Source organism: Pseudomonas simiae (assembly GCF_900111895.1).
Lineage (GTDB): Bacteria > Pseudomonadota > Gammaproteobacteria > Pseudomonadales > Pseudomonadaceae > Aquipseudomonas > Aquipseudomonas simiae.
In genome coordinates, this window is record NZ_FOKB01000002.1 from 511395 (window position 1) to 565396 (window position 54002).

At 59.5% G+C, this 54002-nt stretch carries 63 protein-coding genes (1 of these 63 only partly in view); 38 read left to right on the forward strand and 25 right to left on the reverse strand.

Annotation, left to right across the window (positions count from 1 at the left end; translation table 11 throughout):
* Positions 1-35: 35 nt before the first annotated feature.
* Positions 36-1145, reverse strand: a complete 1110-nt coding sequence (locus tag BMZ57_RS08275) for an ABC transporter ATP-binding protein (protein ID WP_010212748.1) — start codon at positions 1143-1145, stop codon at positions 36-38.
* Positions 1142-2062 carry an ornithine carbamoyltransferase gene (argF, locus tag BMZ57_RS08280; RefSeq protein ID WP_010212747.1) on the reverse strand — a complete coding sequence of 307 codons (921 nt, stop codon included), beginning with the start codon at positions 2060-2062 and terminating at the stop codon, positions 1142-1144. The genes BMZ57_RS08275 and argF overlap by 4 nt, the downstream gene beginning before the upstream one ends.
* 435 nt (positions 2063-2497) lie before the next feature.
* On the opposite strand from argF, the gene BMZ57_RS08290 reads away from it, so the two are divergent.
* Positions 2498-4606, forward strand: a complete 2109-nt coding sequence (locus tag BMZ57_RS08290; protein WP_021492529.1) for a molybdopterin oxidoreductase family protein — start codon at positions 2498-2500, stop codon at positions 4604-4606.
* A gap of 77 nt (positions 4607-4683) precedes the next feature.
* The gene (gene grxD, locus BMZ57_RS08295; protein ID WP_010212745.1) at positions 4684-5022 is read left to right on the forward strand and encodes a Grx4 family monothiol glutaredoxin; all 339 of its coding nucleotides are present in this window, start codon (positions 4684-4686) and stop codon (positions 5020-5022) included.
* A gap of 69 nt (positions 5023-5091) precedes the next feature.
* On the opposite strand, the gene bfr is transcribed toward grxD, so the two are convergent.
* Positions 5092-5562 carry a bacterioferritin gene (gene bfr / locus BMZ57_RS08300; RefSeq protein ID WP_010212744.1) on the reverse strand — a complete coding sequence of 157 codons (471 nt, stop codon included), beginning with the start codon at positions 5560-5562 and terminating at the stop codon, positions 5092-5094.
* Positions 5563-5763: 201 nt separating this feature from the next.
* Positions 5764-5982, reverse strand: coding sequence for a bacterioferritin-associated ferredoxin (locus BMZ57_RS08305; RefSeq protein WP_003208706.1), 219 nt, complete (start codon positions 5980-5982; stop codon positions 5764-5766).
* A gap of 244 nt (positions 5983-6226) precedes the next feature.
* Here BMZ57_RS08305 and BMZ57_RS08310 point away from each other — a divergent pair, with 244 nt between their 5' ends.
* Positions 6227-6829 (forward strand): peroxiredoxin, encoded by a 603-nt coding sequence (locus BMZ57_RS08310; protein ID WP_003172097.1) that lies wholly within the window; start codon positions 6227-6229, stop codon positions 6827-6829.
* Between the two features lie 106 nt (positions 6830-6935).
* On the opposite strand, the gene rnt is transcribed toward BMZ57_RS08310, so the two are convergent.
* Both rnt and pyrC read right to left on the reverse strand, forming a co-directional pair.
* Positions 6936-7607, reverse strand: coding sequence for a ribonuclease T (rnt, locus tag BMZ57_RS08315; RefSeq protein WP_010212742.1), 672 nt, complete (start codon positions 7605-7607; stop codon positions 6936-6938).
* The gene (pyrC, locus tag BMZ57_RS08320; protein WP_010212741.1) at positions 7604-8650 is read right to left on the reverse strand and encodes a dihydroorotase; all 1047 of its coding nucleotides are present in this window, start codon (positions 8648-8650) and stop codon (positions 7604-7606) included. Before pyrC ends, rnt begins: the two co-directional genes overlap by 4 nt.
* A gap of 156 nt (positions 8651-8806) precedes the next feature.
* Between pyrC and BMZ57_RS08325 the strand changes: the two genes are divergently transcribed.
* From BMZ57_RS08325 to BMZ57_RS08335, 3 genes are all read left to right on the forward strand, one after another.
* Entirely contained in the window at positions 8807-9715 is a 909-nt protein-coding gene (locus BMZ57_RS08325; protein ID WP_044286705.1) for a flagellar protein MotY, read from the forward strand.
* A gap of 129 nt (positions 9716-9844) precedes the next feature.
* A complete protein-coding gene (locus tag BMZ57_RS08330; RefSeq protein ID WP_010212738.1) occupies positions 9845-11062 on the forward strand; it encodes an argininosuccinate synthase in 1218 nt (405 codons plus the stop codon).
* A gap of 623 nt (positions 11063-11685) precedes the next feature.
* Positions 11686-12318 (forward strand): response regulator transcription factor, encoded by a 633-nt coding sequence (locus BMZ57_RS08335; protein ID WP_010212736.1) that lies wholly within the window; start codon positions 11686-11688, stop codon positions 12316-12318.
* A gap of 84 nt (positions 12319-12402) precedes the next feature.
* Here the strand turns inward: BMZ57_RS08335 and BMZ57_RS08340 are convergent, their stop codons facing one another.
* From BMZ57_RS08340 to metG, 4 genes are all read right to left on the reverse strand, one after another.
* Complete coding sequence (locus BMZ57_RS08340) at positions 12403-12585, reverse strand: PA3496 family putative envelope integrity protein (protein WP_010212735.1); 183 nt, start codon at positions 12583-12585, stop codon at positions 12403-12405.
* A 107-nt stretch (positions 12586-12692) separates the two neighbouring features.
* Positions 12693-13331 (reverse strand): endonuclease III, encoded by a 639-nt coding sequence (nth, locus tag BMZ57_RS08345; RefSeq protein WP_010212734.1) that lies wholly within the window; start codon positions 13329-13331, stop codon positions 12693-12695.
* 65 nt (positions 13332-13396) lie between these two features.
* Positions 13397-14350 (reverse strand): electron transport complex subunit RsxB, encoded by a 954-nt coding sequence (gene rsxB / locus BMZ57_RS08350; RefSeq protein ID WP_021492528.1) that lies wholly within the window; start codon positions 14348-14350, stop codon positions 13397-13399.
* Between the two features lie 214 nt (positions 14351-14564).
* Positions 14565-16616 (reverse strand): methionine--tRNA ligase, encoded by a 2052-nt coding sequence (gene metG, locus BMZ57_RS08355; protein WP_069672355.1) that lies wholly within the window; start codon positions 16614-16616, stop codon positions 14565-14567.
* A gap of 171 nt (positions 16617-16787) precedes the next feature.
* Here metG and apbC point away from each other — a divergent pair, with 171 nt between their 5' ends.
* The gene (apbC, locus tag BMZ57_RS08360; protein ID WP_010212730.1) at positions 16788-17882 is read left to right on the forward strand and encodes an iron-sulfur cluster carrier protein ApbC; all 1095 of its coding nucleotides are present in this window, start codon (positions 16788-16790) and stop codon (positions 17880-17882) included.
* Between the two features lie 489 nt (positions 17883-18371).
* On the opposite strand, the gene fdxA is transcribed toward apbC, so the two are convergent.
* The 4 genes from fdxA to BMZ57_RS08380 all read right to left on the reverse strand — a co-directional run bounded on the left by fdxA (position 18372) and on the right by BMZ57_RS08380 (position 22451).
* Positions 18372-18695 (reverse strand): ferredoxin FdxA, encoded by a 324-nt coding sequence (gene fdxA, locus BMZ57_RS08365; RefSeq protein WP_003208688.1) that lies wholly within the window; start codon positions 18693-18695, stop codon positions 18372-18374.
* 142 nt (positions 18696-18837) lie between these two features.
* Positions 18838-21429 carry a DNA mismatch repair protein MutS gene (gene mutS, locus BMZ57_RS08370; RefSeq protein ID WP_042571726.1) on the reverse strand — a complete coding sequence of 864 codons (2592 nt, stop codon included), beginning with the start codon at positions 21427-21429 and terminating at the stop codon, positions 18838-18840.
* 169 nt (positions 21430-21598) lie between these two features.
* Entirely contained in the window at positions 21599-21970 is a 372-nt protein-coding gene (locus BMZ57_RS08375) for a hypothetical protein (protein WP_010212726.1), read from the reverse strand.
* The gene (locus BMZ57_RS08380) at positions 21963-22451 is read right to left on the reverse strand and encodes a Panacea domain-containing protein (protein ID WP_010212724.1); all 489 of its coding nucleotides are present in this window, start codon (positions 22449-22451) and stop codon (positions 21963-21965) included. Before BMZ57_RS08380 ends, BMZ57_RS08375 begins: the two co-directional genes overlap by 8 nt.
* A 267-nt stretch (positions 22452-22718) precedes the next feature.
* Here BMZ57_RS08380 and BMZ57_RS08385 point away from each other — a divergent pair, with 267 nt between their 5' ends.
* The 24 genes from BMZ57_RS08385 to recX all read left to right on the forward strand — a co-directional run bounded on the left by BMZ57_RS08385 (position 22719) and on the right by recX (position 38094).
* Positions 22719-23453 (forward strand): LexA family transcriptional regulator, encoded by a 735-nt coding sequence (locus BMZ57_RS08385; protein WP_010212723.1) that lies wholly within the window; start codon positions 22719-22721, stop codon positions 23451-23453.
* Positions 23454-24050: 597 nt separating this feature from the next.
* A complete protein-coding gene (locus BMZ57_RS08390; protein ID WP_021492472.1) occupies positions 24051-24395 on the forward strand; it encodes a phage holin family protein in 345 nt (114 codons plus the stop codon).
* A 21-nt stretch (positions 24396-24416) separates the two neighbouring features.
* Positions 24417-24932, forward strand: a complete 516-nt coding sequence (locus BMZ57_RS08395; protein ID WP_010212719.1) for a hypothetical protein — start codon at positions 24417-24419, stop codon at positions 24930-24932.
* 3 nt (positions 24933-24935) lie between these two features.
* The gene (locus BMZ57_RS08400) at positions 24936-25547 is read left to right on the forward strand and encodes a phage baseplate assembly protein V (RefSeq protein ID WP_047541315.1); all 612 of its coding nucleotides are present in this window, start codon (positions 24936-24938) and stop codon (positions 25545-25547) included.
* 9 nt (positions 25548-25556) lie between these two features.
* Positions 25557-25889: a phage baseplate protein gene (locus BMZ57_RS08405; RefSeq protein WP_010212717.1), complete on the forward strand. Its 333-nt coding sequence runs from the start codon at positions 25557-25559 to the stop codon at positions 25887-25889.
* The gene (locus BMZ57_RS08410; RefSeq protein WP_044286706.1) at positions 25886-26881 is read left to right on the forward strand and encodes a baseplate J/gp47 family protein; all 996 of its coding nucleotides are present in this window, start codon (positions 25886-25888) and stop codon (positions 26879-26881) included. Before BMZ57_RS08405 ends, BMZ57_RS08410 begins: the two co-directional genes overlap by 4 nt.
* Positions 26878-27516, forward strand: a complete 639-nt coding sequence (locus BMZ57_RS08415; protein WP_069672354.1) for a phage tail protein I — start codon at positions 26878-26880, stop codon at positions 27514-27516. Before BMZ57_RS08410 ends, BMZ57_RS08415 begins: the two co-directional genes overlap by 4 nt.
* Entirely contained in the window at positions 27513-28052 is a 540-nt protein-coding gene (locus BMZ57_RS08420) for a hypothetical protein (RefSeq protein WP_021492467.1), read from the forward strand. Before BMZ57_RS08415 ends, BMZ57_RS08420 begins: the two co-directional genes overlap by 4 nt.
* Before the next feature lie 68 nt (positions 28053-28120).
* Positions 28121-28873 carry a hypothetical protein gene (locus tag BMZ57_RS08425; protein ID WP_021492466.1) on the forward strand — a complete coding sequence of 251 codons (753 nt, stop codon included), beginning with the start codon at positions 28121-28123 and terminating at the stop codon, positions 28871-28873.
* Between the two features lie 9 nt (positions 28874-28882).
* Complete coding sequence (locus tag BMZ57_RS08430) at positions 28883-29119, forward strand: tail fiber assembly protein (protein ID WP_021492465.1); 237 nt, start codon at positions 28883-28885, stop codon at positions 29117-29119.
* Positions 29120-29204: 85 nt separating this feature from the next.
* On the forward strand, positions 29205-29378 hold the full coding sequence (locus BMZ57_RS29485) for a hypothetical protein (protein WP_021492464.1): 174 nt from the start codon (positions 29205-29207) through the stop codon (positions 29376-29378).
* 2 nt (positions 29379-29380) lie between these two features.
* The gene (locus BMZ57_RS08435) at positions 29381-30547 is read left to right on the forward strand and encodes a phage tail sheath protein (protein ID WP_021492463.1); all 1167 of its coding nucleotides are present in this window, start codon (positions 29381-29383) and stop codon (positions 30545-30547) included.
* Positions 30547-31053: a phage major tail tube protein gene (locus tag BMZ57_RS08440; protein ID WP_010212707.1), complete on the forward strand. Its 507-nt coding sequence runs from the start codon at positions 30547-30549 to the stop codon at positions 31051-31053. Before BMZ57_RS08435 ends, BMZ57_RS08440 begins: the two co-directional genes overlap by 1 nt.
* A 52-nt stretch (positions 31054-31105) precedes the next feature.
* A complete protein-coding gene (locus BMZ57_RS08445) occupies positions 31106-31678 on the forward strand; it encodes a phage tail assembly protein (RefSeq protein WP_010212706.1) in 573 nt (190 codons plus the stop codon).
* Positions 31675-31800: a hypothetical protein gene (locus BMZ57_RS29980; RefSeq protein ID WP_010212704.1), complete on the forward strand. Its 126-nt coding sequence runs from the start codon at positions 31675-31677 to the stop codon at positions 31798-31800. Before BMZ57_RS08445 ends, BMZ57_RS29980 begins: the two co-directional genes overlap by 4 nt.
* 5 nt (positions 31801-31805) lie before the next feature.
* On the forward strand, positions 31806-33266 hold the full coding sequence (locus BMZ57_RS08450; RefSeq protein ID WP_069672353.1) for a glycine zipper domain-containing protein: 1461 nt from the start codon (positions 31806-31808) through the stop codon (positions 33264-33266).
* On the forward strand, positions 33266-33649 hold the full coding sequence (locus BMZ57_RS08455; protein WP_010212701.1) for a phage tail protein: 384 nt from the start codon (positions 33266-33268) through the stop codon (positions 33647-33649). Before BMZ57_RS08450 ends, BMZ57_RS08455 begins: the two co-directional genes overlap by 1 nt.
* Positions 33642-33854, forward strand: a complete 213-nt coding sequence (locus BMZ57_RS08460; protein WP_010212700.1) for a tail protein X — start codon at positions 33642-33644, stop codon at positions 33852-33854. The genes BMZ57_RS08455 and BMZ57_RS08460 overlap by 8 nt, the downstream gene beginning before the upstream one ends.
* Positions 33855-33863: 9 nt before the next feature.
* Complete coding sequence (locus tag BMZ57_RS08465; RefSeq protein ID WP_010212698.1) at positions 33864-34871, forward strand: contractile injection system protein, VgrG/Pvc8 family; 1008 nt, start codon at positions 33864-33866, stop codon at positions 34869-34871.
* 6 nt (positions 34872-34877) lie between these two features.
* A complete protein-coding gene (locus BMZ57_RS08470; protein WP_010212696.1) occupies positions 34878-35435 on the forward strand; it encodes a glycoside hydrolase family 19 protein in 558 nt (185 codons plus the stop codon).
* Positions 35399-35893 (forward strand): lysis system i-spanin subunit Rz, encoded by a 495-nt coding sequence (locus BMZ57_RS08475; protein ID WP_010212694.1) that lies wholly within the window; start codon positions 35399-35401, stop codon positions 35891-35893. Before BMZ57_RS08470 ends, BMZ57_RS08475 begins: the two co-directional genes overlap by 37 nt.
* An 81-nt stretch (positions 35894-35974) precedes the next feature.
* Positions 35975-36475, forward strand: coding sequence for a CinA family protein (locus BMZ57_RS08480; protein WP_010212691.1), 501 nt, complete (start codon positions 35975-35977; stop codon positions 36473-36475).
* Positions 36476-36559: 84 nt separating this feature from the next.
* On the forward strand, positions 36560-37618 hold the full coding sequence (gene recA, locus BMZ57_RS08485) for a recombinase RecA (RefSeq protein ID WP_003189042.1): 1059 nt from the start codon (positions 36560-36562) through the stop codon (positions 37616-37618).
* An 8-nt stretch (positions 37619-37626) separates the two neighbouring features.
* A complete protein-coding gene (recX, locus tag BMZ57_RS08490) occupies positions 37627-38094 on the forward strand; it encodes a recombination regulator RecX (RefSeq protein ID WP_021492459.1) in 468 nt (155 codons plus the stop codon).
* 62 nt (positions 38095-38156) lie between these two features.
* Here the strand turns inward: recX and BMZ57_RS08495 are convergent, their stop codons facing one another.
* Together BMZ57_RS08495 and BMZ57_RS08500 are read right to left on the reverse strand one after the other, a co-directional pair.
* Positions 38157-39269, reverse strand: a complete 1113-nt coding sequence (locus tag BMZ57_RS08495) for an LOG family protein (RefSeq protein ID WP_010212688.1) — start codon at positions 39267-39269, stop codon at positions 38157-38159.
* A gap of 276 nt (positions 39270-39545) precedes the next feature.
* A complete protein-coding gene (locus BMZ57_RS08500; RefSeq protein ID WP_010212685.1) occupies positions 39546-39986 on the reverse strand; it encodes a PA3611 family quorum-sensing-regulated virulence factor in 441 nt (146 codons plus the stop codon).
* Positions 39987-40165: 179 nt separating this feature from the next.
* Between BMZ57_RS08500 and BMZ57_RS08505 the strand changes: the two genes are divergently transcribed.
* From BMZ57_RS08505 to BMZ57_RS08515, 3 genes are all read left to right on the forward strand, one after another.
* On the forward strand, positions 40166-40885 hold the full coding sequence (locus BMZ57_RS08505; RefSeq protein ID WP_069672352.1) for a tRNA-uridine aminocarboxypropyltransferase: 720 nt from the start codon (positions 40166-40168) through the stop codon (positions 40883-40885).
* A 138-nt stretch (positions 40886-41023) separates the two neighbouring features.
* Entirely contained in the window at positions 41024-41674 is a 651-nt protein-coding gene (erdR, locus tag BMZ57_RS08510; protein ID WP_010212680.1) for a response regulator transcription factor ErdR, read from the forward strand.
* Between the two features lie 75 nt (positions 41675-41749).
* On the forward strand, positions 41750-42112 hold the full coding sequence (locus BMZ57_RS08515) for a diacylglycerol kinase (RefSeq protein ID WP_003172176.1): 363 nt from the start codon (positions 41750-41752) through the stop codon (positions 42110-42112).
* 3 nt (positions 42113-42115) lie between these two features.
* Here BMZ57_RS08515 and BMZ57_RS08520 read toward each other — a convergent pair whose 3' ends face one another.
* Positions 42116-43042 (reverse strand): LysR family transcriptional regulator, encoded by a 927-nt coding sequence (locus BMZ57_RS08520; RefSeq protein ID WP_010212678.1) that lies wholly within the window; start codon positions 43040-43042, stop codon positions 42116-42118.
* A gap of 123 nt (positions 43043-43165) precedes the next feature.
* Here BMZ57_RS08520 and fpr point away from each other — a divergent pair, with 123 nt between their 5' ends.
* Complete coding sequence (gene fpr / locus BMZ57_RS08525; RefSeq protein ID WP_003189055.1) at positions 43166-43945, forward strand: ferredoxin-NADP reductase; 780 nt, start codon at positions 43166-43168, stop codon at positions 43943-43945.
* A gap of 147 nt (positions 43946-44092) precedes the next feature.
* Here the strand turns inward: fpr and tsaA are convergent, their stop codons facing one another.
* From tsaA to rimO, 5 genes are all read right to left on the reverse strand, one after another.
* Positions 44093-44788: a tRNA (N6-threonylcarbamoyladenosine(37)-N6)-methyltransferase TrmO gene (gene tsaA, locus BMZ57_RS08530; protein WP_010212676.1), complete on the reverse strand. Its 696-nt coding sequence runs from the start codon at positions 44786-44788 to the stop codon at positions 44093-44095.
* Between the two features lie 3 nt (positions 44789-44791).
* The gene (locus tag BMZ57_RS08535; RefSeq protein ID WP_069672351.1) at positions 44792-45253 is read right to left on the reverse strand and encodes a YehS family protein; all 462 of its coding nucleotides are present in this window, start codon (positions 45251-45253) and stop codon (positions 44792-44794) included.
* A 65-nt stretch (positions 45254-45318) separates the two neighbouring features.
* Positions 45319-46029 (reverse strand): rRNA pseudouridine synthase, encoded by a 711-nt coding sequence (locus BMZ57_RS08540; protein ID WP_042571732.1) that lies wholly within the window; start codon positions 46027-46029, stop codon positions 45319-45321.
* Between the two features lie 125 nt (positions 46030-46154).
* Positions 46155-46625: a GNAT family N-acetyltransferase gene (locus tag BMZ57_RS08545; protein WP_021492456.1), complete on the reverse strand. Its 471-nt coding sequence runs from the start codon at positions 46623-46625 to the stop codon at positions 46155-46157.
* Between the two features lie 97 nt (positions 46626-46722).
* Positions 46723-48063, reverse strand: coding sequence for a 30S ribosomal protein S12 methylthiotransferase RimO (rimO, locus tag BMZ57_RS08550; RefSeq protein WP_005785474.1), 1341 nt, complete (start codon positions 48061-48063; stop codon positions 46723-46725).
* Between the two features lie 288 nt (positions 48064-48351).
* Here rimO and BMZ57_RS08555 point away from each other — a divergent pair, with 288 nt between their 5' ends.
* Together BMZ57_RS08555 and BMZ57_RS08560 are read left to right on the forward strand one after the other, a co-directional pair.
* Positions 48352-50253: a potassium transporter Kup gene (locus tag BMZ57_RS08555; RefSeq protein WP_010212670.1), complete on the forward strand. Its 1902-nt coding sequence runs from the start codon at positions 48352-48354 to the stop codon at positions 50251-50253.
* Positions 50254-50380: 127 nt separating this feature from the next.
* The gene (locus BMZ57_RS08560) at positions 50381-51487 is read left to right on the forward strand and encodes an NADH:flavin oxidoreductase/NADH oxidase (RefSeq protein ID WP_010212669.1); all 1107 of its coding nucleotides are present in this window, start codon (positions 50381-50383) and stop codon (positions 51485-51487) included.
* A 47-nt stretch (positions 51488-51534) separates the two neighbouring features.
* Here the strand turns inward: BMZ57_RS08560 and BMZ57_RS08565 are convergent, their stop codons facing one another.
* Positions 51535-52704, reverse strand: coding sequence for a DUF418 domain-containing protein (locus BMZ57_RS08565; protein WP_069672350.1), 1170 nt, complete (start codon positions 52702-52704; stop codon positions 51535-51537).
* 2 nt (positions 52705-52706) lie between these two features.
* Positions 52707-53303, reverse strand: a complete 597-nt coding sequence (locus tag BMZ57_RS08570) for a TetR/AcrR family transcriptional regulator (RefSeq protein WP_021492454.1) — start codon at positions 53301-53303, stop codon at positions 52707-52709.
* A 255-nt stretch (positions 53304-53558) separates the two neighbouring features.
* On the opposite strand from BMZ57_RS08570, the gene BMZ57_RS08575 reads away from it, so the two are divergent.
* Positions 53559-53744, forward strand: coding sequence for a hypothetical protein (locus BMZ57_RS08575; protein ID WP_010212665.1), 186 nt, complete (start codon positions 53559-53561; stop codon positions 53742-53744).
* A 100-nt stretch (positions 53745-53844) separates the two neighbouring features.
* Here the strand turns inward: BMZ57_RS08575 and BMZ57_RS08580 are convergent, their stop codons facing one another.
* Positions 53845-54002, reverse strand: the 3' end of a protein-coding gene (locus BMZ57_RS08580; protein ID WP_010212664.1) for a glucan biosynthesis protein D. Its footprint extends 1468 nt past the window's final position; the window shows 158 of its 1626 coding nt (coding positions 1469-1626); its start codon lies off the right edge, out of view — the gene reads right to left on this strand; the stop codon is at positions 53845-53847.

Below are 54002 nucleotides of genomic sequence, written 5' to 3' on the forward strand. Positions count from 1 at the left end.
CGCTCCCACATGGTTAAGCCGGTTTCGTCAGCTATTCAGTGGGCGGGGCTGTGGCGCCGCACGCCGGACTCGCTCTGAGGAATCTGCGCGGCGGTGCTGCCTGAGGCCTGGAACAGCACCAAGTGTTCGGCCGCCACACGGATCCCCACATCCGCGCCGACCTGATGATCGGCATGGCTGGGGAAAATCGACTCCAATAGCGCGCCGGTCGGCAGTTGCAGGCGGTACAAGGTCGACGCGCCAAGAAAGGTCTTGCCGATGATCCGCGCTTTCAACGCGCTGTCAGGCGCGTAGACGATATCGTCCGGGCGCAGCAGCACATCCACTGCGCCGCCGATAGGCCAGGTGTAGGCGCGGTTGCCGCGCAACTCGCCCAGTTCGGTGCTGACCGATTCCGGCGAACTCAATTGGCCACGGATGAAGTAACCCTGGCCGATAAAGCTGGCAACGTAAGGCGTCTGCGGTTCGTGATAGAGGTTGTAGGGCGTGTCCCACTGCTCAAGACGGCCCTCCTTGAAAACCCCGACCTGGTCGCTGACGGCAAAGGCCTCCTCCTGGTCGTGGGTCACCAGGATCGCACTGGTGCCGCGTGCCTTGAGGATGTCGCGCACCTCATGACTGAGCTTGCGGCGCAGTTCGCCGTCCAGGTTGGAAAACGGCTCATCCAGCAGCAACAGGGCCGGTTCCGGCGCCAGGGCGCGGGCGAGGGCGACGCGTTGTTGCTGGCCGCCGGAAAGCTCATGGGGGAAACGCTTGCCCAGGTTCTTCAGGTTGACCAGCTCCAGCAACTCGGCCACCACGCGGTCTTTCTGCGGGTGTTTGCGAATACCAAAGGCGATGTTGTCGGCCACGCTCAGGTGAGGAAACAGCGCGTAGTCCTGGAACACCATGCCAATACGGCGTTTTTCCGGTGCCAGGGTGAAACCGGCACTGGAAATCACTTCGCCCGCGAGGCTGATCTCGCCATCGTGTACCGGCTCAAACCCGGCAATCGCGCGTAATGTGGTGGTCTTGCCGCAACCCGAAGAGCCCAACAGGCAGCCAATGTCACCGGCATTGAGGTGCAGGTTGAGATTCTGCACCACCCGTTGATCTTGATAGCCGCATGCCAGATTGCGCAGGTTCAGCAGTAATGAATGGCTCATGCGTGGTGGTACGACGGCGGAACGAGGAATTCGAGCAGCGCTTTTTGCGCATGCAGGCGGTTTTCAGCCTGGTCCCAAGCGACCGAGCGTGGGTCGTCGAGCAGGTCGGTGCTGATCTCTTCGCCACGGTGGGCCGGCAGGCAGTGCATGAACAGCACGTCTGGCGCGGCCAGGTCGAGCAGGGCGCGGGTCACCTGGTACGGGGCGAACAGGGCCAGGCGCTTGGCGGTTTCGTCTTCCTGGCCCATGGAGGTCCAGACGTCGGTGCTCACCAGGTGCGCGCCGATCACGGCGTCACGCGGGTCGCGGACCAAGGTCACGCGGTCGCCGGCCTGTGCCAGGAAGCGCGCGTCAGGCTCGTAGCCTTCCGGGCAGGCAACGCGCAGTTGGAAATCGAACTGGATCGCCGCTTCTATATAGCTATTGCACATGTTGTTGCCGTCGCCGATCCAGGCCACGGTCTTGCCCTGGATCGAGCCTCGGTGCTCAAGGAAGGTCTGCATGTCAGCCAGCAATTGGCACGGGTGCAGATCGTCGGACAGGCCGTTGATCACCGGTACGCGGGAGTTGGCGGAAAATTCGGTCACAGTGCTATGGGCAAAGGTACGGATCATCACGGCGTCGAGCATGCTCGACATCACCTTTGCGCTGTCGGCGATCGGCTCGCCACGACCCAGTTGGGTGTCGCGCGAAGACAAGAAGATGGCTTGGCCACCCAGTTGGATCATGCCGGCTTCGAACGACACGCGGGTGCGGGTCGACGACTTCTCGAAGATCATGCCGAGCACGCGGTTTTTCAAAGGCTCGAACAGTACGCCGCGGTTACGCAGGTCTTTAAGCTCAATGCCTCGACGGATCACGCTGACCAGCTCTTCGGGCGTGCAATCCATCAGGGAGAGAAAGTGCCTTGCGCTCATCATTAACTACCTTTTTGCAACAGACCGCAGATACTCAAAGCCTTGTTTATTGTGACAACGGGCGAGACCTGCGGCGAAAGCCGCACGGGGCGACGAAATAGGGGAAGGCGCGATCTTATAATTAAATGTCGCGTCTTACCAATAGGGCTACGGTTTTTAAGGGTGTTCAAGAAGGGCGCCGGAGCGCTTTTGAAGACAATTTCCAGACAGCAGCGAGCCATTTGTACACTGGCGCCGAGACCTTTTGCAACGTGCAGGGGCGGGCGCAAGCCAGGCAGCGTCGGTTTCAGAGGGCGGTATGCCGGGTTTTGAAACATTTGCTCACGCTTGGCCATGGTCAGGCCTGATGCTGGTCGATTCACGGGACGAACGTTGGTGGCGCCCACGTCGGTCTCGACCCATAGTGGGATCAAAGCCCCTATAAAGAGACTGGCCATGACCAAGACTCTCCACCACCGTGCCTGCCATCTGTGTGAAGCCATTTGTGGCCTGACCCTGGAAACCACCCAAGCGGATGATGGCAGCCTGGCGATTACCTCGATCAAGGGTGACGCCCAGGACAGCTTCAGTCGTGGGCACATCTGCCCCAAGGCCGTCGCGTTGCAGGATATCCAGAACGATCCCGATCGGCTGCACCAACCCCTGTTGCGAGTCGGCAGCGAATGGCAGCCGATTGCGTGGGAAGACGCCTTTGTGCTTGTAGCCGAGCGGCTGTCAGGCATTCAGGCGCGGCACGGACAGAATGCGGTGGCGGTGTACCAGGGCAACCCCAGCGTGCACAACTATGGGCTGATGACCCACAGCAACTACTTCCTGGGCCAGTTGAAGACGCGCAATCGGTTTTCTGCGACGTCGGTGGATCAGTTGCCCCATCACCTCACCAGCTACCTCATGTACGGCCACGGCCTGTTGCTGCCGATCCCGGACATCGATCACACCGACTTCATGCTGATTTTGGGAGGCAATCCGCTCGCGTCAAACGGCAGCATTATGACCGTGCCCGATGTGGAGAAACGCTTGAAGGCGATCCAGGCACGGGGCGGCAAAGTGGTGGTGGTCGACCCACGGCGCAGTGAGACGGCGGCGATGGCCGACCAGCATCTGTTCGTGCGTCCTGGGGGGGATGCGGCCTTGTTGTTTGGGGTGCTTAACACCTTGTTTAGCGAGCACCTGACCCGCGACAGCCATCTAGCCATTGAAGGCCTTGAGGAGGTGCGTCTTGCCATCGCCGGGTTTACCGCCGAGGCCATGAGCCGCCAATGTGCGGTGCCTGCCGAACAGATCCGCCAGTTGGCACGGGACTTTGCTGCAGCGGACAAGGCTGTGTGCTACGGGCGCATGGGCGTGTCGACCCAGGTATTCGGCACGCTGTGTCATTGGCTGGTGCAATTGATCAATCTGGTGACGGGTAACCTTGACCGTGTCGGCGGCGCACTGTGCACCACGCCGGCGGTGGACCTGGTGGCATCGACCGGTGGCGGTCATTTCAATCGCTGGCAAAGCCGGGTTTCCGGGCGTCCGGAGTACGGTGGCGAGTTGCCTGTGTCGGCTTTGGCTGAGGAAATGCTTACCGAAGGTGATGGACAAATCCGTGCATTGGTGACGGTGGCGGGTAATCCGGTGTTGTCGACGCCAAATGGCCGGCAATTGGAGCAAGCCCTTGATGGTCTGGAGTTCATGGTCAGCATCGACCTCTATATCAACGAGACCACGCGCTACGCCGACCTGATCCTGCCCTCCACGTCGGCGCTGGAAAACGACCATTACGACACCACCTTCAATATGTTTGCGGTGCGTAATGTCACCCGTTTCAACCGGGCGATTTTGCCTAAACCGGTGGGCGCGCTGCATGACTGGGAGATCTTTGTCGGCCTTGCCCAGGCGTTTGCCGCGCAGACTGGCGCGACGCTCAAGCCAACGATGCCGCCTTCGCACATGATCGATTTCGGCCTGCGCACCGGGGTGTACGGTGATGCATCCAGCCACAAGTTGTCCGTGGCCATGCTGGCGGATCACCCGCACGGCGTGGACCTTGGGCCGCTGCAACCCAACCTTTCCGCGCGTTTGAAAACCGCTGACGGCAAGGTGCAAGCGGCACCCGCGGTGATTCTCGCCGACCTGGCGCGCTTTACCGCGCAACCGGTGCCTGTGGTCGACGAACTGCTGCTGATCGGCCGCCGGCATGTACGCAGTAATAATTCCTGGATGCATAACTATCACCGGCTGGTGAAGGGCAAGCCGCGCCATCAATTGCTGATGCATCCGGATGACCTGGCCAGTCGGCAGTTGAGCGATGGCCAGCGGGTACGTGTCAGTTCGCGCATCGGCATGATCGAAGTGGAAGTGGTGGCCAGCCTGGACATGATGCCCGGTGTGGTCAGCCTGCCCCACGGTTGGGGTCATGGGCGCCCAGGCGTGCAAATGACGATCGCCAGCGGGCAGCCGGGGGCGAGTGCCAACGATTTGACCGACGAACGGCAGTTGGACGAGCTGTCGGGCAATGCCGCCTTGAATGGCGTGCCCGTGCAGGTAGCAGCCGCCTGAGCACCACGCTGGAATTTTGCGTTACAATGCGCCACCGTGCCGACCTGTGAGTCGCAAAGTTCCAGCCGAGGTGTTCCATGGATATCATCGAAACGATCAAAGAGCAGATTGCCAACAACACCATTCTGCTTTACATGAAGGGCGCACCAAACGCTCCTCAGTGCGGTTTCTCCGCGAAGGCGTCCCAGGCCATCATGGCGTGTGGCGAAAAATTCGCTTACGTGGATATCCTGCAAAACCCGGAAATCCGCGCCAACCTGCCGAAGTACGCCAATTGGCCTACTTTCCCACAACTGTGGGTAGCCGGTGAGCTGGTCGGCGGTAGCGATATCATCACTGAAATGGCCGCTGATGGTTCGTTGCAGGCGTTGATCAAAGATGCAGCGGCAAACGCGGCAGCCAAGACCGACGCTTGATTCGCCGGCAATAAAAAGCCCCGCTTCTCGTGAGAGAGCGGGGCTTTTTTGTACCTGTGAGCGACGGGGTTATTCACCCATCTGCGATTGCAGGTAGTTTTCCAGGCTGACTTTGTCGATCAGGCCCAGTTGGGTTTCCAGCCAGTCGATGTGTTCTTCCTGGTCTTCCAGGATGTCTTCCAGCAGCTCACGGCTACCGAAGTCGCCCTTGGTCTCGCAGTGAGCGATGGCGGCCTTGAGGTCGCTGTGGCTCTTGCGCTCGAAACCCAGGTCACTGCCGAGCATTTCCTGGGTGTGCTCGCCAATGTTCAGCTTGCCCAGGTCCTGCACGTTCGGCAGGCCTTCCAGAAACAGGATGCGCTTGATCAGCGCGTCCGCGTCTTTCATGGCCTTGATGGATTCTTTGTATTCACGCTTGCCCAGCTTTTCCAGGCCCCAATCGTCATACATGCGCGCATGCAGAAAGTACTGATTGATCGCGACCAGTTCATTGGCAAGGATTTTGTTGAGTTGCTGGATGACTGAGATGTCGCCTTTCATGACTGGGGTCCTGCCCTGTAATAGCTGTGTATAGGGCGGAGTTTGAGCGGCGAAACCCCTAGTGTCAAACCTAAGTTATTGAATAATAAATGAAAATTAATCGGAATAAGAATGTTTGTGTTCCGCGTCTTGACGCTAACTAATTGAATTGCGGGCATAAAAAAACCGGACACTAAGTCCGGCTCTTTAAAACACGCCAAATCAGGCGTGTGTAAATTCTGCTGAATAGGGGATCGCGGCCTGGGCTGTCTGCAGCTGCGTCAGGGTTTCCCGTACCACTTGCTTGGCGAGGCAGGCACATTTGCCGCACTGGCTGGCAACGCCGGTGGTTTCACGCACTTCCTTGTAGCTGCAGCAACCTTCATAGATTGCTTCGCGGATTTGTCCGTCGGTGACGCCAGTACAGAGGCACACATACATAAGGGAGAACCGTCGCGGGTTTAAGGCTTAAGTGCGATGGATCTTAATGTTAACGAGAATGATTGTCAAAGTGGATTCGCAGGGTATTTGCTGGCATCGCGCCCTCACTGACGAACGGTTTTTTCAGTGTATGATGGTCGATCTTCACGAAGCGTGACTGCGTCACAGGGCTGTCGCTTATTCACGGCAGACTCGGGGCCGGTCCTTTTACTTCAATCGTCACCCCTACATCAGGAGATATCCAATGAGCGTACTCGTCGGCAAACAAGCCCCGGATTTCGACGTCCCAGCCGTCCTCGGCAATGGCGAAATCGTAGACAGCTTCAAACTGTCTGAAGCCATCAAAGGCAAATACGGCCTGGTGTTCTTCTACCCGCTGGACTTCACCTTCGTCTGCCCTTCGGAGCTGATCGCTCTGGACCACCGCATGGACGATTTCAAGGCACGCAACGTTGAAGTGGTAGCGGTTTCCATCGACTCCCATTTCACCCACAACGCCTGGCGCAACACCGCCATCAATGATGGTGGCATCGGCAAAGTCAAATACACCATGGCTGCCGACATGAAGCACGACATCGCCAAGGCCTACGACGTTGAGTCCGAAGGCGGCGTGGCTTTCCGTGGCGCGTTCCTGATCGACGACAAGGGCGTTGTCCGCTCCCAGATCATCAACGACCTTCCACTGGGCCGTAACATGGAAGAGCTGATCCGCCTGGTTGACGCCCTGCAATTCCACGAAGAGCACGGCGAAGTCTGCCCAGCCAACTGGAAAAAAGGCGACAAAGGCATGAACGCTTCGCCAGAAGGCGTTGCCGCTTACCTGACCGAGAACGCTGGCAAGCTGTAAGCCTGGTTCGAGGTACAAAAAAACCGGCCTGAGAAGGCCGGTTTTTTTATGTGCGGGGTATGACCCGTGGTGAGCGGGGCAAGCTCGCTCACCACACGAGCTTTGCTCAGTCGTTGAAGTCTTCCCAGCCGCCCATGTCTTTCCAGCGGTTGACGATGCCGCAGAACAGCTCGGCGGTCTTCTCGGTGTCGTAGCGAGCCGAGTGGGCCTCACGGCCGTCAAAGTCGATACCGGCTGCCTGACAGGCTTTCGCCAGCACGGTCTGGCCATACGCCAGGCCGGCGAGGGTGGCCGTGTCGAAGCTGGAGAAGGGGTGGAACGGGTTGCGCTTCATGTCCAGCCGCGCCACGGCGGCGTTCAGGAAGCCCAGATCGAAGCTGCTGTTGTGGCCGACCAGGATCGCGCGTTTGCAGCCATTGGCTTTCAACGCCTTGCGCACGCCACGGAAGATGTCGGTCAGTGCCGCTTCTTCACTCACTGCCATGCGCAGTGGGTGATCGAGCTTGATGCCCGTAAATTCCAAAGCGGCGGCTTCGATATTCGCGCCTTCGAACGGCTCGACGCGGAAGAAGTGGGTGTGTTCCGGGAACACGAAACCCTGTTCATCCATGCCGATGGTGGTCGCGGCGATTTCCAGCAGTGCGTCGGTAGCGCAGTTGAAACCACCGGTTTCTACGTCGATGACAACCGGCAGATAGCCACGAAACCGCTCGGCCATCGGGTGACGGGAACCGCCACCGCTGTGCTCGTGTTCGTCGTCGTAATGGTCTTCACTCACTTGCTTTCCTCCAGCAGGCGCCAGCGCAGTGTTTCACCGGCGCGCAGCGGGATGACAGTCAGCTCGCCAAACGGCAGGCTGGCAGGGGCGGTCCAGTCTTCACGGACCAGGGTGATGCGGTCGGTGTTCGCCGGCAGGCCGTAGAAACGCGGGCCGTTGAGGCTGGCGAAGCCTTCAAGCTTGTCCAGGGCGTTACGTTGTTCGAACGCTTCGGCGTACAACTCGATCGCTGCATAGGCGGTGTAGCAGCCGGCACAACCACACGCCGCTTCTTTGGCGTGAACGGCGTGAGGGGCGGAGTCGGTGCCGAGGAAGAACTTCGGATTGCCGCTCGTCGCCGCATCCAGCAAGGCCACCTGGTGGGTGTTGCGCTTGAGGATCGGCAAGCAATAGAAGTGCGGCCGAATCCCGCCCACCAGCATGTGGTTGCGGTTGTACAGCAGGTGATGCGCGGTGATGGTCGCGCCGACGTTGGCCGAGGCCTCGCTGACGAACTGCACGGCATCGGCAGTGGTGATGTGCTCGAACACCACCTTGAGGGTCGGGAACAACTCGACCACGCGGCGCATATGCTCGTCGATGAAGATTTTCTCGCGGTCGAACACGTCCACGTCGCCACGGGTGACTTCACCGTGGATCAGCAGCGGCATGCCGACTTCGGCCATGGCTTCGATCGCCGGCAGGATCTTGTCGATACTGGTCACGCCGGAATCGGAGTTGGTGGTCGCGCCGGCCGGGTACAGTTTGGCGGCGTGCACGAAACCGCTGGCCTTGGCCTCACGAATCTCTTCGGGCTGGGTGCGGTCGGTGAGGTAGAGCACCATCAACGGTTCGAAGCGGCTGCCGGCCGGTCGTGCAGCGAGGATACGCTGGCGATAGGCATCGGCTTGCTCGGCATTACGCACCGGAGGTACCAGGTTAGGCATGATGATGGCGCGGCCAAACGTGCGCGCAACATCGGCCACGGTGTGGGGTAACGCAGCACCATCGCGAAGATGAATATGCCAGTCGTCGGGACGCAGCAGGGTCAGGCGGTCGGACATTGGGGATTCCAGGCGGGTCAATCTGGTGGGAATGCTACCGGAAAAGACTCTATCAGGCACTCGCTATCAAGTTTTGCAGGATGCAACCGATAGCCTGGGGTATGCCTTATCGATGTATGACGCTTTGAAGTGTTGTAGAAACCAATGGAGCCTCCCGTGCGCCAGCAATATCTAGCCCTGCTCAGTGTGTTCGCCAGCCTCCCTGCAATGGCCCTCACGTTCCAGACGCGTCTGGAGAATATTGAGTGGAAGGTGGAAGGCGACCAGTTTGAGTGCCGACTGACCCAGCCGATCACCGATTTCGGTTCGGGTGAGTTCGTGCGCCGGGCTGGCGAGCAGGCGACGTTTCGTCTGAAAGCCTACAACGGCTCGCTGGGTGCCGGTTCGGCCACGTTGCTGGCGGCCGCTGCGCCGTGGCAGCCGGGGCGGGGTGATATCAACCTCGGCGCCGTACGTGCCGGCAGTGGCGACGTATTGTTCAACAGTTCCCAGGCCCAGGCCGGGCGTCTTTTCAACGGCTTGCTGGAAGGGCGCAGCCCGACCGTGCGGCACTATGGGCGTGAAGGTGGCTATTCGGAAATTCGCCTGCTGCCGGTCAAGTTCAACAAGGCCTACAACGATTACCAACTGTGTACCGCCAAGCTGTTGCCGATGAATTATGACCAGGTGAAACAGACCGAAGTCGGCTTCCCCGGTGGTGGGATCGAGCTGGACGCGGCCGCCAAGAAGAAACTCGACGTGATCCTCGCGTTCATGAAAGCCGACCCGACCGTCAACCATATCGAGTTGAACGGCCATTCGGACAACAGTGGCAACCGCCTCACCAATCGCGACGTCTCGCGCCGTCGCGGCCTGGCGGTCATGGACTACTTCAAGGCCAATGGAATCCAGGAATCGCAAATCACTCTGCGGTTCCACGGCGAAAGCTACCCACTGGCGCCCAACACCAATGCGGCCAACCGGGCACGCAACCGGCGCGTGAATATCCAGCTTGAACGCGTGGCAGCCCCCGAGAAACCGGCGCCTCAGGCCACCGGTCCCAGTAACGCCGCGCACACGTCATAAGGTGCGACCATCGGTCGCCCGCTCGACATAATCTGTCGCTTTATCTTCATTTGCTGTCGCGCCCCTGTAAATCCACGGTTTTGGTCGGTAGAATCGACGCCTTTCCGTACAACCCCGTGGAGTGATGGCATGGCCGACGTAAACAAGGTCGTTCTCGCGTATTCCGGCGGCCTGGACACTTCGGTGATCCTCAAGTGGCTGCAGGATACTTATAACTGTGAAGTGGTGACCTTCACCGCTGACCTGGGTCAGGGCGAAGAGGTCGAACCTGCACGTGCCAAGGCGCAAGCCATGGGCGTGAAAGAGATCTACATTGACGACCTGCGCGAAGAGTTCGTCCGCGATTTCGTTTTCCCGATGTTTCGCGCCAACACCGTCTACGAAGGCGAGTACCTGCTGGGTACCTCCATCGCACGTCCGCTGATCGCCAAGCGCCTGATCGAAATCGCCAACGAAACCGGCGCCGACGCCATTTCCCATGGCGCTACCGGCAAGGGCAACGACCAGGTACGTTTCGAACTGGGTGCCTATGCACTCAAGCCAGGCGTGAAAGTGATTGCCCCTTGGCGTGAATGGGACCTGCTGTCCCGTGAAAAGCTGATGGATTACGCTGAAAAGCATGCAATCCCGATCGAACGTCACGGCAAGAAGAAGTCCCCGTACTCGATGGACGCCAACCTGCTGCACATCTCCTACGAAGGCGGCGTGCTGGAAGACACCTGGACCGAGCACGAAGAAGACATGTGGAAGTGGACCGTCTCCCCGGAGAACGCGCCCGACAAGCCGCAATACCTGGAGCTGACCTACCGCAACGGCGACATCGTCGCGCTGGACGGCGTCGAGATGACCCCGGCCACCGTGCTGGCGACCCTGAACCGTATTGGTGGTGAACACGGTATCGGCCGTCTCGACATCGTCGAGAACCGTTATGTGGGCATGAAGTCCCGCGGCTGCTACGAAACCCCAGGCGGCACCATCATGCTGCGCGCCCACCGCGCCATCGAGTCCATCACCCTGGACCGCGAAGTGGCTCACCTCAAAGATGAGCTGATGCCCAAGTACGCCAGCCTGATCTACACCGGCTACTGGTGGAGCCCTGAGCGTCTGATGCTGCAGCAGATGATCGACGCCTCCCAGGTCCACGTGAACGGCGTCGTGCGCCTGAAGCTGTACAAGGGCAACGTGATCGTGACCGGTCGCAAGTCTGACGAGTCGCTGTTCGACGCCAACATCGCCACCTTCGAAGAAGACGGCGGTGCTTACAACCAGGCAGACGCAGCAGGCTTCATCAAGTTGAACGCATTGCGCATGCGCATTGCAGCCAACAAAGGTCGCTCGCTGTTCTAAGTCTCAGCGTGTTATGAAAAATGGCCCCTTGTTCAAGGGGCCATTTTTTTTGCCTTTGGTTTTGTATCGTCTTTTGATGTTTATGACGTTTAAACAGGTGTGGATATTTTTTCTCGAAATCTTTATCAACGGTGGGTTTGAATGAATTGTTGTTGAAAGTTTGTAGGGGGAATGAATTTTTTACATCTTTGTAGGAACTGGTCTTACAGATAATTCACTCATACAAGTGCGGCGAAGATGCAAAACACTGAATAGTCTGTAGGAATCAAGGATGTAAGAAAATATGTTGAATGGAACTAAAGCAGACGGATCGTTCTGGCCGTTTTTCCCCGCTGCAAGCGAGAGGCAAGGGGCATTTCCTGAGAGTCATGTGCGGCACGTTTACCCAACCCCCTATAAGCCAAGGATATTTCACTCAAAGTATGTAAGTCCCCGGAAAGGTCTGAAAGGCTCCATAAAACCGGATGCCTCCGAGATGGCGTTTTTTTGTAGGGCAATTCTTTTATCGCTGTGGGGTGGGTCTCTGCTTGCTGTTGCTTGGGGGGGAACGCTATGCCAACTAGGAAACGACTAGGCTATTGTGCTTGCTCTAAATAATTCGAACAGCGAAATTGGACTTTCTCATGAATAAAGTGCTGATCGTGGATGATCATCCCGTCATTCGTCTTGCTGTGCGTATGCTAATGGAGCGTCATGGTTATGAGGTCGTTGCCGAGACCGATAACGGTGTCGATGCGTTGCAACTTGCACGGGAGCATATGCCGGATATTGTGATACTGGATATCGGGATTCCAAAACTTGATGGGCTGGAAGTTATTTGTCGACTGTCTTCTACCAAGCAGCCTGCACCGTTCAAGGTGCTGGTGTTGACGTCCCAGGCGCCTGGACATTTTTCCATGCGCTGCATGCAGGCGGGGGCTGCGGGCTACGTGTGCAAGCAACAGGACCTCACCGAGTTGCTGAGTGCCATCAAGGCGGTCTTGTCGGGCTACAGCTACTTCCCGAACCAGGCGCTCAACTCGGTACGCTCCACCATGGGCAATGCCAGCGAGGCCGATATGGTCGAGCGCCTCTCCGGGCGGGAAATGATGGTATTGCAGCAGTTGGCGCGGGGCAGGACCAACAAGGAGATTGCCGACGGCATGTTCCTCAGCAATAAGACCGTGAGCACCTACAAGACGCGTTTGCTGCTCAAGCTCAATGCGCGTTCGCTGGTGGACCTGATCGAACTGGCCCAGCGTAACGGCTTGGTATAGAGGAGGACATCGTACAGCGCATTGCCCGGGTAACCGGCAGAAAAAAGCCTCCGTGAAGGAGGCTTCCGGCTGTCGATCGCTCGATCAGAAATCGAAGTCGTAATCGGCCAGCTGTTTTTGCAAGCGTCGTTCTTCCAGCAGATTATCGATAGTACGGCGTTTGCTCAAATTGGTCTTGGCGACCTCTGCCTCAGGTGCCTCTGCTACATCGTCGTCCGACTCAACGAGGTCGTCTTCCACTTCCAGTTGCTCTTTGCCAGTGCTCATAAGGTTCACTCCGGGCTAAGACTGCCGTTGGCGCTCCTTATAACGATAATCCATGATCCGGTAAAAAAGATTTTTTCAATCGACTGATTGGGAAAACCAATGATCCGTCAATCGTCGGACGTCTTGTCCTTGTATTCGCACAGGTCTTCGATGCGACAGCTGCCGCAGCGTGGCTTGCGCGCCTGGCAAACATAGCGTCCGTGAAGGATCAGCCAGTGGTGGGAGTCCAGCAGATACGGCTTGGGCACGAACTTCATCAGCTGCTTTTCCACCTCCACCACGTTCTTGCCACGGGCGATGCCGGTGCGGTTGCTGACCCGGAAAATATGGGTGTCCACGGCCATGGTCAGTTGCCGGAACGCGGTGTTGAGTACCACATTGGCGGTTTTGCGGCCGACGCCAGGCAGCGCTTCCAAGGCTTCACGGGTTTGCGGTACTTCGCTGCCGTGCAGCTCCACCAACAAGCGGCAGGTTTCGATGACGTTCTTGGCTTTGCTGTTGTACAGGCCGATGGTCTTGATGTACTCCGACAGCCCGTCCACCCCCAAGGCATAGATCGCTTCGGGGGTATTCGCCACGGGATAGAGCTTTGCCGTGGCCTTGTTCACGCCGACGTCCGTGGATTGAGCCGACAGTATCACCGCAATCAGCAACTCGAACGGCGTGGTGTAGGCCAGTTCGGTTTTGGGTTCTGGATTGTCTTCGTGGAGCCTGCGGAAAATTTCCAGGCGTTTTGCGGCGTTCATGGGGTGGGGTTTTCCTGGCAGTCTATCGGCGGGATTGTAACAAGACACACAGCAGGTTATGCAGGTCAGGTGTTGCCGTGGGCATCCACTTGGCGCTGCGCCTCGTCTAAGTTGTGTTGCGCCTCGTCCAGTTGCTGCGGGCTGGCGTTCAAGTCCTTGGCCTTCTTCAATTCCGCGCGGCGCATCGCCAGTTGGATTTTGGCGCGTTTCAGGTCGCCAGTACTCACCGCTGTACCCGCTGCCTTCGTTGTGGTGCCCAGCTCCAGCGCCGTCAGCGCGTGTTCTGCCGCTTCGAACTGCTGCTGCAAGACGATCAACTGTGACTGCTGTTCAAAGGTGGGAGGGTGACCGAAGGCCTTCAAGGATTTATGCAGTTGGGCGCGACTCATAGCGACCGCAATTTTGGCTTTTTTGATCGCAGCATCCTGTGCTGTAGCCGCCTGCACAGGTAAAACCGGCACTGAGCGTTTGGCCCGAGCCACGCGTTCAGCAAGCTTTTGCGCTTCTTCCCGTTGCAGCCGCGCATTACGTTGCTCATAACGCCGCCTTGCCCGGTCGCGTTTGAGGCTGCGCTCATGGCGTTGCTGATCTGTGATGGTCAGGTCTCCCACGATCAGTACGGTGGTTGTCGGGCGCATTTCAATGCAGTCAACGGGGCAGGGCGCGACGCACAGGTCGCAACCGGTGCACTCATCGACGATGACCGTGTGCATCAGCTTGGCGGCGCCGACAATGGCGTCCACCGGGCAGGCCTGAATGCACTTGGTGCAGCCGATGCACTCGGCTTCGCGGATATAGGCGATCTGTGCCGGGGCTTCTCCTCGACTGGTATCGAGTTCCAGCACCGGCACGCGCAGCAATTGCGCAAGACCTGCAAGCGTCTCCTGGCCGCCAGGCGGGCACTTGTTGATCGCTTCGCCTTGAGCAATACCCTCGGCGTAAGGCTTGCAGCCTGGGTGCCCGCATTTGCCGCATTGGGTCTGAGGCAGCAGCGCGTCGATACGTTGAATGAGGTTCATGCTGTGATCATGGGCATGCCGGTTAAGCAAACTGGGCTTAGTGCGTGGTTGAGCGTTCTTGTGGCGAGCGGGCTTGCCCCGCGATGGGCTGCAGAGCAGCCTATCATTGCCAGCGCGGTTTTACAGATAGAACCGGGTGCGTGGTGTAGGGCCGCTTCGCGACCCAGCGCGGGCAAGCCCGCTCACCACAACCACACCTACAGACCTTGCAGGATTACTTGATGCGCTGACCCGGCTTGGCGCCGCTGTCAGGGCTGAGCAGGTAGATCTCTTCCCCACCAGGGCCGGCCGCCATCACCATGCCTTCGGACACGCCGAATTTCATTTTTCGAGGCTTGAGGTTGGCGATCATCATGGTCAGGCGACCATCGAGCTTGGACGGGTCCGGATAAGCGCTCTTGATCCCGGAGAACACGTTGCGTTGCTCGCCACCGAGGTCCAGGGTCAGGCGCAGCAGCTTGTCGGCACCTTCCACGGCTTCAGCTTTCACGATCAGCGCGACACGCAGGTCCACCGCGGCGAAAGCGTCAAAGTCGATTTCCGCAGAGATCGGGTCTTTGGCCAACTCGCCATTGCCAACGGGTGCAGCCGAACCGGTATCGGTCTGGCTGGCGACCAGGTCTTCTTTCGAAGCGTCGGTCATGGCCTGGACTTTGACCGGGTCGATGCGGGTCATCAGTGGCTTGAACTCGTTCAACTGATGGTTGCTGAGCAAGGTAGCGTGATCGTTCCAGGTCAGTGGCGCCACATTGAGGAACGCCTCGGCGTCGGCAGCCAGCAGCGGCAGCACCGGCTTGAGGAAGATCACCAGTTGGCGGAACAGGTTGACACCCGTGGCGCAGATCGCCTGGACTTCCGCCTGCTTGCCTTCCTGCTTGTTCAGCGACCACGGCGCCTTGTCGGCGATCCAGGCGTTGGCGCGGTCGGCCAGGCCCATGATCTCGCGCATGGCGCGGGCAAAGTCGCGGGCTTCATAAGCATCGGCAATGCTGGGTGCGGCGGCCAGGAAAGCGTCGGTCAGTTCCGGCGCAGCGTTCTCGGCCACCAGCAGGCCTGCGTTGCCCTTGTGGATAAATCCGGCACAACGGCTGGCAATGTTGACGACCTTGCCGACCAGGTCCGAGTTGACCTTCTGCACGAAGTCTTCCAGGTTCAGGTCGAGGTCGTCGACGCCACGGCCCAGCTTGGAAGCGTAGTAATAGCGCAGGTATTCCGGCGACAAGTGGTCCAGGTAGGTGCGCGCCTTGATGAAGGTGCCACGAGACTTGGACATCTTCTGGCCGTTGACCGTCAGGTAGCCGTGCACCGCAATGCCCATCGGTTTGCGGTAGCCCGAACCTTCAAGCATCGCCGGCCAGAACAGTGCGTGGAAGTTGACGATGTCCTTGCCGATGAAGTGGTACAGCTCGGCCGTGGAGTCCTTGTTCCAGAACGCGTCGAAGTCCAGCTCCGGCGTGCGGTCGCAGAGGTTCTTGAAACTGGCCATGTAGCCGATCGGCGCGTCCAGCCACACGTAGAAGTACTTGCCCGGCTCGCCCGGGATCTCGAAGCCGAAGTACGGCGCATCGCGGGAGATGTCCCACTGCTGCAGCCCGGCGTCCAGCCATTCGGCGATCTTGTTGGCGACGGCGTCCTGCAAGGTGCCGCTGCGGGTCCAGGTTTGCAGCATCTGCTGGAAATCCGGAAGCTTGAAGAAGAAGTGCTGGGAGTCCTTGAGCACCGGGGTGGCGCCAGAGATCGCCGACTTGGGGTTCTTCAGTTCGGTGGGCGCGTACGTCGCACCACATTTCTCGCAGTTGTCGCCGTACTGGTCTTCAGTGCCGCATTTCGGGCAGGTGCCCTTGATGAAGCGGTCGGCCAGGAACATTTTCTTTTCCGGGTCGAAATACTGGGTCACCGAACGCTGGTCGATATGCCCGGCTTCTTTCAAGCGCAGGTAGATCTGGCTCGACAGCTCGCGGTTTTCTTCGGAGTGGGTCGAATGGAAGTTGTCGAAATCCACCAGGAACTCGGCAAAGTCGGCGCTGTGTTCAGCCTGCACGTTGGCGATCAGTTGTTCCGGGGTGATCCCTTCCTTTTCGGCGCGCAACATGATGGCCGAACCGTGGGCGTCGTCCGCGCAGACATAAATGCATTGATTGCCGCGATGCTTCTGGAAGCGCACCCACATATCGGTCTGGATGTACTCAAGCATATGGCCAAGATGGATGGAACCATTGGCATAGGGCAGGGCGCTGGTGACGAGGATCTTGCGTGGCTCGGACATGGGGCTCGGCTACTTGATGAAACGGAGGTCGGCCACTATAAAGCGCCGGGAAATATATTTCACCCCGTGACGCTGTTTCAGAATCTTCCTGACCTGCGAAAGCATGCCGTTACGCCGCTGGAACGGTTAGGATAGCCGCCTGTTTCAGTCAGTCTTTTTCGGGAGTAGCCCATGAGCGCCGTCAATCGCGCAGCGGTGGAAGCCGTGCTTCGCCAATACACCGACCCCTATTTGAACCAGGACCCGGTCAGTGCCGGCTGTGTGCGTTCCATCGACGTCCAGGGCGACCAGGTGTCGGTCCAGCTGGAACTGGGCTACGCCGCCGGCCTGTTCAAGAGCGGCTGGGCGCAGATGTTGCAGATGGCCATCGAAGGCTTGGACGGCGTGCGTTCGGCCAAGGTCGATATCCAATGCGTAATCGCCGCGCACAAGGCCCAGGCGCAGATCCCGGGCCTGGCCAACGTCAAGAACGTGGTGGCTGTGGCCTCCGGCAAGGGCGGCGTGGGCAAATCCACCACGGCCGCCAACCTGGCCCTGGCCCTGGCCCGCGAAGGCGCACGCGTGGGCATTCTCGACGCGGATATCTACGGCCCGAGCCAAGGCGTGATGTTCGGCATCGCCGAGGGCACCCGACCGAAGGTCAAGGACCAGAAGTGGTTCGTGCCGATCGAGTCCCTGGGCGTGGAAGTGATGTCCATGGCCTTCCTCACCGATGACAACACGCCGATGGTCTGGCGCGGACCGATGGTCTCCGGCGCCTTGCTGCAATTGGTCACCCAGACCGCCTGGGGCGACCTTGATTACCTGGTGATCGACATGCCGCCAGGCACGGGTGATATCCAGCTGACCCTGGCACAGAAAGTCCCGGTGGCCGGTTCGGTGATCGTCACCACGCCCCAGGACCTGGCGTTGCTCGACGCAAGGAAAGGCGTGGAGATGTTCCGCAAGGTCAATATCCCGGTGCTGGGCGTGGTGGAGAACATGGCGGTGCACATCTGCTCCAACTGCGGCCACGCCGAGCACTTGTTCGGCGAAGGTGGTGGCGAGAAGCTGGCCACCCAGTACGGCGTGGAGTTGCTGGCTTCACTGCCATTGTCGAGGGGGATTCGTGAGCAGGCTGACGGCGGCAAGCCGACTGTTGCAGCGGAGCCTGATGGCCAGATCGCTATGGTGTATCAAGAGCTTGCCCGTCATGTGGGCGCACGTATTGTGCTGCAGGAAGCCGCAGCGCCAGCGATGCCGACGATCACGGTCAGCGACGACTGAGAATCTGGAAGGGAAAGAGCCTCGACAGCGTCGGGGCTTTTTCATGTCTGGACGGCGACAAGGGAGAGATTTCTCATTTACGCAATTGGTCGTGTAAGCATTTGCTTACTTTTTCGTAAGCGTTTGGTTTTTTTACCCGCCAAGTACGTCCCATTTAGTCGAAAGATTTTTCTATCTTATTGAAAGATAACAATTAATTAACGGGTGTTGAGCGCGAAAGTCTGCCTGCCATAGGAATGGAACCCGTTGAACTTCCTTTGGAACTCTCTAACATCAGTCCTGTGTCCACGGATTGGCACAGCCATCAAGGACCGATGGTTGAAGGAACGTCGCAGGATGCGATTCATCAGGATGATGAAAAGGAATACAGGGACTAGGGAAAAAATGTGGGCGGGTCATACCGCCCCTTTTTTTTGCCTGCAGGAAAGTGAAACCCACCTTCCAGAAACGCAAAAAGGCCCGCAAGGGGCCTTTTGGGAGGCGACGCTATCAGCGTTCGAGGTCTGCAATCTTACCTTTTTTGCCATCCCACTCCGCTGCATCCGGCATCGGGTCTTTGCGTTCAGTGATATTCGGCCAGATTTCCGCCAGCTCGACGTTCAACTGAATGAATTCCTGCATCTCTGCCGGGACTTCATCCTCGGAGAAAATAGCGACGGCCGGGCATTCAGGCTCACACAGGGCGCAGTCGATGCACTCATCCGGGTGGATAACCAGGAAATTCGGGCCTTCGTAGAAGCAGTCCACCGGACACACTTCGACGCAGTCGGTGTACTTGCACTTGATGCAGTTGTCGGTAACGACGAAGGTCATTTCTAATTTTCTCCTCAGGCGGCGGCAGCGAAACCCTTTGTGGCAGGGCTCGCGAGGTTCGGGAGCGATAGTCTGCAGGCCAGGCTAAAAGCCCGCAGCATCCCAAACCGCGCGAGAGTCTACCAGCTTGCAAGCCTTAGCGTTATATCCGAGTCTTCAGTGCATATAACATTTCGAGCGCTTTCCGCGGCGTCAAGTCATCCAGGTCAAGCTTTGCCAGCTCATCCAGCACCGGATGGGGCAGGCTTGCGAACATGTCGCTTTGATGCGGTGCGGCCGGTTTGCTGGAGGCTTTGGCGGGGCTGGCTACCGCCGTTTCATGGGGCAGGGCCGTGGTTTCCAGGCGGCTGAGGTGTTCGCGGGCGCGGGTGATCACGTCATTCGGCACACCCGCCAGTTGGGCCACGGCCAGGCCGTAACTCTGGCTGGCCGGCCCCGGCAGTACGTGGTGCAGGAACACGATACGCTCGTTGTGCTCGGTGGCGTTCAGATGCACGTTGGCCACCAACGGTTCGCTCTCCGGCAAAACAGTCAGCTCGAAGTAGTGGGTGGCAAACAGGGTGTAGGCACGCAAGTGCGCCAGGCGCTCGGCCGCCGCCCAGGCCAGGGACAGGCCGTCGAAGGTGCTGGTGCCGCGGCCCACTTCGTCCATCAACACCAGGCTGCGTTCGGTGGCGTTGTGCAAGATGTTGGCGGTCTCGCTCATTTCCACCATAAACGTCGAACGGCCACCGGCCAGGTCGTCGCTGGAACCGATCCGGGTGAAAATGCGATCCACCAGGGACAGCTCGCAACTGGCCGCCGGCACAAAGCTGCCGATATGCGCCAGGAGCACGATCAAAGCGGTCTGGCGCATGTAGGTGGATTTACCGCCCATGTTCGGACCGGTGATCACCAGCATGCGGGTATCGTCGTCCAGCGACAGATCGTTGGCGACGAACGGCGTGGTCAGCACCTGCTCTACGACCGGGTGGCGACCTTGCACGATGCGCATGCACGGCTCGCTGACAAAACGCGGGCAGTTCAGGTCAAGGTTCAATGCACGTTCGGCCAAGTTGCTCAGTACATCCAGTTCGGCCAGGGCGCTGGCGGTGTCCTGCAGCGGCGCCAACTGGCTGATCAGGTCTTCAAGCAGGTTTTCATAGAGCATCTTCTCCCGAGCCAGGGCGCGGCTCTTCGCCGACAGCGCCTTGTCTTCGAATTCTTTCAGTTCGGGAGTGATAAACCGTTCGGCACCTTTCAGTGTCTGGCGACGTTGATAGTCGATCGGCGCCGACTCGGCCTGCTTGCTCGGTAATTCGATGAAATAACCGTGCACGCGGTTGTAGCCGACTTTCAAGTTGGCCAGGCCGGTACGGGCTTTCTCGCGGGCTTCCAGGTCAATCAGGAATTGCCCGGCGTTCTCGCTCAGGGCTTGGAGTTCGTCCAGCTCGCTGTCGTAACCGGTCTTCAATACGCCGCCGTCGCGGATGATTGCCGGCGGGTTGTCGATGATGGCTTTTCCCAGCAACGCCGCCAGTTCCGGGTAAGTACCGGCCGTGACCGCGAGCTGTTGCAGGTGCGGCGTATCCAGTTCGGTCATCGCCGCTTGCAACTGTGGCAAGGCTGCGAGGGCATCACGCAGGCGCGCCAAGTCGCGCGGGCGCGCATTACGCAGACCGATACGCGCCAGGATGCGCTCGATATCGCCGATTTCCTTCAGCTGTGGCTGCAGCTTTTCAAAGCGATAGCCGTCCAGCAGGCAAGTAATAGACGTCTGACGCGCCTGCAGCACGCTCAAGTCGCGCAGCGGACGGTTCAGCCAGCGGGTCAGCAAGCGGCTACCCATGGCCGTCTGGCAACGGTCGACCACCGATTGCAGGGTGTTGTCACGCCCGCCGGCCAGGTTGGTGTCCAGCTCCAGGTTGCGACGGCTTGCGCCATCGAGCACCACGGTATCGTCCAGACGCTCATGACGCAGGCTGCGCAAATGCGGCAGGGCCGTGCGCTGGGTTTCCTTGGCATAGCCCAGCAAGCAACCTGCTGCACCGATGGCCAGGGTCAAGGTTTCACAACCGAAGCCTTTAAGGTCCTGCACCGAGAACTGCTGGCACAGACTTTTCAGCGCCGAATCGCGTTCGAAGTCCCACGGCGCACGGCGCTTGGCCCCACGGCGTTTTTCCGCCGGTAGATCCTTCGGCCAATCATCCGGGATCAACAACTCCACGGGGTTGATACGCTCCAGCTCCGCCAGCAGGTTCTCCCAGCCTTTGATCTCCAGCACGCTGAAGTTGCCACTGGTGATGTCCAGCACCGACAGGCCGAACAGGCGCTCGTCGCCCAACACCGCTGCAATCAGGTTGTCGCGGCGCTCATCCAGCAGCGCCTCATCACTCACCGTCCCCGGCGTAATAATGCGCACCACCTGACGTTCCACCGGCCCTTTGCTGGTGGCCGGATCGCCGATCTGCTCACAGATCACCACCGACTCGCCCAATTTCACCAGTTTGACCAGATAGCCTTCCAACGAATGGTAGGGAATCCCACACATCGGGATCGACTGCCCTGCCGACTGCCCGCGCGCTGTCAGGGTGATATCCAGCAACTTGGCGGCCTTCTTCGCGTCTTCGTAGAAGATCTCGTAGAAGTCGCCCATGCGGTAGAACATCAGCTGATCAGGGTGCTGGTTCTTGAGGCGCCAGTACTGCTGCATCATGGGGGTGTGGGAGGACAGGTCTGAAGTGGTTTTACTCATTGGGTCGTAGGCAAATTCGTTGAAAGGAGTGGGGCAAATGTGGGGCATTCCGCCCTGCGATTTTGCGATGGGCGCAAGGTTAACACGCGAGGTCGGGGCTTCGCAGGTCGCGTACGGTTAGTAAAGTGCAGGACGAAAGTCAGGGGCGGAGAGCAGGTTGTAAGAGCCGCTATTTTGCCCTGCGGCCACTGGCGGGGAACAAGCCTCGGATAACGCCGAGAAAAGCGGCAAACAAGTTGATTGAGGTTGCGGTAGTAATAGCAATCAACACGTTATCGGAAAAGGGGGCTTTGCCGGAGTAGTACGTTGACCAACCATTCCACACAAGTAACACCGCCCAAAAGATCACGCCGCACGCAGCAAACCAGAAAGCACGCCCCGCATATTTCTTGCGCAGCAGCCGTTCAGCCTTCTGATCTTTCAGGTTTTGGTTTCTTTCGTCGTCAGCGCCTACTGCCTGCTCGCCTCCGGGTTGGGAGTCCTGGTCGGGCCCTGATGCGGGGGGCAGGGTCAGTTCCAGGGTGTCGAGTTCCTCATTCACGGTTGCGGCTCTTTGGGTGAATGAGCTGCGCCATTTCCTTCCAGTCAATGGCGGAACCGTCCGCGCCCCTGAGTGCCCAGGCGGTACCTTCCTCGTGGGAGAGGTTGGACAGTTGGGTGCCCGACCACTTGCCGTATTTATTGATAATGCGGTCAATCAAACGATGGGCGTAGGTGTCGCTTTCAGGAATTCTCGGGGTTACGAAGACGATGTCTTCGACGTCGGGCTTAAGGTTGCTGAGCAGCGACGTCACCGGGCGGCTGCCGTAGGATTTCAGCTCATGATAGAGCGATGGAATGACCGGGCCGTATTGCCAGCGGGCAAAGTGGTCATCCATAAGGGGGAGCTCCCTTTCACGCAGATGCCAGGACTGGGTGTAAAACAGCAGCTTTTGAAGCTTCATGGGAGTCAAGCCTGCAAGCTTGCCTTCCTTGGCGCGTTCAATGAAGGCGTTAGCAACAGCTAGAGCTGAATAGGCCATGAGCACCTCCGGAATGGCTGGCTACGTTGTTACAGAGTTTCATATATAGGCTCGGGCTTGTCGACATGCAATGACGCCGGCTGACTGATGTCGTGTTGTTTCCCGGCCTGGTTTGAAAAGCTGTATCCAGTGTGGTGGATAGTAGTGAGTAGACCACTGTTTGCATAGCCAGTATTTTGTGTCAAATTCCAGCGCAATAGGGATTAATGCATAGATTATGCAAATTAGCATTTGCCAATGCTAAAAACCCCCGGCACTATCCACGTTATGCAAAAACGCAACGTTTCTATCGTCTTACGCGAACTGCTGGACCGCGACCGGATCTCCCCCACGGAGCTTCACCGGCGTACCGGCGTGCCTCAATCCACGCTGTCCCGGATCCTCAGCGGCAAGATCGTTGATCCGTCGGACAAGCATATTTCCCGCATCGCAGAGTACTTCCGCGTCAGCACTGACCAGCTGCGCGGGCGCGCGGCAGTTGGCGTTTCGCGGGAGGACGGTCGCGACCCGATGCATTCGGAACTCAAGGACATAAGCCTGTGGGATGACGACACGCCCGTTAATGACGACGAGGTGTCGATCCCCTTTCTGCGCGAGGTTGAATTGGCTGCTGGATCAGGAAGATTCGTCATCGAGGAAAGCGAGAAGGCCAGCTTGCGGTTCGGCAAGCGCAGCCTGCGTCATAACGGCGTGCAGTTCGACCAGGCCAAGTGTGTGACGGTGCGTGGCAACAGCATGTTGCCGGTGCTGCGTGATGGCGCGACGGTCGGGGTGAATGCGGGCAAGAGTGGCATTGGCGATATCGTTGATGGCGACTTGTATGCCATCAACCACAACGGCCAGTTACGGGTGAAACAGCTCTATCGCCTGCCTTCCGGGATTCGCCTGCGCAGTTTCAATCGCGATGAGCACCCGGATGAGGACTATAGCTTCCAGGATATCCAGGATGAGCAGATCAGCATCCTCGGCCATGTGTTCTGGTGGGGCATGTACGCGCGTTAACCTTCTTCTGTAAGACGAAGCCCGCCAACGAGCGGGCTTTTTTTCGTCTGTGAAAAACCACCAAACCCGCTGCCCATAAGGTCGAAAATGCATTCGTGCATTTGTGCGGTAAAAATAAATGCATTTGTGCATTGACTGTATATGCATACATGCATATTCTTCGTCTCAAGCCAGCCAACAAGGTGGTGGAGGCGGCAAGGATGCTGCCAAGGAAGACAAGGAAGGCACGCAACACCGGCAAGGACGCCATCCGAGCGATGGCAAGGAAGCCAGCAACACCGGCAAGGATGCCGACGCTCTTTAGTTTCACCGCTTTAAAAGAATAGGCAGCGATGAACCGGCCTTAACGGTTCAGAGGGTTGGCAACTGACCCGGGTGTGCAGCGTAAAGCACCAGAAGCAGTTATCCGGCAGACAAGGATCGTGGTCGGAAAAACATCTCAGGAAAGAACCGTACCGCGCCAGTAGCGCCGAACGTTCGAATATGGACCGCATTACTGAAAAGCCCGGGCGACCGGGCTTTTTGGAATGCCTACCTATAAATGGATTTACCCAAGAGCCGGCCCTGTGCCGGGAGTGCTCAGCCAGGAGGCGTGACATGACAAACGAGCAGCAAGCGTTAGCGGAAATGCCTATCTGGCTGGTGATCGTACTGGCCCTGATCGGTGGTGTATCCGGCGAAATGTGGCGCGCCGACAAGGAGGGAGCCCGCGGTTGGTCACTGGTACGGCGCCTGGCCTTGCGGTCCGGAGCATGCATGGTCTGCGGCGTTTCAGCGTTGATGCTGTGCTACGCCGCCGGCATGTCGATCTGGACCGCCGGCGCCATTGGCTGCCTGACCGCTATGGCCGGCGCCGACGTGGCCATCGGCCTTTATGAACGCTGGGCCGCCAAGCGCATCGGGGTCGACGAGACCCCAACTTCTCGCCCGGATCAGCAGTAACCGCTGCAAGGATGCAAGCAGATGACACTTCTCGAAAAACCTTCCCAACTGCCCGTGGCGATTGGGGAGGCGCTGAAGAGCGCTTTCCCACAACTGCGCGTAGGCAATCACCATGACTTTCCTGGAACGGGCGATAAAACTGGCATTTTGATCAGCGTGGAGCGCAACGGCCCTGGCATTCGCTCGCTTGCAGGGCGCAAGGCGCACGCCTTGTCGGTTTCACTCAGGGTCATGGTTGCCGGTGGGTCGGCACCTTTTGATGCTTGCGATCTGGCCAGCCAACTGATGGACCTGGCCCTGGATAACCGCTGGGGCCTGCCGCCTGATCAGTGCGACCTGCCTACCGCAATTGTCGCTGCCCCTTCCGCGCGCTCCGGTGCGGAAACGGACTATGACACCTGGACGGTTTCCTTTACCCAAAACCTCTATCTCGGTCCCTTGCTGCTCGAGGATCCTACAGGCAAGCCGTTATTTGCCCGCACCTGGGAAGTCTCTGACATCAACGATCCGGATCAATATCGCCCACTGCAGGAGTAGTCCATGTTTGATGCATTGCTACGCATGCAACTCGGGCCGATTGTCGAGCGGCTGGCAGAAATGGAAGCCCAGTTGGAAGACCTGTATCGACGTGCAGATAGCTTCTGCCGGATTGGCGTGTGCCAGGAGGTCGACGCCGCGAGTAATACCTGCAAGGTCAGCCACGGTGATTTGCTCAGCCCAGCGATCCAGTTTTTCAACCCGAGTGCGGGGGCGCAAACCGAAACCCGCATCCCCTCTGTGGGCGAACAATGCCTGCTGCTCAATTACGGCGGCGGGGAAGGAGGCGCGCAGTCCGTCGCCTTGTTCGGCCTCAACAGTAGTCTCTTTCCACCCGTGTCCGACGTTGCCTCGCTGACGCGGCGTCGCCATCAGGACGGCACCCAAAGTGACTACGACGACGCCAGTCACATTTTCAACTGGGTAAACGGCCCGACTACGTTCAGTGGCTCTCGCGAGCAGGTCGACGTCAAGGTTGGCGCCGCCAGCCTGACCCTGAATGCCCAGAGCATCACCCTGCAACTCGGCGTCACCGGCGTGTTGCTGGATGCCGCCGGTGTGCATTTGAGCGGTCCGGTGGTGGATCACCAGGGCCGCGTGATCAGCCGCGCATAAGGAGTTGCCATGATCGGAATCGATAGGAACACCGGGGCAGTCGTCGACGACTGGCTGCAATTCGTACAGCGCGCCACCCGAGCGCTGACCACCCCCCTGGGCACTCGCCAGAAACGCCCGCTGTACGGCTCGCTGATCCCGCAACTGCTTGGCCAGAACCTGGGGGATGACCTGCTGATCCTCGCCCAAAGCCACGCCGCGCAGGCGTTCTACAACACCCAGAACGGCATCGCCGACTTTCAACCCCAGATCATCGTCGCCACCCGTCAGGGCGCCGGGCTGTTGCTGCGTTTTGCCGGTACCTGGAAAAACCGCCAACAAACCTTTGAGGTCGCGACATGAGCATGTTGATCCCTGGCCAGAACCAACTGGCGGAACCGGCCATCATCGCCGTGGATGAGTTCGAACCGTTGTTGGCCGAGTTCAAGGCCTTCGTCGTCGACTACGTCGCCAACCGTGCGCCGCAAAGCGCGGCCAAACTCAAGGTCAGCCTCGACAATGAAAGCGAACTGCTGACCCTGGCCCTGGAAGCGTTTTGCGTGCGCCTGCAAACCCACGAACGCAAGTACAACGCCCGCATCAAGCAGATGCTGGCGTGGTGGGCCACTGGCAGTAACCTGGATGCTCGACTGGCCGACATGGGCCTGGAACGCCAGGTGCTCGACCCCGGCGACCCGGCCGCTTTCCCGCCTGTGCCGCCGACGTTGGAAAGTGATGACGACGCTCGCCTGCGTTACTACCTGGCGCCCCATGCTCCGGCGGCGGGCTCGCGGATGCAGTATCGGCGCGAGGTGTTCACCCTCGGCGAGCGGCCGTCGGTGAAAGTGCAAAGCGCAACGCCGGGCGTGGTGACGGTCAGCTACACCTTTGATCCGGACGGCTATGCGGCCCAGGTCAAAGATGGCAATGGGCGTCGAACAGCGCCCGGCGAAGTCATGGTTACCGTGCTTTCTCGTGAGGGCGACGGTACGCCATCTGCCGATTTGCTTGACGGCGTTCGTCGCCATTTCGCACGGCCGGATGTGCGACCGGAGACTGACTTGGTCAGCGTGCAAAGTGCGCAAATCCTGCCGTACAAAATCCGCGTGGTCGCCAAGATCAACGCCGGCCCGGATTCGGGACTCACTCAAGTCGCTGCGCAGAAACTGCTGCAGGACTACGCAGAGTCTTGTCATCGGCTGGAAGGGCGGGTGGATCCGAGTTGGATTGACTATGCGATTCACAGTGCAGGGGCTGCGCAGCTGCAGATTCTTGAGCCTCTGGTGCCGGTTATTGGCAGCGCGTTCCAGGCGCCGTATTGCACGGGTGTCGAAGTGGAGGTGCGTACGCTATGAGTGAGCCTAAAGCGAGCTTGTTGCCGGCCAATAGCTCTCCGTTGGAAAAGGCGTTGGACCTGGGGTTTGGCAAGCTGCTCGACCGCGTAATGCCGCCGTTTCCGGCGTTGATGGATCCACTGCAAACGCCTGCCGAGTTTCTTCCTTACCTTGCCGCCGATCGAGGGGTGAGTGAGTGGGATGCGGATGCCAGCGCCACCGAAAAGCGCATCACTGTGGCCTTGTCCTGGCAGATCCAGCGCCAAGCCGGCACGCCGAAAGCGTTGAGTTATGCGGTGGAATCGCTGGGGTTCACGCCCAACATCAGCGCGTGGTATCAGCAGCGTCCGATGGAGAAGCCTTACACCTTCGACGTGCAGGCCATCATCGGGCGCAGTTGGTCCCGTGGCGATCACAATCGACTGATCCGTCGTATCAACGCAGCCAAGAGCGAGCGGGACCAGGCGACGATCACCATCGTGCATGAAACCGAAGGTCGAATTGCGCTCACTCAGGTCCTCCACGCCCTTTGGAGCGATGGCGAGCTGTGCCTGCACGGCGCGTTGCCGGAGTTGGCGTTGGTTGCCCGACTTAACAGTGCTGGGGCTGCCCAGCACTACACCATTAACGACTACGACCTCAGGGCGCAGCCATGACAGATGACATTACGCGCCTGGTGCGCTTCACCTCCAAAGGTTTGGATGAAGTGCTGCAGGCAAAGAACCAGGGCCTGAAAGGCGAAATCACCCACATCGGCGCCGGCACCGGTCGCTACAACCCGGACGGCACGGAAGTGGCGCTGCGTGATGAGCGCCAACGGGTCGCCATCGTGGATTACGAGGACCTGGGCGACCGACAACTCAGGATGGCTGCGCTGTTTGATGGCGAGGCTGAGTATGAAATTGGCGAGTTCGGGTTTTATCTCGCCAGCGGGACTTTGCTGGCGGTGTACTCCGTGGCAGGGAAGTTGCTGACGTATAAAGCGGCAGCGGCGAGAGTACTGCAAAAGTTCACGTTGGATATTTCGCCGTTGCCGGCGGACAGCGTGACGATTGTGGTGGGGAGTGAAAACCTCAATGTATTGCTCGTCGATGAGTTGGCGACGCTCTCGGCTGCCAGTGTTGACAATATGGCCAGAGGTGTCGGGCTCTTGTTTCGAGTAATGAAACTTGAGAGCAAGGCCGGTGTTTGATGGTGAGTGTTTTAGTGTTGGCCATTGAGGAGTCACTAAGTGATCAAAGCAGATAAGGAGTTCATATTTTGAGTACAGAACAGCAACTGGCTTCCGTCGTTAGCGCGGCAAATAATCTGACCAGTGTCATCACTGGTAAGGTGGGTGAGATAGATAAGGCGATTGCGGATGCTCGCCGTGCCTACGATGCACAACTTTTAGATCTGAAAAGCCGTTTGCCCAGGCTTGCAGTGACCAAAAACTTCAACTTGTACCCTAGTGCCGATGGGAAGTTGATCGAAAACTGGGGTATTCACAGCGAGGTTACCAGCAACAAGCTTCGTTCAATCACCACTACCTCTCAAGCTACAGGGCGCCCACAAGCGGACGTGGACTTTATGCTTCAGGTCCAGTCGGATGTGCGCGAGCAATATCCTGGGTTTGATATCAGGGCCAGTGAGTACTGGCGCACTATTGTCAATGTGTGGCAATTGAAGTGGGCAAGTGCAGATGTTAGTCCTTGGCTCGCGTTCCCTTATACGGTCGATACTGCGCTCGCTAATGGAACGGGCGCGGTGCCGCTTAATTCCTATATCACGTTGGGCGCTTTTGTCCGGGTATTGGAGGGTTCCATTGCGGGTGCCTGGAGTACTGGGGCAGAAAAGGGTAAATGGCGCTGGTGCTCTACGGTTGTGGCCCCCAGTGACCTGTTCGGCGCCTATTACCACCTTCATCCAATGCGGACCTCTGCTTCCGGTATCGTTGAGGTCATGTTGGCAGGCGCGTGCACGGGTGTTGTTACCAGCCCAGGCGACTGGGGAACTATGTTGGCTTTGAGCTAAGGAGAAACTATGAAACCCATTTTTGTGCCTGCAGAACTTCATCCACTTATTAAGTGGCAGGTCATTCGTAGTGCCCGTGATCAGGATTTATCTAACAGTGATTATGCGGCGATGCCCGACTATCCAATGTTGGATGAAAATAACGCTGCGTTTGTGGCCTATCGTCAGGGGCTTCGTGATATCCCTGATCAAGGCTCCGACCCTGATGGGGTGATTTGGCCGGAAAAACCCGCCTTCCTGAAATAACCCACCGCGAAAGCGGTTTTTTTTCGCCTCCCCAAAGCCCCTCCTCGCAGGGGCTTTGGTGTTTTACACACGGAGAATTCCACTCATGTCTGACCGCAAAACCTACACCGTCCTCATCCCATTCCCCATCGGTAACGGCCATTGGTCCACCGCCGGCGAGGAACTGCAACTGCTGGACGTCGAAGCATCCGCCCTGCGCACCGCCGGCCGTCTGGAACTGACCAGCGTCCTCAACTCCACCCCCAAGAAGGCTGACTAACCATGACTGAGGTTCTTAACTTCGAGCACAACGGCATCACCGTGAATGCCACCGAATCCCCCGAGGCCATGGGTGGCCTCGGCGATAATGTCATCGGCCTGGTCGGCACTGCGCCGAAGGCACACGCGTCGATCCCTAAAAACGCGCCGTTCCGCATCAACAGTTTCACCACCCAGGCGCTGCTGGACCCCACGGGTACTGAGTCGGGCACGTTGTTTCATGCCGTGTATCAGATCCTCAAGGTCGTGAAGGTGCCGGTCTACGTCGTGATCGTGGAGGAGGGCGCCACCCCGGCTGACACGATCAACAATGTGATCGGCGGCGATGAGCCGGTCACCGGTCGCAAGCTCGGCCTGGCCGCGCTGGCCAGCGTGCCGGAAGACCTGACCATCATCGGTGCCCCAGGCTTCACCGGCACTAAAGCTGTAGCCGGTGAGTTTGCCTCCTTCGGCAAGCGCATCAAAGCGCGTGTGGTGCTGGACGGCAAAGACGCAAGCGTCGCCGACCAAGTGACCTACAGCGGCGAGCTGGGCGGTGCCGACCTAGGTTTCGACCGTTGCCTGCTGGTGCACAACATGCCGTCGGTGTACTCCAAGGCGGCGAAGAAAAACGTGTTCCTTGCGCCGTCGTCCCTGGCGATCGCTGCGCTGGCCAAGGTCAAGCAGTGGGAAAGCCCAGGCAATCAGGTGACGTTCGCAGAGGATGTTTCCCGCGTCGTCGAGTACAACATCCTCGACACGTCCACCGAAGGCGACCTGCTCAATCGCTACGGCGTGAGCTATTACGCTCGCACGATCCTTGGCGGCTTCTCGCTGCTGGGTAACCGTTCCATCACCGGCAAGTTCATCAGCTACGTCGGCCTGGAGGACGCGATCAGCCGCAAGCTGGTCAAGGCCGGCCAGAAAGCCATGGCCAAGAACCTCACCAAGTCCTTCATGGACCAGGAGGTCAAGCGCATCAACGATTGGCTGCAAACCCTGGTCGCCGACGAAACCATCCCCGGCGGCAGCGTGTACTTGCACCCGGAATTGAACAGTGTCGAGAAATACAAGAACGGCACCTGGTTCATCGTCATCGACTACGGGCGGTACGCGCCGAACGAACACATGATTTATCAACTCAATGCCCGCGATGAAATCATCGAGCAGTTCCTGGAGGACGTTCTCTAATGTTTACCAACCGAGTCAGACAGGCCATTGCCGCCACCCTTCAAGGCCTGCCGTTGTCCGCGACGGTGGAAGAATTTACCCCTCCGAAGATTGAGTTCGACATGGAGCCCATGTCCGGCGGGCGCTTCATTGCCGAGGAAATGGCCAAGAGCGGCAAGGTGCTGGGCGCCAAGTTGATCCTCCAAGGTGCGGGCCCGGAAATCATGCTGGCGTTGGGCGTGCGCCTGGGTGATGACATCCTGCTGAACGTTCGCGAGGCCGGTCAGGACCAGGATGGCAAGACCTACTTCACCTATCACACCGTGGGCGGCAAGCTCAAATCCCTCGAGGAAGCGAAGCTGAAAATGGGTGAGAAGGCCACCACCACCCTGGAACTCTCCTGCCGCACCTACAACCGTCTGGAAAACGGCATTCCGGTGATCGACATCGACGTACGCACCCAGAAATTCGTGCTCAACGGCGTCGACATCCTCGGCGATGCGCGCCGCGCCGTGCTGATGCCGTAATGCCTCCGGGGGCGGGTTCGCTCGCCCCCATACTTCACCAAGGAGCTACCCCATGGCCTGGATGCCACCGCTGCACCCCCTGCTCTCGCCGATCACCGCCGACACCGGCGCGACGATCGAGCAGGTGCAACTCAAGCCGCTGTACTACGCCGCGCAAAAAGAGGCGCTGGCCCGGGCCGGTGATGACGAGGACGACCAGTTCTTCGAACTGGCGAAACTCGCCACCGGCCTGTCGGAAAAAGAGCTCGACCAACTCAAGCGTCCGGACTACGTGACCATCGCCCAATACGTACATGAGATGTCGACACGTCCTGCATCGTTCTTCCTCGACGGGCAGGCGGAATCGACCCACGACCAGCCCATCCAACTGTTGCAGCCCCTCGACGCTGCTGGCCGTACCTTCACCGAGCTGTCCCTGGAAATGCCCGCCCTGCGCGCCACCAAGGTGATGAAAAAACTCGCCACCAACAAAGAGCGCGCCGAGTTCATCACCGCTCATTGCAGCGGCCTGATGATCCCCGATCTCGCCAACCTGACTGTGCCCGACTGGACCGAATTGCAGGAGCGCATCGACGATTTTTTAAATCAACCGGCGGCTTTCTTTCGCAACGCGACATCGACGTGATCCTCGATGTGGTGCCGCTGGTTTACTCGGTCAATGAGGCGGAGATCCTGGATTGGGATGCCGCAAAAGCATTGCGCCGCTACGACATCGCGATCACTCGCCTTGGCGTTAAACAGGAGTAAGCGGGATGCAAGAGACTAAATATGGGGTCCGGCTCGTCCAGGAGGATTTACGCTGGATGATCGGCGATGCGGACCTCGGCAGTGTGCTCACACCGTTTACCGCAGGTCTTGCCGCACCGGTGAGCCTGGAGGCTGCGCCGCAGCCGCAGCCGCCGCTCACTTCGGCGCTGATGACTGTCAGTACCGGCCTCAATGCCTTGACGCAAGAGCAAGTCCGGCTGCGCGAGACGCTGGAGACCCTCAACAGCACACTGTCCGCCCGCGAACAAACGCTGGCAACCAAGACAGCTGATGTCACTGCTGCACCTGGCGCAAGTGAGCCAAAAAAGCCCGAGCCTGCTACCCGTTCCTGGCGCGAGCAGGGGCTTGAGATGGGAACCGATGCCGTTAAGTTCGTCGGCAAGGAGGTGGTCAGCGGTTTGTGGGATAAGGCCAAAGACAGGCTTTCAGGCAAAGCGCTTGATGCCGTGGCGGACAGGTATCCCACGGCCGCGAAGTGGCTTAAAGAGGACAAGGACGGTAACAAAGGTAAGGAGTGCTGCTGCACGGGAGCCCTTCCTCCGGATATTCGCGGATCATTGGAGCCGGTGCAGTCACAGGTGCCTGAGGGTGTGGGCAAGACCGCCAGGGAGCAAGAAAAAGCGCGCCCTAAAGACACACGGAAAAAACCGCGTGGCCCGCGTAGCAAGACCCGTCAATCCAGCTCGCGCGAGGTCAAGACCAGCGTGGTCAGAAGGGCCATGGATCTCAAGTCGCCACGTGCTGTGCCTGCGGCCAAGGTGTCGCCTCCACTCAATGTCGTGGTCCAGCGGCAGCTTCCATTCGAGGGCACGCGTGCGAGTCAGGCCGCGACCGGTCTTCCCGGTCGGTCGTTTGCCTCCTCCGCAGCACTTCCGACATCCCGTCCCCTGATGCGCGGTGCGGGCAAAGGCCTGGCGGCCGGGTTGTCGGGCACTCTGGCGAAGTTGGAGTCATCCGCCGTCCGCCGTCTTGGCCCGTTGAGGTATGTCGACACGGCCATGGATGTGGCCCAAGGCGTACGCAATGGCGACGTCAAGGCCATCGGCGCCGGCCTCAGCACGGCCGGTGGCGCCTGGGCTGGAGCCTCTGCGGGTGCAGCCATCGGCACGCTGGTTTTCCCCGGTGTGGGGACTGCTGTCGGCGGAGCAATCGGAGGCTTGCTCGGCAGTGAGGCGGGCGCTTGGCTCGGTGACAAGCTGTTCGGGCCTAGGGACCGTCTGCCGGCGCCTGCAGATGTCGGCAAGCACCTGAGCAACGCCCAGGCTGACAACCGCCAACTCACCTTCTCCCCGCACATCACGATCAACGCACCTGAACAGGCCAGCTATCAGCAACTGGCTGCGCTGGTGGTGCAACAGATTGAGGCTCAATTCACGCCGTTGCCGATGGACAGCTTGCTGGCGACGCGACGTGACTCGGCCCTGACTGATACAGGAGTAGCGTGATGCGACAACAGATGGCATTGGGCACCTTTATTTTTGGGCTGTCCCGTGGGTTTGCCTACGACACCCTGGACCGTGCAAGCAGTGGTGGTTGGGTCAGCCTGGAGATCGTGGCCGGTAAACCCAAGTCCAGCCAGGTCGGCCAGGCGCTCGAAACGCTCGCCTTTGGTGGCAAGGCCGCACGGGCACAGGGTATGGCGCGGCTGGATGAGTTGCGTGCGCTGCAAGCCCTTCGTGTGCCGTTGCCTTTGGTCGACGGCGTAGGCCTCAGTTGGGGGCTGTGGACCATCAAGTCGGTGGACGAAAAACAGTCCAGCGTCATCGATGACGGTACGGCGATGGTGATCAATTGGTCGGTGGTACTGGAGGAGTTCGTCAATGCGTAGGGTACGAAGTATTGCGGGTGATTCGGTGAACCTGCTGCTCTACCGCGAGCTAGGGCGCTGTGATGATGCGGCCGAGGAAGTGTTGTGGCGCTTGAATCCTGAATTGGCCGAACAGGGCGCGGTATTGCCTGCGGGCGTCAACGTGATTGTGCCTGAACTGGAGACACAACCGACCGCCAATCAGCCGGTTTCGGCCTGGGATTAAGGAGTCACCATGACACTTGGATTTACACCGGTGGTGGAAATTTACGGCGACAACGCCGCGCTGCTCAACGAGCGGCTACTGGAGTGGGAACACACCGATTTGGCGGGTTTCGTGTCCGATCAGTTGAAGTTGACCCTCGACATCGAAGGCCTTGAAGGGTTGCCTGGCTTGGGCGGGCATATCGGCCTGCGCGTTGGCTACCGGGAATCCGGCCTGGTGGATAAAGGGCGTTTCAAGATCACTCAGCGTACGCCGTCGCTGTTTCCGCTGCGCGTGGTGCTGGTGGCGACGGCAGCGCCTTTTGATGAACCCGAGTTCAAGAAGCGACGAACCGCCAGTCACGGGCCGATCAGCCTGGGGGCGCTGTTTCGCCAGTTGACCACTCGCCATGGCTTCTCACCGCGTGTGGCACATGACTTGGAAGGCGAACAGATCCAGCATATCGACCAGACCAATGAAAGCGACATGGCGTTTTTGACGCGGTTGGCCAAGCGGTTCGATGCGGTGGCCAAACCCGTCGACGAGCTGTATGTGCTGGGCCGCAAAGGGCAGATCAAGTCGCTGTCTGGCAAGGTTTTGCCGGATGTGCAGCTGTCGATCACCCGTGATAACCGTCCGGGAGATCGTGCGTTTGTTTCCGCCAGCTTTACTGAAACCAGCCGCGCGACCTACTCCGGCGCCCAAGCGCGCTGGTGGGATGCAGCCGCCGGTAAACAACACGTGGTGGAGGTGGGGGGCGCGCCGTTCAAGGTCATGACGCAGCGTTACCAGAGCGAGGCTGAAGCCAGAACTGCCGCTGAGGGCGAGATGCGTCGAGTGGGCCGTGAGGGCTTGCAGGTCAGTGTGATCTGCCCTGGAAACCCCTCATTTGGCGCCGAAGGGCTGTTGCTGTTGGACGAGTCCTGGCCTGGCTTTATGCGGGGTCGTTGGTCGATCGACAGTGTGACTGCCAGCGGCAAGCGCAAAGAGAGCTACCGATGTGCGATCAAGGCCAGTGGTTTGTCCCCGGCCGAGTGAGGAACCATGCTGATAACACTGCCCCAACTGCTTCAAATCCTGCCGGGAGCCCGCCTTGGAGCGGGCTCTTTTTTGCCCGCACTGAACATGGCAATGTCCAGGTTTGAGATCGGTCAACCCAAGCGCATTGCTGCGTTTCTCGCCCAGGTCGGTCATGAGTCCGGCGAATTGCGTTACGTGCGTGAACTGGGCAGTGATGAATATTTGAGCAAGTACGATACTGGCGCATTGGCCGCACGCCTGGGCAACACACCCGAAGCCGACGGCGACGGCCAGAAATACCGGGGCAGGGGGCTGATCCAGATTACCGGACGCCGCAATTACCTGTCTTGCAGCCAGGCACTGTTCGGCGATGATCGTTTGTTGCGGGAACCGACGTTGCTGGAGCAGCCGCAATGGGCGGCCGAGTCGGCGGCTTGGTTCTGGCAACGCAACGGCCTGAACGAACTGGCCGACAAGGATCAATTCACTGCGATCACGCGACGTATCAATGGCGGGCTCAATGGGCTGGAGGATCGCTTGCGGTTATGGGCGCGGGCGAAGGCGGTGTTGTGCGTTTCTTAGGCGCGTGCCGCTTGATCGGTGTATGCCTGCTGATGGCGGTTGTGTGGCAGGTACAGGCCTGGCGGTACGCGGCGCAGATCGCACATTTGTCGGCAGCGCAGACGCAGGCAGCCCTGTACCAGAAGCAGGTCGAGCAGGATAAGCGGCTGGCCCTTGAGCAACAGCTCAGTGCCGATGATCAACGACATGCCCGGGAGTTGAGCGATGCCCAACGTAACCAAGCTATTTTGCGCGACCGCCTGGCCACTGCTGATGTGCGGTTGTCAGTCCTTCTCGACGCTTCCAGTGGCTGTCCGGTGCCAGCCTCCACCGCCCCCGGCAGCGTGGTTCATGCAGCCCCGCGAGCCCGACTTGACCCGGCGCATGCTCAGCGAATTATCGGCATCACCGACGACGGTGACAGCGCCTTGATCGCCTTGCGCGCGTGCCAGGCTTACGTGCGTGCCGTCGCCCGTTAGCGTCTTGAGACAGTCCGTCACTTGCGCGTGCGAGCGGCTCCTGTAGGGTAGGCGAACCCCCGCCCACGTCTGGAGACGACCGTGAAGGAAATCACTCAACTGGCTGCTGAATTGGGGCGCCGCTTGCAGGTGCTCAATGCCCATGTCACCACTGCCGAGTCCTGCACCGGCGGTGGAATCGCGGAAGCCATCACGCGGATTCCGGGGAGTTCGGCCTGGTTCGAGGCGGGGTATGTCACCTATTCCAACCGTCAGAAGACCCGGCAGCTGAATGTGCCGGAAATGCTGTTTTCAAAAGTCGGCGCTGTCAGTCGGGAAGTGGTGGAAGCGATGGTCCGCGGCGCACAGGAAAAAAGCCTGGCGCGTTTTGCTGTTGCCGTCAGCGGTGTGGCGGGGCCGGATGGCGGTTCGCCGGACAAACCGGTGGGCACTGTATGGCTGGCTTTCGGCGTGGGCGAGGACGTCACGGCCGAAGTTGAACACTTCACCGGCAACCGCGACGAGGTCCGCCGACAAACGGTAAAGGCCGCGCTAGAGGGCTTGTTGCGACGAGCTGCAGCAGAAATAGAAAATCAGGGGTAGGCGATCTCCGATCTTTGTGGAACAATACTGTCTACTTATACAGGTGTTGGCCGCCCCGGCCTTATTGATTACGTGAGGACTTTAATGGACGACAACAAGAAGAAAGCCTTGGCTGCGGCCCTGGGTCAGATCGAACGTCAATTCGGCAAGGGTGCCGTAATGCGTATGGGCGATCACGACCGTCAGGCGATCCCGGCTATTTCCACTGGCTCTCTGGGTCTGGACATCGCGCTCGGCATTGGCGGCCTGCCAAAAGGCCGTATCGTTGAAATCTACGGTCCTGAATCTTCCGGTAAAACCACCCTGACCCTGTCGGTCATTGCCCAGGCGCAGAAAATGGGCGCCACCTGTGCGTTCGTCGACGCCGAGCACGCCCTGGACCCTGAATACGCCGGCAAACTGGGCGTCAACGTTGACGACCTGCTGGTTTCCCAGCCAGACACCGGTGAGCAAGCCCTGGAAATCACCGACATGCTGGTGCGCTCCAACGCCATCGACGTGATCGTGGTCGACTCCGTGGCTGCCCTGGTGCCCAAGGCTGAAATCGAAGGCGAAATGGGTGATATGCACGTGGGCCTGCAAGCCCGTCTGATGTCCCAGGCGCTGCGTAAAATCACCGGTAACATCAAGAACGCCAACTGCCTGGTGATCTTCATCAACCAAATCCGTATGAAGATCGGCGTGATGTTCGGCAGCCCGGAAACCACCACCGGTGGTAACGCGCTGAAGTTCTACGCTTCGGTCCGTCTGGATATCCGCCGTACTGGCGCGGTGAAAGAAGGTGACGAGGTTGTGGGTAGCGAAACCCGCGTCAAAGTCGTGAAGAACAAAGTGGCTCCGCCTTTCCGTCAGGCCGAGTTCCAGATTCTCTACGGCAAGGGTATCTACCTGAACGGCGAGATGATCGACCTGGGCGTGTTGCACGGTTTCGTCGAGAAATCGGGTGCCTGGTATGCCTACAACGGCAGCAAGATCGGCCAAGGCAAGGCCAACTCGGCCAAGTTCCTGGCGGACAACCCGGACATTGCTGCCACACTTGAAAAGCAGATTCGCGACAAGCTGCTGACCGCCGCTCCAGACGTGAAAGCTGCCGCCAACCGCGAGCCGGTTGAAGAAGTGGAAGAAGCTGATACTGACATCTGAAGCACGCGATGACAGTTGTACTGGATACACTCGTCGCCGTTCGGCGCACTGCGATGGACCTGCTCGCTCGCCGCGAGCATGGTCGAGTCGAGCTGACGCGTAAACTGCGTCAGCGCGGCGCGGAGCCCGAAATGATTGAAACCGCCCTTGACCGCCTGACGGAAGAGGGACTGCTTTCCGAATCCAGATACCTCGAAAGCTTTGTCTCCTACCGAGCCCGCTCCGGCTACGGCCCGGCGCGGATTCGCGAGGAGCTGAGCCAGCGTGGCCTGCAACGCGCCGATATCGACCTTGCCCTGCGAGAGTGCGGGATCAGCTGGCAGGCGCAGTTGGAAGACACCTGGCGGCGCAAGTTCTCTGGCCATCTACCGATTGATGCCAAGGAACGGGCGAAGCAGGGGCGATTCCTGAGCTATCGGGGTTTTTCGATGGAGATGATCAGCCGATTATTGAGCGGCAGGGATTTGGACGACTGATCTCTTGAACAAGCAAAAGACCCACTATGAAAATAGTGGGTCTTTTTTTTTACCTCAGAAAATCACGCCGGCTCCGGCGCCACCCGTTGCTGTGCCTTGCCCTGAGCCTGAGCCCAGTTCTCCGGCAGGTTGATGTAGTCCACCAGCTCCCGTAGCCGGCCCTGATCGCGCCCGTTGAAGTTGAACACCAGCCGCGTCAAATGGCTGAACCTCGGTTCATCATGTTCCTCGCCGGTATACGCCAGCTGTTGGAACTCTCCACTCAGCCGCAGGCTGGCAAACTCGCTCTGTAAATGGGCCAATGCTCGTTCACTGAGTGGGTGGTTCATGCGCACCACAAACTCGCGTTTCAGCCAGCGTGTGGAGTGGAAGTTGGCATAAAACTGGTTGATCTCGTCCACCGCCTCTTCGGCGCTGTACACCAGGCGTATCAGCTTGAGGTCAGTGGGAAGGATGTAGCGATTGGCTTCCAGCTGGCTGCGGATAAAGTCCAGGGCGCCTTGCCAGAACCCGCCACCGGGTGCGTCCAGCAGCACCACCGGGACCAGAGGGCTCTTGCCGGTTTGAATCAGGGTCAGCACTTCCAGTGCTTCATCCAGGGTGCCGAAGCCGCCTGGGCACAGCACCAGGGCATCGGCTTCCTTGACGAAGAACAGCTTGCGGGTAAAGAAGAAGTGGAAGGACAGCAGGTTCTCAGTGCCATCAATCGTTGGGTTGGCATGTTGTTCAAACGGCAGGGTGATGTTGAATCCCAGGCTGTGTTCCAGGCCCGCGCCTTCGTGGGCGGCGGCCATGATGCCGCCCCCACCGCCGGTGATCACCATCAGGTCCGAGCGTGCCAGTGCCGCGCCGACTTCCCGGGCCAGTGCATACAACGGGCTTTCCACCGGGGTGCGAGCCGAGCCGAATACCGTCACCTTGCGGCGACCCTTGAACTGTTCGAGTACGCGGAAGGCATTGTCCAGTTCGCGGATGGCTTGCAAGGTGATCTTGGCGTTCCAGCGATTGCGGTCGTCCTGGGCCATGCGCAGCACGGTGAGGATCATGTCGCGATACAAGGGGATGTTCGGGCTGTTGGGGGCGATCAGCTGGAGTTGTGCGTCGACCTGCTGCGTGAGGTCGGTACCGTGTTGTTCAAAATGTCGGAGCAGGCGGTCATTCGGTTCGTAAGGCATTCAACTTCTCCTTCTTGCAGGGCACCTTCGCCGGAGGCTACGACACTGCTTGTGTCGCTGTTTGCCGCAGGGAGGCAACCTTCTTTTGCCCTGAAAATGTTACAGAACAGCATGAAAAGCGCTGTGAATGAAAGGTCGGGATGACTTGATCATGGGCCGGAAAACCCTTGGCTGGCAACCACTTATTGGCCGCCCAGTAGGGAGTCTAGCTGCCTGGTAGGACTTGAAGCGGGGGGAGTGCGCGCCACCGGACGGTAGCGCGCGAAGGTCAAGCCGTTACTTTTTCTTTTTTGCCGCAGCCGGTGCCGGGCAATCCGCTTCCACGAACTTTACTGAAGCCACAGGACGGTTGGTCTTGTTCTCAGTGATTTCGTAACGCATCACCGCACCCTTGGCCATCAGCTCGCGGTAGCCCTTGTTCAGGCATACGCTCTGGCCGAGCTGGAAATACACAGCCTTGGGGTTGGCGCGCATCTGTTCGGCGCGATCAGGCAAGACGCTCAGGTGATCGATCAGTTGCATGCCTTCAACGGTGTAGGCCACTTCCAGGGTTTTTTCGTCGATTTCCCGGGGCAGGTCTTTGTTGCTCTCAGCCGCAACGCTTTGCAGCTTCCGGTTCATTTGGGCCTCCAGCAGCGAGGCCGCCTGGGCGCACACGGGCAATACCAGCGCGAGGGCGACGGATGGGGCGACAAGACGCAGCATGGAACGCAGCATGAAACTCTCCTGATTCGGTTACTGGTGCATAGACCAGCCACTGCGCTGTGCGTTCAGTGGCGCGCAATTATAGGTGAGCCCTGGCCACTACAGCCAGGCGTATCGCTGGTAAACTGCCGCCACTTCAGCCGTCCACGAGTTTTCTCCGTGTCGATTTACCCGTTCCACCGGCGCATCCAATGAGCCACGCCGTTTCCCGACTGCACACCCAGCGCCTGGCCCGTGCCGTCCGTCCGTTCCTCAATCGTGGTTCGCGTGCCGAACGCTGCCCCGGCTGCCGGGTCATTCCTGAGTATTGCCTGTGTGCCTGGCGACCCAAAATCGCCGCAACCTCAGCGATGTGCCTGCTGATGCATGACGTGGAACCCATGAAACCCAGTAATACCGGTTGGCTGATCGCCGATGTGATCGACGACACCACGGCGTTCGCCTGGTCGCGCACCGAGGTCGATCCTGACCTGCTGACCTTGCTGGCTGACCCGCAGTGGCAGCCCTATATCGTATTCCCCGGCGAATTCGTCGCGCCGGAGCGTGTGGTCAGTGAAGTGAAGGTGGGACAGAGCAAGCGCCCGCTGTTCATCCTGCTGGACGGCACCTGGAGTGAGGCGCGCAAAATGTTCCGCAAAAGCCCCTACCTGGAGCATTTGCCGGTGCTCAGCCTGGCGCCGGAACAGCTGTCGCGCTACAAGTTGCGGCGTTCCAAGCGCGACGACCACTTCTGCACCGCCGAAGTCGCCGCTCTGTGTCTTGAATTGGCGGATGATCGGGTAGCCAGTGAAGTCCTGGACGCCTACCTGGATGTATTCAGCACCCATTACCTGGCCGCCAAGTTCCAGATGCCGCTGGATCCGGCGGACTCTGTTCATGCGCGCCTTGCTCCCTATATTCCGACGGTATAACCAGTCGACGTTTGCATGATGGCACCACGAACCCGCAACCCGCTAAAATCCCCACGGGCGTAGCGCTTGACCCTCCAGGCTACGCTGGGCATGCTGGGCGCCGATCAGGGCACCCCTGAAAACAGGATCATTTAATCAATGGCCACATACGAAATCCTGATAGCCGATGACCACCCGCTGTTTCGCAGTGCACTGCACCAGGCCGTGACCTTGGGCCTTGGTTCGGACGTACGCCTGGTCGAAGTGGCCAGCATTGCCGAGCTGGAAGCCCGCCTCACCGAAAAATCCGACTGGGACCTGGTGCTGCTCGACCTGAACATGCCCGGCGCCTACGGTTTCTCGGGATTGGTGCTGCTACGCGGTCAATATCCTCAGATCCCCGTGGTGATGGTCTCGGCCCAGGAAGAGGCCGACGTGGTGGTGCGTTCCAAGGAGTTTGGCGCCAGTGGTTTCATTCCCAAGTCCAGTGCGATGGAAGATATCCAGAAAGCCGTGCGCACCGTGCTCGATGGCGATGTGTCCTGGCCGCCGCAAGCGTTTGAAGAAATCAACGTGTCCGACGAAGCCAAGGCTGCCCGTGATGGTCTTGCCAGCCTGACACCGCAGCAGTTCCGCGTGCTGACCATGGTTTGCGAAGGCTTGTTGAACAAGCAGATTGCCTATGAGCTGAGCGTGTCGGAAGCGACGATCAAGGCCCATGTGACGGCGATTTTCCGCAAGTTGGGCGTGCGAACGCGTACCCAGGCGGCGCTGCTCTTGCAACAACTTGAGTCAATTTCGCAGCACTAAGCGGCCCCCGATTCACGCTTTTTTGACTTTGCGTGATCTAGTTTCCCCACTCCTTTGGTTCAGTTGCCTACGTCTATGTCGCCTTTCAAGGGTCAAACCGGTATCAAACGTATCTTCAATGCAGGGGGGTATTCCCTCGATGGCCTGCGCGCAGCATTCACTGGCGAGGCGGCGTTCCGCCAGTTGGTGTTGCTCAACGTCATCCTGATCCCGCTGAGTTTTTTCCTGAATGTCAGCCGGGTCGAGCGTGCCTTGCTCATCGCGGTGTGCCTGCTGGCGTTGATCGTCGAGTTGCTCAATTCGGCGGTGGAGGCGGCGATCGACCGCATCTCCCTGGATCGACACCCGCTGTCGAAAAACGCCAAGGACATGGGCAGCGCCGCCCAATTCGTCGCGCTGACCATGATCACCCTGGTCTGGGCCGTGATCCTGATCTAACCCTCAGGCAATGCTCGGCAGCACGATCTCGTCGCTGCGCTGCACCCCAGCGGTGAAGGCGCGGCACAGCTCCAGGAATTCTCGCATCGCCGAGGTCTGGTACTTCTGTTTGTGCCAAATGAAGTAGAACTGCCGGGCCAGGTCGAGGTCCGGGGTTTCCACCGGCACCAGGCTGCCACGGCGAAACGCGTCACGCAGCGCCAGCCGTGAAATGCAGCCAATCCCCAGCCCTGACTCCACCGCTCGTTTGATCGCCTCGGTATGCTCCAGCTCCAGACGGATATTCAGCGCGCTACGGTGATGGCGCATGGCTTGGTCAAAGGTCAGGCGTGTGCCTGAGCCTTGTTCCCGCAGGATCCACGCCTCATGGGTCAACTCGTCCATGCTCGCCACGCCACGCTTGGCCAGGTGATGCTGCGGCGCGCAAAACACCACCAGTTCATCTTCCACCCAGGTTTGCACCTCGATGTCCGGGTGGCTGCAGTCGCCTTCTATTAGACCCAGGTCAATTTCGTAGTGCGCTACCTGGTGCACGATATGGGCAGTGTTCTGCACATGCAGCTTCACCTGGCTCTCGGGGTGTTGCTGCATGAAGCTGCCAATCAACAGGGTCGCCAGGTAATTGCCGATGGTGAGGGTGGCGCCGACCGCCAAGGAACCGAAGCCGGATTTGCCGTTGAGCAAGTCCTCGATCTCCTTGGCCTGGTCCAGCAGCGCCACCGCCTGGGGCAAAAGCTGATGACCGAGCGCGTTGAGGCTCAGGCGCTTACCCGCGCGGTCGAATAATTGGCAGCTGGATTGGCGCTCCAGCTCAGTGATCGAGGTGCTGGCGGCGGATTGAGATAAGGCCAGAAGGCCAGCAGCGCGCGAGACGCTTTCCTGCTGGGCGACGGCGACGAAGACTTGCAGTTGACGGAGAGTAAATCGCATATCGATATAACCGATAACCCTTATCTTAATAATCCAGTTAACAGATATTGTCGCCGCCATTAGAATGCTGTGCAATTGCGCAACTACATTTGGCGCAGACCCATTTCCAGGAGTCCCCCGTACATGAGCAACATGAACCACGAGCGTGTCCTCAGTGTTCATCACTGGAACGACACTCTGTTCAGCTTCAAGTGCACCCGCGATCCGGGCCTGCGCTTCGAGAACGGTCAGTTCGTGATGATCGGCCTGCAACAACCCAACGGCCGCCCGCTCATGCGCGCTTACTCCATTGCCAGCCCGAACTGGGAAGAGCATCTGGAGTTCTTCAGCATCAAGGTGCCGGATGGCCCGCTGACTTCCCAATTGCAGCACTTGAAGGAAGGCGACGAGATCATCATCAGCAAAAAACCGACAGGCACCCTGGTGCTTGACGATTTGAAGCCGGGCAAACACCTGTACCTGCTCAGCACGGGCACTGGCCTGGCTCCCTTCATGAGCGTGATCCAGGACCCGGAAACCTACGAGCGCTTTGAAAAAGTGATCCTGTGCCACGGCGTGCGTTACGTCAACGAAGTCGCGTATCGCGAATTCATCACAGAGCACCTGCCGCAGAACGAGTTCTTCGGCGAAGCCCTGCGCGACAAGTTGATCTACTACCCGACCGTGACCCGCGAGCCGTTCGAAAACGAAGGGCGCCTGACCGACCTGATGCGCAGCGGCAAGCTGTTCAGCGACATCGGACTGCCGCCGATCAACCCCGAGGATGACCGCGCGATGCTGTGTGGCAGCCCAAGCATGCTTGACGAAACCAGCGAAGTGTTGAACAGCTTCGGCCTGAAAGTTTCGCCACGGATGCGTGAGCCGGGTGATTACTTGATCGAGCGGGCGTTCGTCGAGAAATAAACACTGATCCAAAAATGTGGGAGCCAGCTTGTGTGGGAGCAGGCTTGCCTGCGATGCAGACGCCTCGGTCTTTAGTTAAACCGAGGTGATGCAATCGCAGGCAAGCCAGCTCCCACAAAAAGCAGCTCCCACACTGGTTTTCGGGGTTTATCCCGCTGGAAGCACTTCCAGCACACAAATCACCCCAGCCTCGGGATAGTGCCAACGCACATCCACGTCCCAGAACTGTGCGCCATATTCCCGTTCTGGCCCTGGCGTCTGGTACGCCGGCCGTGGATCCTGTGCCAGGCACTGATCGATCAGTTCCACCAGTGGCTCGCCAAGGCGCTGGGCATGGCCTTGTGCCTGTTGCAGGGCAGTCTTCAGCCACTGCACGGGGATCAGCTGCGGCGCGCCGCTGGCGATGTCGTTGGTGGCCGTGTCGACGATGTCGGCATACGGCACATACGGCTTGATATCCAGCACCGGTGTGCCATCGAGCAGATCAATCCCGGAGATCCACAGCCGCCCCGGCTCCACCTTGTCCAGCTTCACCACTGACTGGCCGATGCCATTCGGGCGGTGCGTGGCGCGGGTGGCGAACACGCCCATGGACGTATTGCCACCCAGGCGAGGCGGGCGCACTTTCAGGCGGGGCTTGTCTTCCAGGGCTTGGTGGAACAGGAACAGCAACCACACATGGCTGACCTGCTCCAGGCCCTGTACTGCCTCGCCACCGTCGAACGGCGCCACCAGCTCCAGCACGCCACGGGCGGCCGGTGCCAGTTGCGGTTGGCGTGGGATGGCGAACTTCTCCTTGAAGCAGGAGCGCACGAAGCCGACGGGCGAGACGTTGTAACTCATGGCTTACGCGCGAACCCGCAGGGTCAGGCCCTTGAGGAAGTTGCGCAGCAACTGGTCGCCGCATGGGCGATAGTTGGTGTGGCCGAACTTGCGGAACAGCGCGCTCAGCTCAGGCTTGGACACCGGGAAATCGGCGGCTTTGAGGATGGCGTGCATGTCGTCTTCCTTCAGCTCGAAGGCCACGCGCAGCTTCTTGAGGATGATGTTATTGGTCACCGGGGTTTCGATCGGCTGTGGCGGACGGCTTTCGTCCTTGCCGCGCTTGAAGATCACCAGGCCATCGAGGAAGTGCGCCATGACTTCATCCGGGCAGAACACGAAGCCTTCCTCCTCATCTTTCTTGAGGTAGGTCAGCAGGTCGTCCTTGGTCACGTCCATGCCGCCGAGCTTGATGATCTCGACCATCTTGTTGTCGCTGATGTCGAGCATGTAGCGCACGCTGCGCAGTACGTCGTTGTGAATCATGGTGGGCAATCCTGGTATTCAACTGAGGGCGCCGCCCATCAGGCGGCGCCGGGAAAAAGGGCGGCTTAGAACTTCTCTTTGCCGGACAGGTAACGCCATTGGCCGACCGGCACCTTGCCGATGGACACGCCGCCGATGCGGATACGACGAATGGCGATGACTTTGAGGCCAACCGCTTCACAGAACAGCGCGATCACGCCTGGCTGCGGGTTTTTCATCGCGAAGCGCAGGCGGTTTTCGTTCTGCCAACTGGCTTTGACCGCCGGCAGTTCCTTGCCTTTGTAGGTCAGGCCGTGGTTCAGGCGATTGAGGCCGTGGGCAACCATGTCGCCTTCGACTTCCACCACATACTCCTGCTCGATCTTGGCGGCATCGGCGGTCAACTTGCGCAGAATCTTCCAGTCCTGGGTAAACACCAGCAGGCCGCTGGCCTTGGCTTGCAGGTCGGCACTGGCGGTGAGGCGCAGGAAGTGGCCCTTGAGCGGGCGCTTGCCGAAGCGGTGTTCCTCCGAGAGCGTCTCGGCGCTGATCGATGCCATGGCCGTCTCGGCATCTATGCCGGCCGGGGCGTGCAGCAAGATGGTCACCGGCTCGGGCACGGTGGCCTTGGCGTCCGGGTCGAGTGCGACCTTCTGGGTGGTGACCTTGAACTGTGGTTCGTCGATCACTTCACCGTCCACCGAGACCCAGCCGCCTTCGATGAACAGCTCAGCCTCCCGACGGGAGCAACCGACCAGTTCGATAAGGCGTTTGGAGAGGCGTATGGGGTCAGTCATGACATGGGCCGTAGCAAAAGGGGGCAGCTATTGTACCTGCCTGGCGCCGGTTAATCCCGGCCCCATTTCAGTGCCGTCGCTTTTTGTGGGCGCTGGCTTGCCTGCGATGGCATCGCCTCGGTTCGTCAGCCACTGCGCAGGTGTTGCTGCTGGCGCAAACGCATATGCAGCAACGGATAGGGCTGGCCCAGGCCGTCATGCTCCGTGCGCCCGATCACCTCGAACCCCTGTTTGAGGTAGAAGCCCAAGGCCTGGGGATTCTGCTCGTTCACTTCCAGCTCGTCGGCATTCATATGCTCGATCGCATAGCGCAGCAATTGCCGGCCAAGGCCCTGGCCACGGTGCTGCGGGTCGATAAACAGCATCTCGACCTTGCCTGCGGCGACGCCGGCAAACCCGGTGATGCGTTGGTGCGAGTCTTTGGTGCAAATCAGCATCACCGTGTCCAGATAGTGAGTCAGCACGAGGTTCCTCAGTAGCTCGATGTAGCTGTCCGGCAGGAAATCATGGGTAGCCCGCACCGAGGACTCCCAGATTTCAGTCAGTTTTTGATAATCGCTGGATTTAGGTGTGTGGATAACCGAATGCCGACGCATGCTCGCTGCCCCTGCCGATGATTGGCGATGGGCAAACGATAGACCTAAAAAAGCCCCACATCTTGATCAGATGCAGGGCTTTTTACAGTGTTACCGATCAGTCGCGCTTTTCAGCCCACAGGTCGTATTCGTCGGCATCGGTCACGGTGCACCAGACCTTGTCGCCCGGCTTCAGGCCGCTGGCGTCGTCGATAAACACGTTACCGTCGATTTCCGGTGCATCGAAGAAGCAACGACCAACCGCGCCTTGTTCATCGACTTCGTCGATCAGGACTTCGATTTCCTTGCCGATGCGCAGTTGCAGGCGCGCCGAGCTGATGGCCTGCTGGTGCGCCATGAAACGCTCCCAACGGTCCTGCTTGACGTCGTCCGGCACCACGGCCAGGTCCAGCAGGTTGGCCGGGGCACCTTCAACCGGCGAATACTGGAAGCAGCCGACGCGGTCCAGTTGGGCCTCGGTCAGCCAGTCCAGCAGGTACTGGAAGTCTTCCTCGGTTTCGCCGGGGAAGCCGACGATGAACGTCGAGCGGATGATCAGTTCCGGGCAGATCTCGCGCCAGTTCTTGATGCGCGCCAGGGTCTTGTCTTCGAAAGCCGGGCGTTTCATGGCCTTGAGCACTTTCGGGCTGGCGTGCTGGAACGGAATGTCCAGGTACGGCAGGATCTTGCCGGCGGCCATCAGCGGGATCAGCTCGTCCACATGCGGGTACGGGTAGACATAGTGCAGGCGCACCCACACACCCAGGCTGCTGAGGGCTTCGCACAGTTCGGTCATGCGGGTTTTTACCGGCGCGCCGTTCCAGAAACCGGTGCGGTATTTCACGTCGACGCCGTAGGCGCTGGTGTCCTGGGAGATCACCAACAGCTCTTTGACGCCGGATTTGACCAGGCGCTGGGCCTCGTCCAGTACGTCGCCGACCGGGCGGCTGACCAGCTTGCCGCGCATCGATGGAATGATGCAGAAGCTGCAGCTGTGGTTGCAGCCTTCGGAAATCTTCAGGTATGCGTAATGGCGTGGTGTCAGCTTGATGCCCTGCGGCGGCACCAGGTCGATCAGCGGGTTGTGGTCCTGGCGCGGTGGCACCACGTCGTGCACCGCGTTGACTACCTGCTCGTACTGCTGCGGGCCGGTCACCGCCAGCACGCTCGGGTGCACGTTGCGGATATTGCCTTCTTCCACGCCCATGCAGCCGGTCACGATGACCTTGCCGTTTTCCTTGATCGCTTCGCCGATCACTTCCAGGGATTCCGCCTTGGCCGAATCGATAAAGCCGCAGGTGTTGACCACCACCACGTCGGCGTCCTGGTAAGTGGACACAACGTCATAGCCTTCCATACGCAGTTGCGTGAGGATGCGCTCGGAGTCGACCAGAGCCTTCGGGCAACCCAGGGAAACAAAGCCAACCTTGGGGTTGGCCTTTGCGATGGTGGTGGACATGTCTAACCTCGGTATTGAATGACGCCGCCAGTCGGGCACGACAGGGCTGCGGACGGGCGCTTAGTGCGCCTCTGATCAAAAAGTGCGCAATTCTAGCGACGGGCAACGCACTTGACCAGCTTTATGCAGGGAAATGCGACGAGTGCTGCGCTATGCTTCGCGCCGTTGCGCGTAGGTAAAGTCCTAAGGTCAACAAAACGTCTGTTACGAGAAGTAAAACAGCGCATGCTAGGGTCAGCTTAGACGCGTTGTAATAAAAGACCGCAGGTCAAAGGGCAGGAGTTGTTGATGGGTCACGCGAGTAATCAGGCAGCAGGTGCCGAGCATTCAAACGCCAAGCCGATTGGTATGCTGGTGGCAGCGGTTGGGGTGGTTTATGGCGATATCGGGACCAGCCCGCTCTACACCCTTAAAGAGGTGTTCAACGGCGGTTATGGGGTTCAGGTCAATCATGACGGCGTGCTGGGGATCCTGGCGCTGATCTTCTGGTCGCTGATCTGGGTGGTGTCGATCAAATACATGCTGTTCGTGCTGCGCGCCGATAACCAGGGCGAGGGCGGCATCATGGCGCTCACCGCACTGGCACGACGGGCGGCGGGGGAGCGCAAGAAGTTGCGCAGTTTCCTGGTGGTGTGTGGCCTGTGCGGCGCGGCGCTGTTCTACGGCGACAGCATGATCACCCCGGCGATTTCCGTCTTGTCCGCTGTTGAGGGCTTGGAGCTGGCCTTCGACGGCCTGGAAAAATGGGTAGTGCCGATCGCTCTGGTGGTTCTGGTCGCGCTGTTCCTGATCCAGAAACATGGCACCGACCATATCGGCAAGCTGTTCGGTCCGGTGATGGTGACCTGGTTCCTGGTGCTGGGTGGTTTGGGTGTGTATGGCATCACCCTGCACCCTGAAGTGCTCAGTGCCATGAACCCGATCTGGGCGGTGCGCTTCTTCGAGGCTCATCCTGGGATTGGCGTGGCCATCCTCGGCGCGGTGGTGCTGGCACTGACCGGCGCCGAAGCCCTCTACGCCGACATGGGCCACTTTGGCCGCAAACCCATCGCTCGCGCCTGGTTCATGCTGGTGTTGCCGGCGTTGGTGCTCAATTATTTCGGCCAGGGCGCCATGCTGCTCGGTGATCCGGAAGCCGCGCGCAACCCGTTCTACTTGCTGGCGCCTAGCTGGGCGCTGATCCCGCTGGTGGTGTTGTCCACCCTGGCCACGGTGATTGCGTCCCAGGCGGTGATTTCCGGTGCGTTCTCGTTGACGCGCCAGGCGATCCAGCTGGGCTACATCCCGCGCATGCATATCCAGCACACTTCCAGCGCCGAACAGGGCCAGATCTACATCGGCGCGGTGAACTGGTCGCTGATGGTCGGTGTGATCCTGCTGGTACTGGGCTTCGAATCGTCCAACGCATTGGCATCGGCCTACGGCGTGGCGGTGACCGGCACCATGCTGATGACCACCATTCTGGTGTCGGCAGTGATGCTGCTGCTGTGGAAGTGGCCTCCGATTCTGGCCGTGCCGGTCCTGGTCTGCTGCCTGTTGGTGGACGGCCTGTACTTCGCTGCCAACGTGCCGAAGATCATCCAGGGCGGCGCCTTTCCGGTGCTGGCGGGGATCGTGCTGTTTGTGCTGATGACAACCTGGAAACGCGGCAAGCAATTGCTGGTGGACCGCCTCGATGAGGGCGGCCTGCCGTTGCCGATCTTTATCGGCAGTATCCGCGTGCAGCCGCCCCATCGCGTGCAGGGCACCGCCGTGTTCCTCACCGCGCGCCCGGACGCCGTGCCCCACGCGCTGTTGCACAACCTGCTGCACAATCAGGTGCTGCATGAGCAAGTGGTGCTGCTGACGGTGGTCTACGAGGATATTCCCCGCGTGCCGGCCGCACGGCGGTTCGAGGTGGACGCCTACGGCGAAGGCTTTTTCCGCGTGATCCTGCACTTTGGTTTTACCGACGAGCCGGACGTGCCCGAAGCGCTGAAGTTGTGTCACCTCGATGACCTGGACTTCAGCCCGATGCGCACCACCTACTTCCTCAGCCGCGAAACGGTGATCGCCTCGCGGATCAAGGGCATGGCCCGCTGGCGTGAGGGGTTGTTCGCCTTCATGTTGAAGAACGCCAACGGCAACCTGCGCTTCTTCAAACTCCCGGTAAACCGGGTGATCGAACTGGGTACCCAGGTCGAAATGTAAGCTGTTGCTGCACGGGGGCCGGCAATCGGCTCCCGCTTTCCTTTCTGAACCCTGTGCAATCCAGCGTTGTCGACTAGGCTCTAAGCACCGTTTGAATAGTGCCCACAGAACCCAGAAGAGGTGCGCCATGAGTCAGCTGCTCGAACCCTACACGCTCCGTCAATTGACCCTGCTAAACCGCATCGCGGTCTCGCCGATGTGCCAATACTCGGCGCAAGATGGCCTGGCCAATGATTGGCACCTGGTGCACCTTGGCAGCCGTGCCGTCGGTGGTGCCGGGCTGATTTTCACCGAAGCCACCGCCGTAACTGCCGATGGCCGCATTACCGCCCAGGACCTTGGGTTGTGGAATGACGCACAGATCGAACCGCTGCAACGCATCACGCGTTTCATCGCTGCCCAAGGCGCGGTGGCCGGTATTCAACTGGCCCACGCCGGGCGCAAGGCCAGCACTCATCGGCCTTGGATCGGCAAGCATGGCAGCGTCAAAGTGGAAGAGGGCGGCTGGACACCGGTGGGGCCATCACCCATTGCCTTCGACCCCCAGCACACCCCACCCAAGCAGTTGGACGAAGGCCAGATCCAGCAAGTGATCGCCGACTTCGTCGCCGCCGCCAAGCGCGCGTTGACCGCAGGCTTCGAAGTGGTGGAAATCCACGCGGCTCATGGTTATCTGCTGCATCAATTTCTCTCACCCATCAGCAACCAGCGCCAGGACCAGTACGGCGGCTCGTTCGAAAACCGCATCCGCCTGGTGCTGCAAGTGACCCAGGCTGTGCGTGATGTCTGGCCCCAAGAGCTGCCGCTGTTTGTGCGGGTCTCGGCGACCGACTGGGTGGAAGACGGCTGGAACCCCGATGAAACCGTGGAGCTGGCGCGTCGCCTGAAGGACTTGGGGGTGGACCTGATCGACGTCTCGTCCGGTGGCACCGCCGCCAATGCCGAGATTCCCACCGGCCCCGGCTACCAGACCCGCTTCGCCGAGCGCGTGCGCAAAGAGTCGGGCATGGCCACCGGCACCGTTGGCATGATCACCGAGCCAGCCCAGGCCGAGCACATCCTGCGCACCTGTCAGGCGGATATCATCTTCCTGGCCCGCGAGCTGTTGCGTGACCCGTACTGGCCGTTGCATGCCGATGATGACCTGGGCGGGCGCAAGGCCATCTGGCCGGCGCAATATCAGCGAGCGACGCACCGGGATCAGCCGATTCATGAGTCGGACCTGCGCGATTGACCTTATGGGCTCTGCCATAACCCACCGCTGACCACGGTGGGTTTTTTCTAGGCCGTGCGCCGCCAGTTCGCCCAGGCCCACAGCGTCGCCGCGCGTAGCAGCCACTCCATCGGCCCATAAGGGTGGGTACGCAGCCAGCGTGCACTCAGCCACAGTTGCAGGGCAAAGATCCCAAGTGCCACAGGCAACATCAGCAGCGGGGCGAGCGTGTTGATCAGGCCTGCGCCATAGCCGCTGAACAGCAACCCCAGCAGTACCGATTGCAGCAGGTAGTTGCTCAGGGCCATCTTGCCCACCGGGGCCAGCCAGTGGCACAGCCAAGGCCCGGCGGCAGAGCTGAACAGTGCGAGCATAAGCAGGGCATAGGCGGCGCTCAACAACGGTGCCGTGAGTTGCCCCACGCCAAAGGCAAAGGTTTCCAGGCCGCCACCGGGGGCATAGGCGGCGCTCAAGGCATAGATCATTGCGCCCAACAGGCCTGCGGGCAGTGTGATGAGCAGCAAGCGGCTTAGGCGCGGCTGCCAGGCGTACGGGGCTACCAACAGCTGGCGTCGTCCGGCGGCATAACCGAAGAAGAACATCGCCAGGGCGCTAGGCCCTTGCAACAACCATAACGCCTGCACGGTGCTCCACAGATGGCCACTGTGAAAACGCAGGGTATCCACTGCACTGCCAGTAAACGCCACGAGTTTGTCTGCGGCGTCGGGGCTTGAGACCCCGGTCAGGTTGCCTTCCAATGCTTGCAGCACACCCAGCAGCATCCACGCCGAACAGGCGGTCACCACCAGGCAAATGCCCCAACGGTACGCCTTGGCCGGAGACAGGTTGCGAGCCGCCAATAGCACCAGGCCGAGCAAGGCATAGGTGGAAAGAATCTCCCCGTAATACAGTGCAGCGCCGTGGGCCAGCCCCAGGGCCAGCAGGGCCAATTGCCGGCGCACCATTCGCGGTGCGAAAGCAGCATTGGCACGTTCGGCGGCGGCCATCTGTAAGGTAAAGCTGTAGCCGAACAGAAAGGAAAACAGCAGGTAGAACTTGGTTTCGAACAGCAGCGAAATGACAAACCGGACCACGTGGTCGACGGTGCCGGCATAGTCGGGGTTGGTGAGGGTTGATGCGTAATAAGGGTCGGCGAACGCGCAGATATTCACGGCCAGAATGCCAAACAGGGCAAAGCCGCGTAACGCATCGACGTGCACCAAGCGTGTCGGGGTCATCTTCAGCGCCCTTGCAGCAGGTGCACCACCAGGCCGCGCAGCACTTGCGTCTGTTGGTCCGGGTGGAAGTCCGCATCGGCTGCGACGCGGGCGAACATGCCATCGATCAGGGTGGCCAGCCAACTGGCGGCTTCAGGCGCAGAGAGTGATGTGTGAAGTTGCCCGGCGCGGTCGGCGGCTTTGATCAGCGCTTCCAGGCCTTCGCGCAAATAGCGGTCGTTGGCCTTCATCAGGTGTGCCACCGCTTCATCGCGGTGGCCCAAAGCGGAAATCTCCAAGGCCAGGCCGGCGTAGTGGCGGTCGCAGGCCAAATGGCAGGTGTGGTCGACAAACGCCAGCAAAGTCGCCATCGGGTCTTCGGCGTCGGCCAGAGGTGCCATGCCCTGCCGAATCTGCTCACCTTCGCGCGCCACCAACGCCAGCAGCACTTCATGCTTGCTGGCGAAGTAATGGAACAGGTTACCGGCGCTCATTCCGGCGGCGGTGCAGATGTCGGCTGTGCGGGTAGCGACAAACCCGGCTTCGGCGAAACACCGGGATGCGGCATCAAGCAGCGCCATGCGCTTGGTTTCGCGTTGTTGCGGATCGACGGTGCGCATAGTGGGTTCATTAATTAATTGAGTGGTCACTCAATTAAATGGTGCGTAGGAAAATACTGCAAGCTTTTTGCTCAAAACCCATTATTTAAGTTTTTACTCTAAAAAATCCCACGCTTGGCAAGATCGTTTCTACGCTTAGAGTAAGTCTGATTTCTGGCCCAGGAAGTCAGTCGGTTTGTTCATTGAGGCATTGCGCTTCATGGGCGGCGGTTATGGGCAAAGGGAGTATTTGATGGATATCAGGAGAAGCAGTCCATGGCCAAGTCCTATGGTGTAGCGGGGGTGGTGGCGTCGTTTCTGGCCCGCAGTGTGTCTTTGCGGGGCCGAAGGCTGAGTTCGGATGAGGTGGAACTGCTGACGCAGTATCGCGCCCTGACCGAGAGCGATCAGGTGGCGATGCGCTATTTGATGGGGGCGATGAAGAGTGTGTCGCGGTTTTGAGCACCTGTAGGCGCTGGCTTGCCAGCGATGCAGGCACCGCGATGCGTCAGTCGCACCGCAGTGATGCCATCGCCGGCAAGCCAACGTCTACAAGGGACGATCAGGTGTACTTACGCTGGTCCGGTGCCGGCGGGAAGTACTGATACAACCAGGTTTCACTCAAGGTGCGGTCCTGGGTGCGGATAAACAAGCGCAGTTCCACCGGCTCCACGCTGTCGCTGGTTGGGTACCAGTCAAACAGAATGCGGTAGCCCTTGA

What these genes read in the sequence shown, in the direction of transcription:
- BMZ57_RS08570 (WP_021492454.1), bottom strand. Translation starts at nt 53,303, where the DNA reads ATGCGCACCGTCGATCCGCAACAACGCGAAACCAAGCGCATGGCGCTG.
- BMZ57_RS08450 (WP_069672353.1), top strand. Translation starts at nt 31,806, where the DNA reads ATGCAAGAGACTAAATATGGGGTCCGGCTCGTCCAGGAGGATTTACGC.
- grxD (WP_010212745.1), top strand. Translation starts at nt 4,684, where the DNA reads ATGGATATCATCGAAACGATCAAAGAGCAGATTGCCAACAACACCATT.
- BMZ57_RS08430 (WP_021492465.1), top strand. Translation starts at nt 28,883, where the DNA reads ATGAAACCCATTTTTGTGCCTGCAGAACTTCATCCACTTATTAAGTGG.
- metG (WP_069672355.1), bottom strand. Translation starts at nt 16,616, where the DNA reads ATGTCCGAGCCACGCAAGATCCTCGTCACCAGCGCCCTGCCCTATGCC.
- BMZ57_RS08470 (WP_010212696.1), top strand. Translation starts at nt 34,878, where the DNA reads ATGCTGATAACACTGCCCCAACTGCTTCAAATCCTGCCGGGAGCCCGC.
- recA (WP_003189042.1), top strand. Translation starts at nt 36,560, where the DNA reads ATGGACGACAACAAGAAGAAAGCCTTGGCTGCGGCCCTGGGTCAGATC.
- BMZ57_RS08415 (WP_069672354.1), top strand. Translation starts at nt 26,878, where the DNA reads ATGAGTGAGCCTAAAGCGAGCTTGTTGCCGGCCAATAGCTCTCCGTTG.
- BMZ57_RS08465 (WP_010212698.1), top strand. Translation starts at nt 33,864, where the DNA reads ATGACACTTGGATTTACACCGGTGGTGGAAATTTACGGCGACAACGCC.
- BMZ57_RS08330 (WP_010212738.1), top strand. Translation starts at nt 9,845, where the DNA reads ATGGCCGACGTAAACAAGGTCGTTCTCGCGTATTCCGGCGGCCTGGAC.
- BMZ57_RS08560 (WP_010212669.1), top strand. Translation starts at nt 50,381, where the DNA reads ATGAGTCAGCTGCTCGAACCCTACACGCTCCGTCAATTGACCCTGCTA.
- BMZ57_RS08555 (WP_010212670.1), top strand. Translation starts at nt 48,352, where the DNA reads ATGGGTCACGCGAGTAATCAGGCAGCAGGTGCCGAGCATTCAAACGCC.
- tsaA (WP_010212676.1), bottom strand. Translation starts at nt 44,788, where the DNA reads ATGAGTTACAACGTCTCGCCCGTCGGCTTCGTGCGCTCCTGCTTCAAG.
- recX (WP_021492459.1), top strand. Translation starts at nt 37,627, where the DNA reads ATGACAGTTGTACTGGATACACTCGTCGCCGTTCGGCGCACTGCGATG.
- BMZ57_RS08340 (WP_010212735.1), bottom strand. Translation starts at nt 12,585, where the DNA reads ATGAGCACTGGCAAAGAGCAACTGGAAGTGGAAGACGACCTCGTTGAG.
- BMZ57_RS08460 (WP_010212700.1), top strand. Translation starts at nt 33,642, where the DNA reads ATGCGTAGGGTACGAAGTATTGCGGGTGATTCGGTGAACCTGCTGCTC.
- BMZ57_RS08435 (WP_021492463.1), top strand. Translation starts at nt 29,381, where the DNA reads ATGACTGAGGTTCTTAACTTCGAGCACAACGGCATCACCGTGAATGCC.
- BMZ57_RS08565 (WP_069672350.1), bottom strand. Translation starts at nt 52,704, where the DNA reads ATGACCCCGACACGCTTGGTGCACGTCGATGCGTTACGCGGCTTTGCC.
- BMZ57_RS08395 (WP_010212719.1), top strand. Translation starts at nt 24,417, where the DNA reads ATGACACTTCTCGAAAAACCTTCCCAACTGCCCGTGGCGATTGGGGAG.
- BMZ57_RS08290 (WP_021492529.1), top strand. Translation starts at nt 2,498, where the DNA reads ATGACCAAGACTCTCCACCACCGTGCCTGCCATCTGTGTGAAGCCATT.
- BMZ57_RS08440 (WP_010212707.1), top strand. Translation starts at nt 30,547, where the DNA reads ATGTTTACCAACCGAGTCAGACAGGCCATTGCCGCCACCCTTCAAGGC.
- BMZ57_RS29485 (WP_021492464.1), top strand. Translation starts at nt 29,205, where the DNA reads ATGTCTGACCGCAAAACCTACACCGTCCTCATCCCATTCCCCATCGGT.
- BMZ57_RS08335 (WP_010212736.1), top strand. Translation starts at nt 11,686, where the DNA reads ATGAATAAAGTGCTGATCGTGGATGATCATCCCGTCATTCGTCTTGCT.
- BMZ57_RS08535 (WP_069672351.1), bottom strand. Translation starts at nt 45,253, where the DNA reads ATGATTCACAACGACGTACTGCGCAGCGTGCGCTACATGCTCGACATC.
- BMZ57_RS08380 (WP_010212724.1), bottom strand. Translation starts at nt 22,451, where the DNA reads ATGGCCTATTCAGCTCTAGCTGTTGCTAACGCCTTCATTGAACGCGCC.
- BMZ57_RS08275 (WP_010212748.1), bottom strand. Translation starts at nt 1,145, where the DNA reads ATGAGCCATTCATTACTGCTGAACCTGCGCAATCTGGCATGCGGCTAT.
- apbC (WP_010212730.1), top strand. Translation starts at nt 16,788, where the DNA reads ATGAGCGCCGTCAATCGCGCAGCGGTGGAAGCCGTGCTTCGCCAATAC.
- BMZ57_RS08475 (WP_010212694.1), top strand. Translation starts at nt 35,399, where the DNA reads ATGGGCGCGGGCGAAGGCGGTGTTGTGCGTTTCTTAGGCGCGTGCCGC.
- BMZ57_RS08390 (WP_021492472.1), top strand. Translation starts at nt 24,051, where the DNA reads ATGACAAACGAGCAGCAAGCGTTAGCGGAAATGCCTATCTGGCTGGTG.
- BMZ57_RS08545 (WP_021492456.1), bottom strand. Translation starts at nt 46,625, where the DNA reads ATGCGTCGGCATTCGGTTATCCACACACCTAAATCCAGCGATTATCAA.
- BMZ57_RS08385 (WP_010212723.1), top strand. Translation starts at nt 22,719, where the DNA reads ATGCAAAAACGCAACGTTTCTATCGTCTTACGCGAACTGCTGGACCGC.
- BMZ57_RS08455 (WP_010212701.1), top strand. Translation starts at nt 33,266, where the DNA reads ATGCGACAACAGATGGCATTGGGCACCTTTATTTTTGGGCTGTCCCGT.
- fdxA (WP_003208688.1), bottom strand. Translation starts at nt 18,695, where the DNA reads ATGACCTTCGTCGTTACCGACAACTGCATCAAGTGCAAGTACACCGAC.
- rsxB (WP_021492528.1), bottom strand. Translation starts at nt 14,350, where the DNA reads ATGAACCTCATTCAACGTATCGACGCGCTGCTGCCTCAGACCCAATGC.
- BMZ57_RS08495 (WP_010212688.1), bottom strand. Translation starts at nt 39,269, where the DNA reads ATGCCTTACGAACCGAATGACCGCCTGCTCCGACATTTTGAACAACAC.
- BMZ57_RS08575 (WP_010212665.1), top strand. Translation starts at nt 53,559, where the DNA reads ATGGCCAAGTCCTATGGTGTAGCGGGGGTGGTGGCGTCGTTTCTGGCC.
- bfr (WP_010212744.1), bottom strand. Translation starts at nt 5,562, where the DNA reads ATGAAAGGCGACATCTCAGTCATCCAGCAACTCAACAAAATCCTTGCC.
- BMZ57_RS08445 (WP_010212706.1), top strand. Translation starts at nt 31,106, where the DNA reads ATGGCCTGGATGCCACCGCTGCACCCCCTGCTCTCGCCGATCACCGCC.
- BMZ57_RS08420 (WP_021492467.1), top strand. Translation starts at nt 27,513, where the DNA reads ATGACAGATGACATTACGCGCCTGGTGCGCTTCACCTCCAAAGGTTTG.
- argF (WP_010212747.1), bottom strand. Translation starts at nt 2,062, where the DNA reads ATGAGCGCAAGGCACTTTCTCTCCCTGATGGATTGCACGCCCGAAGAG.
- BMZ57_RS08400 (WP_047541315.1), top strand. Translation starts at nt 24,936, where the DNA reads ATGTTTGATGCATTGCTACGCATGCAACTCGGGCCGATTGTCGAGCGG.
- BMZ57_RS08310 (WP_003172097.1), top strand. Translation starts at nt 6,227, where the DNA reads ATGAGCGTACTCGTCGGCAAACAAGCCCCGGATTTCGACGTCCCAGCC.
- mutS (WP_042571726.1), bottom strand. Translation starts at nt 21,429, where the DNA reads ATGAGTAAAACCACTTCAGACCTGTCCTCCCACACCCCCATGATGCAG.
- nth (WP_010212734.1), bottom strand. Translation starts at nt 13,331, where the DNA reads ATGAACGCCGCAAAACGCCTGGAAATTTTCCGCAGGCTCCACGAAGAC.
- BMZ57_RS08515 (WP_003172176.1), top strand. Translation starts at nt 41,750, where the DNA reads ATGTCGCCTTTCAAGGGTCAAACCGGTATCAAACGTATCTTCAATGCA.
- rimO (WP_005785474.1), bottom strand. Translation starts at nt 48,063, where the DNA reads ATGTCCACCACCATCGCAAAGGCCAACCCCAAGGTTGGCTTTGTTTCC.
- BMZ57_RS08540 (WP_042571732.1), bottom strand. Translation starts at nt 46,029, where the DNA reads ATGACTGACCCCATACGCCTCTCCAAACGCCTTATCGAACTGGTCGGT.
- fpr (WP_003189055.1), top strand. Translation starts at nt 43,166, where the DNA reads ATGAGCAACATGAACCACGAGCGTGTCCTCAGTGTTCATCACTGGAAC.
- BMZ57_RS08520 (WP_010212678.1), bottom strand. Translation starts at nt 43,042, where the DNA reads ATGCGATTTACTCTCCGTCAACTGCAAGTCTTCGTCGCCGTCGCCCAG.
- BMZ57_RS08405 (WP_010212717.1), top strand. Translation starts at nt 25,557, where the DNA reads ATGATCGGAATCGATAGGAACACCGGGGCAGTCGTCGACGACTGGCTG.
- BMZ57_RS08305 (WP_003208706.1), bottom strand. Translation starts at nt 5,982, where the DNA reads ATGTATGTGTGCCTCTGTACTGGCGTCACCGACGGACAAATCCGCGAA.
- erdR (WP_010212680.1), top strand. Translation starts at nt 41,024, where the DNA reads ATGGCCACATACGAAATCCTGATAGCCGATGACCACCCGCTGTTTCGC.
- BMZ57_RS08505 (WP_069672352.1), top strand. Translation starts at nt 40,166, where the DNA reads ATGAGCCACGCCGTTTCCCGACTGCACACCCAGCGCCTGGCCCGTGCC.
- pyrC (WP_010212741.1), bottom strand. Translation starts at nt 8,650, where the DNA reads ATGTCCGACCGCCTGACCCTGCTGCGTCCCGACGACTGGCATATTCAT.
- BMZ57_RS08500 (WP_010212685.1), bottom strand. Translation starts at nt 39,986, where the DNA reads ATGCTGCGTTCCATGCTGCGTCTTGTCGCCCCATCCGTCGCCCTCGCG.
- BMZ57_RS08410 (WP_044286706.1), top strand. Translation starts at nt 25,886, where the DNA reads ATGAGCATGTTGATCCCTGGCCAGAACCAACTGGCGGAACCGGCCATC.